51 protein-coding genes and 2 tRNA genes (2 of these 53 cut by a window edge) are annotated in these 57,671 nt (G+C 63.9%); 26 read left to right on the top strand and 27 right to left on the bottom strand.

Annotation, left to right across the window (positions count from 1 at the left end; translation table 11 throughout):
• A protein-coding gene (locus tag MLB1_RS20595) for a Tex family protein (RefSeq protein WP_180751714.1) crosses the window boundary here: on the top strand, positions 1-32 show its 3' portion. It extends 2,323 nt beyond the left edge of the window; the window shows 32 of its 2,355 coding nt (coding positions 2,324-2,355); the start codon falls outside the window, past its left edge; the stop codon is at positions 30-32.
• A 59-nt stretch (positions 33-91) separates the two neighbouring features.
• A complete protein-coding gene (locus MLB1_RS20590) occupies positions 92-1,291 on the top strand; it encodes an AAA family ATPase (RefSeq protein ID WP_180751713.1) in 1,200 nt (399 codons plus the stop codon).
• Positions 1,292-1,303: 12 nt separating this feature from the next.
• Here the strand turns inward: MLB1_RS20590 and MLB1_RS20585 are convergent, their stop codons facing one another.
• Positions 1,304-1,570, bottom strand: a complete 267-nt coding sequence (locus MLB1_RS20585; protein WP_180751712.1) for a hypothetical protein — start codon at positions 1,568-1,570, stop codon at positions 1,304-1,306.
• A gap of 83 nt (positions 1,571-1,653) precedes the next feature.
• On the opposite strand from MLB1_RS20585, the gene MLB1_RS20580 reads away from it, so the two are divergent.
• The 5 genes from MLB1_RS20580 to cysC all read left to right on the top strand — a co-directional run bounded on the left by MLB1_RS20580 (position 1,654) and on the right by cysC (position 7,752).
• Positions 1,654-2,598, top strand: a complete 945-nt coding sequence (locus tag MLB1_RS20580; protein ID WP_180751906.1) for a LysR family transcriptional regulator — start codon at positions 1,654-1,656, stop codon at positions 2,596-2,598.
• Positions 2,599-2,707: 109 nt separating this feature from the next.
• On the top strand, positions 2,708-4,069 hold the full coding sequence (locus MLB1_RS20575) for a sulfatase (protein WP_180751711.1): 1,362 nt from the start codon (positions 2,708-2,710) through the stop codon (positions 4,067-4,069).
• Between the two features lie 76 nt (positions 4,070-4,145).
• A complete protein-coding gene (locus MLB1_RS20570; protein WP_180751710.1) occupies positions 4,146-4,949 on the top strand; it encodes a Stf0 family sulfotransferase in 804 nt (267 codons plus the stop codon).
• The gene (gene cysD / locus MLB1_RS20565) at positions 4,946-5,875 is read left to right on the top strand and encodes a sulfate adenylyltransferase subunit CysD (RefSeq protein WP_180751709.1); all 930 of its coding nucleotides are present in this window, start codon (positions 4,946-4,948) and stop codon (positions 5,873-5,875) included. Before MLB1_RS20570 ends, cysD begins: the two co-directional genes overlap by 4 nt.
• The gene (cysC, locus tag MLB1_RS20560; RefSeq protein WP_180751708.1) at positions 5,875-7,752 is read left to right on the top strand and encodes an adenylyl-sulfate kinase; all 1,878 of its coding nucleotides are present in this window, start codon (positions 5,875-5,877) and stop codon (positions 7,750-7,752) included. Before cysD ends, cysC begins: the two co-directional genes overlap by 1 nt.
• Positions 7,753-7,774: 22 nt before the next feature.
• Here cysC and MLB1_RS20555 read toward each other — a convergent pair whose 3' ends face one another.
• Complete coding sequence (locus MLB1_RS20555) at positions 7,775-8,116, bottom strand: DUF732 domain-containing protein (RefSeq protein WP_180751707.1); 342 nt, start codon at positions 8,114-8,116, stop codon at positions 7,775-7,777.
• 157 nt (positions 8,117-8,273) lie between these two features.
• Here MLB1_RS20555 and MLB1_RS20550 point away from each other — a divergent pair, with 157 nt between their 5' ends.
• Entirely contained in the window at positions 8,274-10,109 is a 1,836-nt protein-coding gene (locus tag MLB1_RS20550) for an APC family permease (RefSeq protein WP_180751706.1), read from the top strand.
• Positions 10,110-10,127: 18 nt separating this feature from the next.
• Here the strand turns inward: MLB1_RS20550 and MLB1_RS20545 are convergent, their stop codons facing one another.
• Entirely contained in the window at positions 10,128-11,522 is a 1,395-nt protein-coding gene (locus MLB1_RS20545) for a cation:dicarboxylate symporter family transporter (RefSeq protein ID WP_180751705.1), read from the bottom strand.
• A gap of 135 nt (positions 11,523-11,657) precedes the next feature.
• Here MLB1_RS20545 and MLB1_RS20540 point away from each other — a divergent pair, with 135 nt between their 5' ends.
• Positions 11,658-12,389 carry an MmpS family transport accessory protein gene (locus MLB1_RS20540; protein ID WP_180751704.1) on the top strand — a complete coding sequence of 244 codons (732 nt, stop codon included), beginning with the start codon at positions 11,658-11,660 and terminating at the stop codon, positions 12,387-12,389.
• Here the strand turns inward: MLB1_RS20540 and MLB1_RS20535 are convergent.
• A complete protein-coding gene (locus MLB1_RS20535; protein ID WP_180751905.1) occupies positions 12,386-13,705 on the bottom strand; it encodes an MFS transporter in 1,320 nt (439 codons plus the stop codon). The two genes, MLB1_RS20540 and MLB1_RS20535, sit on opposite strands and share 4 nt — an antisense overlap.
• 149 nt (positions 13,706-13,854) lie before the next feature.
• On the opposite strand from MLB1_RS20535, the gene cmrA reads away from it, so the two are divergent.
• On the top strand, positions 13,855-14,658 hold the full coding sequence (gene cmrA / locus MLB1_RS20530) for a mycolate reductase (protein ID WP_180751703.1): 804 nt from the start codon (positions 13,855-13,857) through the stop codon (positions 14,656-14,658).
• Here the strand turns inward: cmrA and MLB1_RS20525 are convergent.
• On the bottom strand, positions 14,655-15,314 hold the full coding sequence (locus tag MLB1_RS20525; protein ID WP_358146705.1) for a TetR/AcrR family transcriptional regulator: 660 nt from the start codon (positions 15,312-15,314) through the stop codon (positions 14,655-14,657). The genes cmrA and MLB1_RS20525 overlap by 4 nt on opposite strands.
• A 137-nt stretch (positions 15,315-15,451) precedes the next feature.
• Between MLB1_RS20525 and MLB1_RS20520 the strand changes: the two genes are divergently transcribed.
• Positions 15,452-16,402 (top strand): diiron oxygenase, encoded by a 951-nt coding sequence (locus MLB1_RS20520; protein WP_180751701.1) that lies wholly within the window; start codon positions 15,452-15,454, stop codon positions 16,400-16,402.
• 2 nt (positions 16,403-16,404) lie between these two features.
• On the opposite strand, the gene MLB1_RS20515 is transcribed toward MLB1_RS20520, so the two are convergent.
• Complete coding sequence (locus MLB1_RS20515) at positions 16,405-17,958, bottom strand: helicase HerA-like domain-containing protein (protein WP_180751700.1); 1,554 nt, start codon at positions 17,956-17,958, stop codon at positions 16,405-16,407.
• Between the two features lie 139 nt (positions 17,959-18,097).
• Here MLB1_RS20515 and orn point away from each other — a divergent pair, with 139 nt between their 5' ends.
• Both orn and MLB1_RS20505 read left to right on the top strand, forming a co-directional pair.
• Positions 18,098-18,754, top strand: a complete 657-nt coding sequence (gene orn / locus MLB1_RS20510) for an oligoribonuclease (protein ID WP_180751904.1) — start codon at positions 18,098-18,100, stop codon at positions 18,752-18,754.
• 29 nt (positions 18,755-18,783) lie between these two features.
• Positions 18,784-18,859 (top strand) — tRNA-His (locus MLB1_RS20505).
• A 107-nt stretch (positions 18,860-18,966) separates the two neighbouring features.
• Here MLB1_RS20505 and MLB1_RS20500 read toward each other — a convergent pair.
• Genes MLB1_RS20500 through MLB1_RS20470 form a run of 7 tightly spaced genes read right to left on the bottom strand, consistent with a single transcriptional unit; the run spans position 18,967 to position 24,902 of the window.
• Positions 18,967-20,082 carry a histidinol-phosphate transaminase gene (locus tag MLB1_RS20500; RefSeq protein ID WP_219603398.1) on the bottom strand — a complete coding sequence of 372 codons (1,116 nt, stop codon included), beginning with the start codon at positions 20,080-20,082 and terminating at the stop codon, positions 18,967-18,969.
• Positions 20,079-21,095: an ornithine cyclodeaminase family protein gene (locus MLB1_RS20495; RefSeq protein WP_180751699.1), complete on the bottom strand. Its 1,017-nt coding sequence runs from the start codon at positions 21,093-21,095 to the stop codon at positions 20,079-20,081. Before MLB1_RS20495 ends, MLB1_RS20500 begins: the two co-directional genes overlap by 4 nt.
• A complete protein-coding gene (locus tag MLB1_RS20490) occupies positions 21,092-21,436 on the bottom strand; it encodes a Dabb family protein (protein ID WP_180751698.1) in 345 nt (114 codons plus the stop codon). Before MLB1_RS20490 ends, MLB1_RS20495 begins: the two co-directional genes overlap by 4 nt.
• Positions 21,436-22,083 carry a hypothetical protein gene (locus tag MLB1_RS20485; RefSeq protein WP_219603397.1) on the bottom strand — a complete coding sequence of 216 codons (648 nt, stop codon included), beginning with the start codon at positions 22,081-22,083 and terminating at the stop codon, positions 21,436-21,438. Before MLB1_RS20485 ends, MLB1_RS20490 begins: the two co-directional genes overlap by 1 nt.
• Positions 22,080-23,051 carry a branched-chain amino acid transaminase gene (locus MLB1_RS20480; RefSeq protein ID WP_180751697.1) on the bottom strand — a complete coding sequence of 324 codons (972 nt, stop codon included), beginning with the start codon at positions 23,049-23,051 and terminating at the stop codon, positions 22,080-22,082. The genes MLB1_RS20485 and MLB1_RS20480 overlap by 4 nt, the downstream gene beginning before the upstream one ends.
• A complete protein-coding gene (locus MLB1_RS20475; RefSeq protein WP_180751696.1) occupies positions 23,051-24,457 on the bottom strand; it encodes a phenylacetate--CoA ligase family protein in 1,407 nt (468 codons plus the stop codon). The genes MLB1_RS20480 and MLB1_RS20475 overlap by 1 nt, the downstream gene beginning before the upstream one ends.
• A 7-nt stretch (positions 24,458-24,464) precedes the next feature.
• Complete coding sequence (locus MLB1_RS20470) at positions 24,465-24,902, bottom strand: DUF2000 domain-containing protein (RefSeq protein ID WP_219603396.1); 438 nt, start codon at positions 24,900-24,902, stop codon at positions 24,465-24,467.
• Between the two features lie 670 nt (positions 24,903-25,572).
• Here MLB1_RS20470 and MLB1_RS20465 point away from each other — a divergent pair.
• Positions 25,573-26,460, top strand: a complete 888-nt coding sequence (locus MLB1_RS20465) for a DivIVA domain-containing protein (protein WP_180751695.1) — start codon at positions 25,573-25,575, stop codon at positions 26,458-26,460.
• Here MLB1_RS20465 and MLB1_RS20460 read toward each other — a convergent pair whose 3' ends face one another.
• Positions 26,461-27,678 carry an Ig-like domain-containing protein gene (locus MLB1_RS20460; RefSeq protein ID WP_180751694.1) on the bottom strand — a complete coding sequence of 406 codons (1,218 nt, stop codon included), beginning with the start codon at positions 27,676-27,678 and terminating at the stop codon, positions 26,461-26,463. It abuts the gene before it with no gap.
• A 158-nt stretch (positions 27,679-27,836) separates the two neighbouring features.
• Between MLB1_RS20460 and MLB1_RS20455 the strand changes: the two genes are divergently transcribed.
• The 4 genes from MLB1_RS20455 (at position 27,837) to MLB1_RS20440 (ending at position 30,514) form a co-directional block, all read left to right on the top strand.
• Positions 27,837-27,912 (top strand) — tRNA-Lys (locus MLB1_RS20455).
• Between the two features lie 132 nt (positions 27,913-28,044).
• Positions 28,045-28,860 (top strand): aldo/keto reductase, encoded by an 816-nt coding sequence (locus MLB1_RS20450; protein WP_180751900.1) that lies wholly within the window; start codon positions 28,045-28,047, stop codon positions 28,858-28,860.
• 229 nt (positions 28,861-29,089) lie between these two features.
• Positions 29,090-29,767, top strand: a complete 678-nt coding sequence (locus MLB1_RS20445; protein WP_180751693.1) for an MspA family porin — start codon at positions 29,090-29,092, stop codon at positions 29,765-29,767.
• A gap of 51 nt (positions 29,768-29,818) precedes the next feature.
• Positions 29,819-30,514 carry an MspA family porin gene (locus MLB1_RS20440; RefSeq protein ID WP_180751899.1) on the top strand — a complete coding sequence of 232 codons (696 nt, stop codon included), beginning with the start codon at positions 29,819-29,821 and terminating at the stop codon, positions 30,512-30,514.
• A gap of 16 nt (positions 30,515-30,530) precedes the next feature.
• Here MLB1_RS20440 and MLB1_RS20435 read toward each other — a convergent pair whose 3' ends face one another.
• Both MLB1_RS20435 and MLB1_RS20430 read right to left on the bottom strand, forming a co-directional pair.
• Complete coding sequence (locus tag MLB1_RS20435; RefSeq protein WP_180751692.1) at positions 30,531-31,979, bottom strand: NAD(P)/FAD-dependent oxidoreductase; 1,449 nt, start codon at positions 31,977-31,979, stop codon at positions 30,531-30,533.
• Entirely contained in the window at positions 31,976-32,833 is an 858-nt protein-coding gene (locus MLB1_RS20430; protein WP_180751691.1) for an SDR family oxidoreductase, read from the bottom strand. Before MLB1_RS20430 ends, MLB1_RS20435 begins: the two co-directional genes overlap by 4 nt.
• An 83-nt stretch (positions 32,834-32,916) precedes the next feature.
• On the opposite strand from MLB1_RS20430, the gene MLB1_RS20425 reads away from it, so the two are divergent.
• From MLB1_RS20425 to MLB1_RS20415, 3 genes are read left to right on the top strand one after another with little or no spacing between them, the layout of a single operon-like run.
• Complete coding sequence (locus MLB1_RS20425) at positions 32,917-33,543, top strand: TetR/AcrR family transcriptional regulator (protein ID WP_180751690.1); 627 nt, start codon at positions 32,917-32,919, stop codon at positions 33,541-33,543.
• A 59-nt stretch (positions 33,544-33,602) separates the two neighbouring features.
• Entirely contained in the window at positions 33,603-34,892 is a 1,290-nt protein-coding gene (locus MLB1_RS20420; protein ID WP_180751689.1) for a magnesium transporter MgtE N-terminal domain-containing protein, read from the top strand.
• Positions 34,889-35,368, top strand: coding sequence for a DUF1003 domain-containing protein (locus MLB1_RS20415; protein ID WP_180751688.1), 480 nt, complete (start codon positions 34,889-34,891; stop codon positions 35,366-35,368). Before MLB1_RS20420 ends, MLB1_RS20415 begins: the two co-directional genes overlap by 4 nt.
• An 11-nt stretch (positions 35,369-35,379) precedes the next feature.
• Here the strand turns inward: MLB1_RS20415 and MLB1_RS20410 are convergent, their stop codons facing one another.
• Complete coding sequence (locus tag MLB1_RS20410; protein WP_180751687.1) at positions 35,380-36,036, bottom strand: response regulator transcription factor; 657 nt, start codon at positions 36,034-36,036, stop codon at positions 35,380-35,382.
• The gene (locus tag MLB1_RS20405) at positions 36,029-37,240 is read right to left on the bottom strand and encodes a histidine kinase (protein ID WP_180751686.1); all 1,212 of its coding nucleotides are present in this window, start codon (positions 37,238-37,240) and stop codon (positions 36,029-36,031) included. Before MLB1_RS20405 ends, MLB1_RS20410 begins: the two co-directional genes overlap by 8 nt.
• Positions 37,241-37,374: 134 nt before the next feature.
• Between MLB1_RS20405 and MLB1_RS20400 the strand changes: the two genes are divergently transcribed.
• Complete coding sequence (locus tag MLB1_RS20400; RefSeq protein ID WP_180751685.1) at positions 37,375-40,287, top strand: RND family transporter; 2,913 nt, start codon at positions 37,375-37,377, stop codon at positions 40,285-40,287.
• Here the strand turns inward: MLB1_RS20400 and MLB1_RS20395 are convergent.
• Both MLB1_RS20395 and MLB1_RS20390 read right to left on the bottom strand, forming a co-directional pair.
• A complete protein-coding gene (locus MLB1_RS20395) occupies positions 40,284-40,667 on the bottom strand; it encodes a hypothetical protein (RefSeq protein ID WP_180751684.1) in 384 nt (127 codons plus the stop codon). The two genes, MLB1_RS20400 and MLB1_RS20395, sit on opposite strands and share 4 nt — an antisense overlap.
• Before the next feature lie 101 nt (positions 40,668-40,768).
• Positions 40,769-41,395 carry a helix-turn-helix domain-containing protein gene (locus tag MLB1_RS20390; RefSeq protein ID WP_180751683.1) on the bottom strand — a complete coding sequence of 209 codons (627 nt, stop codon included), beginning with the start codon at positions 41,393-41,395 and terminating at the stop codon, positions 40,769-40,771.
• A gap of 53 nt (positions 41,396-41,448) precedes the next feature.
• On the opposite strand from MLB1_RS20390, the gene MLB1_RS20385 reads away from it, so the two are divergent.
• A complete protein-coding gene (locus tag MLB1_RS20385) occupies positions 41,449-42,279 on the top strand; it encodes a class I SAM-dependent methyltransferase (protein WP_180751682.1) in 831 nt (276 codons plus the stop codon).
• A 37-nt stretch (positions 42,280-42,316) separates the two neighbouring features.
• On the opposite strand, the gene MLB1_RS20380 is transcribed toward MLB1_RS20385, so the two are convergent.
• From MLB1_RS20380 to MLB1_RS20370, 3 genes are all read right to left on the bottom strand, one after another.
• The gene (locus tag MLB1_RS20380) at positions 42,317-42,826 is read right to left on the bottom strand and encodes a nitroreductase family deazaflavin-dependent oxidoreductase (protein WP_180751681.1); all 510 of its coding nucleotides are present in this window, start codon (positions 42,824-42,826) and stop codon (positions 42,317-42,319) included.
• Between the two features lie 115 nt (positions 42,827-42,941).
• Entirely contained in the window at positions 42,942-43,679 is a 738-nt protein-coding gene (locus tag MLB1_RS20375; RefSeq protein ID WP_180751680.1) for a nitroreductase family protein, read from the bottom strand.
• 78 nt (positions 43,680-43,757) lie between these two features.
• Positions 43,758-44,627, bottom strand: a complete 870-nt coding sequence (locus tag MLB1_RS20370; RefSeq protein WP_180751679.1) for an oxidoreductase — start codon at positions 44,625-44,627, stop codon at positions 43,758-43,760.
• 152 nt (positions 44,628-44,779) lie between these two features.
• Between MLB1_RS20370 and MLB1_RS20365 the strand changes: the two genes are divergently transcribed.
• Positions 44,780-45,739 (top strand): helix-turn-helix transcriptional regulator, encoded by a 960-nt coding sequence (locus MLB1_RS20365; protein ID WP_180751678.1) that lies wholly within the window; start codon positions 44,780-44,782, stop codon positions 45,737-45,739.
• 328 nt (positions 45,740-46,067) lie between these two features.
• Here MLB1_RS20365 and MLB1_RS20360 read toward each other — a convergent pair whose 3' ends face one another.
• A complete protein-coding gene (locus MLB1_RS20360; protein WP_180751898.1) occupies positions 46,068-46,304 on the bottom strand; it encodes a DUF3618 domain-containing protein in 237 nt (78 codons plus the stop codon).
• An 83-nt stretch (positions 46,305-46,387) separates the two neighbouring features.
• Here MLB1_RS20360 and bcp point away from each other — a divergent pair, with 83 nt between their 5' ends.
• Positions 46,388-46,861 (top strand): thioredoxin-dependent thiol peroxidase, encoded by a 474-nt coding sequence (bcp, locus tag MLB1_RS20355; protein WP_180751677.1) that lies wholly within the window; start codon positions 46,388-46,390, stop codon positions 46,859-46,861.
• Between the two features lie 19 nt (positions 46,862-46,880).
• On the opposite strand, the gene MLB1_RS20350 is transcribed toward bcp, so the two are convergent.
• Positions 46,881-47,393: a MarR family winged helix-turn-helix transcriptional regulator gene (locus MLB1_RS20350; RefSeq protein ID WP_371750670.1), complete on the bottom strand. Its 513-nt coding sequence runs from the start codon at positions 47,391-47,393 to the stop codon at positions 46,881-46,883.
• Positions 47,394-47,488: 95 nt separating this feature from the next.
• Here MLB1_RS20350 and MLB1_RS20345 point away from each other — a divergent pair, with 95 nt between their 5' ends.
• Positions 47,489-49,102, top strand: a complete 1,614-nt coding sequence (locus MLB1_RS20345) for a DHA2 family efflux MFS transporter permease subunit (RefSeq protein ID WP_180751675.1) — start codon at positions 47,489-47,491, stop codon at positions 49,100-49,102.
• Between the two features lie 9 nt (positions 49,103-49,111).
• Here the strand turns inward: MLB1_RS20345 and MLB1_RS20340 are convergent, their stop codons facing one another.
• Complete coding sequence (locus MLB1_RS20340; protein ID WP_180751674.1) at positions 49,112-49,519, bottom strand: holo-ACP synthase; 408 nt, start codon at positions 49,517-49,519, stop codon at positions 49,112-49,114.
• Positions 49,516-57,671, bottom strand: partial view of a type I polyketide synthase gene (locus MLB1_RS20335; RefSeq protein WP_180751673.1) — the 3' portion only. Its footprint extends 1,093 nt past the window's final position; the window shows 8,156 of its 9,249 coding nt (coding positions 1,094-9,249); its start codon lies off the right edge, out of view; it ends in the stop codon at positions 49,516-49,518. The genes MLB1_RS20340 and MLB1_RS20335 overlap by 4 nt, the downstream gene beginning before the upstream one ends.

The raw sequence follows: 57,671 nt of genomic DNA, 5'->3' as shown, positions 1-57,671 counted from the left end.
ACGCATTACGCAACGCGGGCTTCGGACGGTAGTCGCGTCGGGGGCTCGGCGCCGCCCGCCACATGTCGGTGCCCCTGGTTAACGTGGCCCCGTGCTCACCACCGTGGCCATCCGGGGATACCGCTCCTTGCGTGATCTAGTACTGCCGCTTGCCCAACTCACCGTCGTCACCGGCGCGAACGGCACCGGAAAGTCCTCGCTGTACCGGGCACTTCAGCTACTGGCCGACTGTGGCCGCGGCGAGATCATCGGCTCGCTGGCCCGCCAGGGCGGATTGCAATCGGCGATATGGGCCGGACCAGAGAATCTCAAGGGAGCGCGCCGCACCGGCACAGTGCAGGGCACGGTCCGCACTCGGCCCGTGTCGATCGAGCTGGGTTATGCATCAACAGACTTTGGCTATCTGGTAGACCTCGGCCTGCCGATTCCGAGCGATTCCGCCTTCGGTCGGGATCCGGAGATCAAGCGAGAGGCCGTGTTCACCGGGCCATCGCTTCGCCCCAGCGCGACCCTCGTGCGACGAACCCGCCCCGTGGTGGAGGCGCGTGCAGATTCGGGTCGCGGATTCGAAGATTTCAGCCGCTCGCTGCCGACGTACCGCAGCGTGCTCTCTGAATTCCCCGGGAGGTTCCCCGAATTGGGTGCGGTCCGGGACACCCTGCGCGGCTGGAGGTTCTACGACGGGTTTCGTGTGGACATGCTCGCGCCTGCGCGCCAACCTCAGATCGGTACGCGCACAACGGTTCTCTCCAATGACGGTAGCGACTTGGCGGCTGCCATCCAAACGATCATCGAAACCCGTAGCGACACCCTGGACAAGGCCGTTGCCACAGCGTTCGACGGCGCCTCGGTGGCGGTCGGTGTCCGCGAAGGGATCTTCGATCTGCAGGTGCAGCAGTCCGGCATGCTGCGCCCGCTGCGTGCCGCGGAGCTGTCCGATGGCACCCTGCGTTTCCTGCTGTGGGCTGCCGCGCTGCTGAGCCCCGAACCGCCGCCGTTGATGGTGCTCAACGAGCCGGAAACCTCGCTGCATCCTGATCTCATCGCTCCGCTCGCGACGCTCATTCGCGCGGCGGCCGCGAAGACCCAGGTGGTGGTGATCACCCACGCCAGCGCTCTGGTGGATCATCTTGCCGCGCGACCGTTGCGCGAGATCCTGGCCGGCGATGAGGACCGATTCGACGATGCCGGTTCGGCGGTGCGGCTCGAACTCGTCAAGGACTGGGGCGAGACTAAGATTGTGGGACTCGACGCGCTGAAGGCCCCGTCGTGGCATTGGGGTTCCCGCTGAGCGCGTACCGGGTCACCACTGGTTGTTGAACTTCGCGCCTCCGCCGTTGATGACGCTCTGGTGGCTCGCGTCGCCGGTCTGGGTGACGGCGTGGTGGTGGTGGGCGCTCTGGCTGCCGCCTTCGGCGACGACGCTCGGGGCGGCCATCATCCAGAAGGCGGCCACTGCGGGGGCGAGGACTGCGAGTACCAAACCTGCCCAGATGACGAGCTTGCCGGCTGCGTTGACGACGAGATTCTTCATGGTCATTTCCTTTGCGGTGGAGGATGTCTTGCTCATGAACTAATCGTCGATCCGGCAGCGATCGGGCAGTAGACCCCGCGAATTTGTGGGCTCACAAAGCTGATTTGTGCCTAACATGGATCATGTTGAGCGCTCGCATGCCAGAGCTGTCCGCGTTCGAGGTGCTGCTGGGAATCGCGAGGACCGGCAGCCTGGGTGCGACAGGCCGCGATCTCGGCCTGACCCAGCAGGCGGTGTCGGCGCGCATTGCCTCCCTCGAAGCCCAGACCGGCGTACCACTGGTCACCAGGACTCCACGCGGTTCTCAGCTCACCGCGACCGGCGTGGCCGTGGCCGAATGGGCAGCAAAGCTGTTGACCGTCGCGACCCAGGTGGACACCGCGCTGGCGTCGCTCCGCGAACAGGGCCGGGCCCGCGTCAAGGTGGCAGCGAGTCAGACCATCGCCGAGCAGCTCATGCCACGCTGGTTGGTGTCGTTGCAGGCTGCGGCGGCCCGTTTGGGTACCTCTGCCGCCACCGTCGTGCTCACCGCGACCAACAGTGAGCATGCCGCCGAAGCGGTGCAGGATGGGAGCGCCGATGTTGGATTCATCGAGAGCCCCCTCGCGCCCAAGGGCTTACGGAGCAGGGTTGTCGCCCATGACCAACTGGTTGTCGTGGTGGCACCAGATCACAAGTGGGCCAAGCGCACCCGCCCGGTGACCGCACTCGAGCTGGCCCAGACACCGCTTGTCGCACGCGAAGCCGGATCGGGCACCCGCGACTGGCTCACCGCGGCATTGCGCGACGCGCTCGGCACCACCGAACAGGCCGCGCCGGTCCTGGAGCTGTCCTCCGCCGCGGCGGTACGGTCGGCGGTACGTGCCGGAGCCGGTCCAGCGGTGATGAGCACGCTGGCGGTCAGCGACGACCTGACACTGGGCAGGCTTCGCGCTATCGCGGTGGCGGACGCTGATCTGCACCGCGACCTTCGCGCCATCTGGCGCGGCGCACGGGTACCGCCCGCCGGCGCCGTTCGTGACCTACTCAGCCATATCGTGGGGTTCCGGGGCGAGCGGCGGTAGCCGCACCGGCACGCCCACCGCGGGCGAGTTGCTCCCGGTGAGCCGAAGGGTTGCCAGGCCGCCGATGCAGACTGTTGGGTGAACGGTCGAACCTCGGGAAGGGAACGAAGTGCCAGAAGCGTCACGGGACAACGTACTGATCGTGCATTGGCACGACCTTGGTCGCTACCTGGGCGCCTACGGACATCCCGACGTGTCCAGCCCACACCTGGATCAGCTGGCCGCCGACGGCATCCTCTTCACCCGCGCCCATGCCACGGCACCGCTGTGCTCACCCTCACGTGGTTCCCTTTTCACCGGGCGCTACCCACAGAGCAATGGCCTCATCGGCCTGGCACACCACGGCTGGGAATACCGCGCCGGTGTGCGCACCCTCCCCCAGATTCTGTCCGGATCGGGCTGGCACACAGCACTGTTCGGAATGCAGCACGAAACGGCGTATCCGGCCAAGCTCGGATTCGACGAGTACGACGTGTCTAACTCGTATTGCGAATACGTGGTGGAACATGCGACCCGCTGGTTGCGCAATTCACCCGACAAGCCGTTTCTGCTCACTGCTGGATTCTTCGAGACGCATCGCCCGTTCCCCCGGGAGCGCTATGAACCGTCCGACGCCCAGACGGTGAACGTCCCCGACTATCTGCCCGATACCCCGGAGGTACGCGAGGACCTCGCCGAGTTCTACGGTTCCATCTCGGTGGCCGACGCCAAGGTCGGCGAGCTGCTCGACGTATTGACCGAGACCGGCCTCGACCAGAACACCTGGGTCGTGTTCATGACCGACCACGGCCCGGCACTGCCACGGGCCAAGTCCACCCTGTACGACGCCGGCACCGGTATCGCATTGATCGTGCGGCCCCCACGGGCCCATGCCACCGAATCCCGCCGGTACGACGAGCTCTTCAGCGGTGTCGATCTGCTACCCACGCTTCTAGAGCTACTCGGTGTGGAGATTCCCGAGGAGGTGCAGGGAGTTTCACACGCCCGCAATATCGCGAAGGCATCGGGCGAACTAGAACACGTTCGTTCTGAGCTATTTACCGCGAAGACATATCATGATTCCTTCGATCCCATTCGAGCTATTCGAACGAAGCAATACAGCTATATAGAGAATTACGCGCAACGACCAATCCTCGACTTGCCGTGGGATATTGCCGACAGTCCACCGGGCCGGGCGGTTGCCGCGCATATCACCAATCCGCGCCCGCATCGAGAGCTCTATAACCTCGACACCGATCCAGGAGAGACGCACAACCTGCTCGGACTCGACACCAATCAGGAATCGACGGCCATCGCGGACGATCTGGCGCTGCGCCTCAACGACTGGCGAGAGAAGACCCTCGACGTCATTCCCTCTGATTTTGCGGGCACGCGCATTTCCGCGCGATATACCGAGACATTCCTGCGCGTCCATGGTCGGCCCGGGGCCAACCGTTCAGCCATCGCCGACGAACGCGGTATCGAGCAATAGTTATTTTCGCGGTGATTGCAATTCACGGCGAACCCAATTAGTCGAATGCAAAACAATTGCGGTTAGGCTACTGCGCATGCCCGACCATCCCACCGCATATCTGGTGCTTGCATCGCAGCGCAGTGGCAGCACCCTGCTGGTGGAATCCCTGCGCGCGACCGGTGTGGCCGGCGAACCGCAGGAGTTCTTCCAGTACCTGCCCACAACCAGCCAGGCCCCGCAGCCGCGGGAATGGTTCGCCGGCGTCCAGGACGACTCGATCCTGCGTCTGCTTGACCCGTTGGACCAGGGCAAGCCCGATCTCGCGCCCGCGACAATCTGGCGCGACTACATCCGCACCGTCGGGCGCACCCCGAACGGAATCTGGGGCGGCAAGCTCATGTGGAATCAGACGCCGCTGCTGCTCAACCGCGCCCAGGGGCTCCCCGACCGTTCCGGCGACGGGCTGGTCGACGCCATCCGTGACACCGTCGGGAGCGACCCAGTGCTGGTGCATGTCTACCGGCCGGACGTTGTTTCCCAAGCGGTTTCGTTTTGGCGTGCGGTGCAGACCCGAGTGTGGCGCGGACGTCCCGACCCGGTGCGCGATGCCCGCGCCGAATACCACGCGGGGGCCATCGCCCACGTCATCACGATGCTGCAGGCACAGGAGGCCGGGTGGCGCCGCTGGTTCGCCGAGGAGAACATCCAGCCCATCGATATCTCCTATCCGTACCTGTGGCGCAACCTGACCCAGGTGGTCGCCACCGTTCTCGAGGCCCTCGGGGAAGACCCGCGGCTCGCGCCGGCACCAGCCCTGGAACGGCAGGCAGATCAGCGGTCCGACGACTGGGTGGACCGATACCGAGCCGATGCGGAAAAGGAGGGGCTGCCACTATGAGCGACACCACGACGACACTGGAAAACCCACTGCAGGTCAACGAGCTTCGGCTGCTTGAGGCCGAGGCGGTGCACATCATCCGCGAGGTGGTGGCCGAGCTGCAACGCCCGGTACTGCTGTTCTCGGCGGGCAAGGACTCGATCGTCCTGCTGAGGCTCGCGGAGAAGGCCTTCCGGCCCGCGCCGCTGCCCTTCCCGGTCTTGCACGTGGACACCGGGCACAACTTCCCCGAGGTCATCGAATTCCGCGACCACCGCACGACCGCGCACGGCCACAAGCTGATCGTGGCCTCGGTGCAGGAAACCATCGACGCCGGGCGCGTCGCCGACCCGGGCCCGGGTGCCTCCCGGAACCGGCAGCAGACCCGAACGTTGTTGGACGCCTTGGAGGCCGGTGGTTTCGACGCGGCGTTCGGCGGTGCACGCCGCGACGAGGAACGCGCCCGCGCCAAGGAACGCATCCTGAGCTTCCGGGATGAGTTCGGGCAGTGGGACCCGCGGGCGCAGCGGCCCGAACCCTGGTCGCTGTACAACGGCCGCATCCGTAAGGGCGAACAGGTTCGCGTCTTTCCGTTGAGCAACTGGACCGAGCTCGATATCTGGCGCTATATCCAGCTGGAAGACCTTGCGCTGCCGCCGATTTACTTCGCACACCAGCGCGAGGTCTTCGAGCGTGACGGCATTTTGCTGGCCACCTCCGAGTACGCCACCCCGCGCGGTGGGGAGACCGCAGCCACCGAATGGGTGCGCTACCGCACCGTCGGCGATATGACCATCACCGGCGCCGTCCGGTCCCAGGCCACCGAGATCGAAGGGGTGATCGCGGAAATCTCTGCGGCCACCGTCTCCGAACGCGGCGAGACCCGCGCCGATGACCGCACGTCCGTGGCCGCCATGGAAGACCGGAAACGAGAGGGCTACTTCTGATGAGTACTCAGACTGCGGTGGACACCCGCCAACTGCTGCGCATCGCCACCGCGGGTTCGGTGGACGACGGCAAGAGCACGCTCATCGGGCGGCTGCTGCATGACACCGACAGCCTGCCGGTCGACCACCTGGAAGCGGTCACCGACGACGAGGGCGTGGCCGATCTCGCCGCACTCTCGGACGGCCTGCGCGCCGAACGCGAACAGGGCATCACCATCGACGTCGCCTACCGCTTCTTCTCCACCGAGAACCGCAGTTACATCCTGGCCGACACCCCCGGCCACGAGCGCTACACCCGCAACATGTTCACCGGCGCCTCCAACGCGCATGTCGCGATCCTGCTCGTCGACGCACGGGCCGGGGTACTGCGCCAGACTCGCCGCCACGCCCGCATCGCAAAGCTGTTGGGTATCAAGCATTTCGTGGCCGCGGTGAACAAGATCGACCTGGTGGACTTCGATGCCCAGCGCTTCGACGAGGTGGCTCGCGAGCTGCATCTGCTGGCCGATCGGCTCGGCAAGGTGGACATCACGGTCATACCGATCGCGGCCAAACACGGCGACAACGTGGTGCATCGCTCCGAGAACACCTCCTGGTACGCCGGTCCGACCCTGCTCGAATACCTTGAAGGCGTCGAGCTTTCGCCCCCGCAGCCAGAGGCCGCCAAGCTTCGCCTACCCGTGCAGTGGGTCTCACGGCCCACCGCCGATCAGCGCCGCCGGTACACCGGCCGGCTCGCAGCCGGCACGCTCAGCGTCGGAGATCCGGTGGTGAACCTGCCGTCGGGTGCACGCTCGACGGTGACAGTGGTCGACACCCTCGACGAAAACCGTTCCACCGGTGTGGCTCCACTATCGGTGTCGATCGAATTGGCCGACGATATCGACGTGGGCCGCGGCGATGTGTTGGTGAGCGGCGCCGAAGACGCTGAATGGCCGGTGCTGGCCCGAGAACTGGATGCCACGGTCTGCTGGTTCACCAATGGCCCGCTACGGGCGGGCGACCGGTTGGCGCTCAAACAGGGCACCCGAACAGTGCGGGCCACCGTTCAGGCACTGCACACCCGCCTCGATCCGGAGACCCTCGATGAGCTGGACGGCCCGGTTGAGTTGGCACTCAACGACGTCGGCTCGGTCACCTTGCGCACCAGTTCGGTGGTGGTGGCCGATTCGTATGCGGAGAGCAGGGACAGCGGCGCGTTCATCCTGATCGACGAGGCGTCCAACGACACCGTCGGCGCCGGCACCATCACGGAGGCGCGCGAGGTCAAGCCCGAGACGCACTCACGCACCGATATCCGCTGGCACCCTTCGGCGCTGGACCGCGAATATCGTTGGGACAGCACCACTCAGCGCGGCGCCATCATCTGGTTCACCGGCCTGCCCGCATCCGGAAAGTCCACCATCGCGGTGGCGGTCGAACGAGCACTGGTGGAGTCCGGGCAGGTGGCCTATCTGCTCGACGGCGACAACCTGCGCCATGGACTATCCGATGACCTCGGGTTCTCCCCGGGCGACCGCGCCGAGAACATCCGCCGGGTATCGCACCTGACGCGGTTGTTCGCCGATGCGGGGGTGGTCGCGCTGGCATCGCTGGTGTCGCCGCTGCGCTCAGACCGCGAGACCGCGCGCAGTATCAACGCCGCAGCCAAATTGCCGTTCATCGAGGTGTACATCTCCACACCGCTGTCCGAATGCGAGAAGCGGGACCCCAAGGGTCTGTATGCGCGGGCACGTGCGGGTGAGTTGAAGGGTTTAACGGGTGTCGAGGCACCCTATGAAGCTCCGGAGAATCCCGAGCTGGTGCTCGACACCACCGGTGCCGATATCGACGGGCTGGTCGCCCAGGTGCTTGATGTTCTCAACCGCGCTCGCTGAGCGCGGTTGAGAACAAACTGGCTTAAGTGCGGTTGGCTGCGCGCTCGAGGACGGGCCGCTGTTCGGGGCAGTACTCGTCGATGGAAGCAGACAGGAACTGCCACTTCTGCTCGGTGCTGGACTTCCGATCGAGGCTCTTGGCCAGGAAATCGGCGGCCTGGTAGGCGTCCTTGTCGATACCGGTATCCAGCCGGTGGCAGGCGATCTTGCCGAGGTACGCGGTCTTGTCCGGCGGCGCGTAGATGCCGTACGAGTGCAACGTCTCGTTGAAACTGACGTCATCGGCATGTGCCGGAGAGGCCATGGCGATCGCGGCGGCGCCAGCACCCATAGCGATCGCTGCAGTAAGACTGAGTCCCTTCATGGCTGTGAGTCTACATCCGTTGACCTCACGGGACATAGGTTCGCGGATGTCATCGTGATTGACACCACTATCAGCGCGATCTGGCGATCGGGGCTCCCCACCTCAAGATGTTGCCAAGACGGGTGAAATTCACGGTTTCGGGGCCTACTCTCCCCCGGTGATTCCTGCCCCGCCCACCCGTCCCGCACCGCAACGCGTCGCCGACCCGCGACTGCGACGTGTCCTGAAGGACGACGCACACAAACTGACCTCCGTCGGCGGGCTCGCCGCACTGTCCCTGGATGCACTGTCCTCTGTGGCCTATGGCCCGGAGGCCATCGTGCTCGCCCTGATCGCCGGCGGTGTCGGCGCCATCGCCTTCACCCTGCCGGTGGCCATCGCGATCACGGTGCTGCTCATCGTGCTGGTTTTCTCCTACCGTCAGGTGATTGCGGTCCACCCCGAGGGCGGGGGCTCGTACGCCGTGGCCAAGAAGGACCTCGGCCGCGGGGCCAGCCTGTTGGCGGCCGCGAGTCTGGTCGTCGACTACGTACTGACCGTCGCGGTAAGCCTGGCTGCGGGGGCGGCAAGCCTGGCAAGCGCTTTCCCCACCCTGGCTCCGCATCTGCTGTCCATCACGTTGATCGGCCTGGCGATCCTGACCGTTCTCAACATGATCGGAATCAGCGAGTCGGCCAAGGTGCTCATGCTGCCGACATTCGTTTTCATCGTCTGCATCGTGGCGGTCATCGTCTTCGGGCTCGCACACTCCACTCCGGTCGCCGTCATCGGCACGGATCTCGGCCCCATCGAGCCTGCCAGTGCGCTCGGAATCATCCTGGTTCTCAAGGCATTCGCGGCCGGATGCTCGTCGTTGACGGGTGTGGAAGCCATCGCGAACGGTGTCCCCGCATTCAAGACACCCGCCATCAAGCGGGCCCAGCACACCGAGGTTGCCCTCGGAATCCTGTTGGGCGTCATGCTGATCGGGCTCAGCATCCTCATCAAAGCGCACCATGTGGTGCCCCGCGGTGACGTCACCATTCTGGCGCAACTCTCCGCGGCTGCGTTCGGCACAGGATTGCCCTTCTACATCACGAACGTAACCGTGGCGCTGATCCTCGGGTTCGCCGCCAACACCAGTTTCGGTGGACTGCCAGTGCTGATGAGCCTGCTCGCCAAGGACGACCGGATGCCTCACCTGTTCGGGCTGCGGGCGGAGAAGCCGGTCTATCGATACGGTGTCGGGGCGCTCGCCGTGTTCGCGGCGCTGATTCTCATCGCCAGTGCCGCCGACACCCACCGACTGTTGCCGCTGTTCGCGATCGGCGTCTTCATCGGATTCACCATCAGCCAAACCGGTTTGGTCAAGCACTGGTTCGGCGCGCGCACCCCGGGCTGGCACTGGAAGGCTGCCCTCAACGGGTTCGGTGCCGTGCTATCGGCCATGGCGATGATCGTCTTCTTCGCCAGTAAGTTCACCGAGGGCGCCTGGCTGCTCCTCATCGTCATCCCGCTGTTGGTCCTGCTGTTCGGGCGTACCGAGAACTACTACCAGGGTGTCAAACGCGAACTGGCGCTGGATAAATTGCCCCCGCTCACCCCCAATCCCCCGGACCAGACACCCTTGGTGATCGTGCCGATCGACGACATCAACAAGCGGACAGTCCAGCTGTTGGAGGCCGCACTACACCTTGGCGGCGAGGTGGTACCGGTCATCATCAGCCGCACGGATCAGAAGGCGGAGGCGATCACCACGCGTTGGGCGCAATGGAATCCAGGGCTTGAGCTCGTCGTCCTGCCTACCGGGCATCGGTCCCTGGTGACCCCGCTAGTCGAGTACGTCAAGAAGCGGCAGTCCGACGGTCGGCAGGTGACGGTCCTCATCACGGAGATCAAGACGAAACGGCGCTGGCAGCAGATCCTGCACAATCAGACCGGTATCGTGCTGACCGCCAACCTCATTGACCGCACCGACGCGATCGTCGCCAACTATCCCTACCGGATGAACTGACCGCCGCACCTCACGCGATCAGCCAGTCGTGGCGGCTGCCTTCTCGGCAGGGGCAGGGGCCTCCACGGTGTCGCTGCCGGCGTGATCGTCGAGCATGGTTGTCTCGTCGAACGGATCGGCACCCGAAAGCACGGTCGTGATCCGGTCGCGGTCCGTGGTCTTGGTCCAGGTCCCGATGAGCAGTGTGGCCACCGCATTACCGGAGAAGTTGGTCAACGCCCGCGCCTCGGACATGAACCGGTCGATACCGACAATCATGCCGACACCGTCGACGAGTTCCGGACGGTGGCTTTGCAATCCACCTGCGAGCGTGGCCATTCCGGCGCCGGTCACCCCGGCGGCACCCTTGGAAGCGATAATCATGAATGCCAGCAGCGAGATCTGCTCCCCTAACGACAGTGGCTTACCCATCGCGTCGGCAACGAACAACGAAGCCATCGTCAGATAGATCGCAGTCCCGTCCAAGTTGAATGAATACCCGGTCGGGACAACGATTCCCACCGTCGACTTCTCGACGCCCAAGTGCGTCATCTTGGCGATCAGCCGCGGTAGTGCCGATTCGGAGGACGACGTCGACACGATCAGCAGGTACTCGCGCGCCAGGTAGCGCACCAGCTTGAAGATCGACACCCGGGATACCACCCACAGCAGTGTCCCCAGCACACCGAATATGAAGATCACGCATGTTGCGTAGAAACCGAGCATCAGTTCGCCGAGTTGGGTCACGGCCTCCCACCCGGTCTGGCCCACCACATTCGCGATGGCGCCGAAGGCGCCGATGGGTGCCAGCCACAGCACCATGATGAGCACCTTGAAGACCAGCTTCTGCAGCATCCCGATACCGCGCACAATCGATTCACCGGTGGCGCCCAGGGCCTGCACCGCGAACCCGACCAGCAGTGCGATGAACAGCGTCTGCAGCACACTGCCGGAGGTCAGCGCGGAGAACATGGTCTCCGGCACAATCGATTTGATGAAATGCCAGCTGCCGCCGGCCGCGTGGGCCTGGTCGGCGAACTTGGCGCCCGCTGCTTGGTTCGCCCCCGACACATGCATGCCAGTGCCGGGCTTCAGCAGGTTGCCCACGACGAGCCCGATGGCCAAGGCGACGGTCGACATCGCCAGGAAGTACACGAACGCCAACCCACCGACCCGTCCCACACTGGCGGCCTTGCGCACCGATCCGATGCCCAGCACGATCGTGCAGAAGATCACCGGGCTGATCATCATCTTGATGAGGCTGACGAAGATCTCGCCGAGCACACCGACCGATTTTCCAAACCCCGGCCACAACATGCCGACGATCACACCGAGTACCACCGCGACGATAACCCCGATATACAACCAATGCGTTCGGTCCTTTTTGGGTTTCGGCGTCGACTCGGGAGCGGCAGGCGATTCGGGCACTGTCATGTGCCCTATCGTGCCGCACGGTGACTGGGATCACAGCCGATTGTCGCCATTCGGCGACGTCCCGCGACGAACCGCCGAAAACACATCTGACCTGCTTTCACCTGCATTGATGGCTTGACGGGTACCCTTGCGGCCATGGACAGCAACCGCCGCACCGATGCGGCCGCCTCGGGCGGATCCGCGTCATACGGTTCGTGGCCGCAGTCCAACCAGCCGCTGGATTACCCGGACGACCCGGCCTACGCCTCGCAGGCATACGAGTATCCCGCGCTGTCCAGCACCGCCCAGCCCAACCAAACGGCGGTGCTGCCGCAGCAATACGGTTCCTATGGCCCTCCGCCGCAGGATCCTGAGCCGCCGCGACGATCGAATACGTTCTGGTTGTGGGTGGTCGGCCTCGGCGCGCTGGTGGTCATCATCGCGCTGATCATCACGCTATTCGTCCTGATCCAGCGCGAAGACGACAGGCAGCCAACGGTTGTCGCGACGCCGTCCACCCGGACCCAGACGACGACCGCGCCCACCATGCCGCACATCCCGTCGATACCAAGCTTCACCATCCCGCCCATCCCGGTGAATCCACCGACTCAAGGAAGCCAAGCCGCGACAGAAACCGTGGTCTACGAGGTCGGCGGTACGGGATACGCCTTCAACATCACTTACATCGACACCACCGGGTCGCTGCAGACGGAGTTCAACGTCAAGCTGCCCTGGCGCAAGGAGGTCAAGCTGAGCCCCCAGCAGCTAGAGACCGCGATGGTGATCGGTTCCGACTTCTCTCATGAGGTGTCCTGCTCGCTGGTGATCAACGGGACACAGAAGAGCACCACCTCGGGGAAGATGGCCACCTGCAGCAGTGCGGGCTAGCTTGCGTCGCTGACGTTTCGACCGCTGACAGGGTCATAACGCGGCACCTTCACGAAAGTCAGCACCACCATTCCCAACCCGATCATCAACACCAGCCCGGCGATACCAGCACGGGTCGCGTGGAACACCAGCGCGAAGGTGGCGAACAGCCAGGGGCCGACGAACGAGACGGCGCGACCCGTCATGGTGTACAGACCGAAGACAAACGCCTCCCGACCGGCCGGGGCCATCCGCAACACCAGCGTGCGGGCCGCTGACTGAGGAGGCCCGACGAAGACCGCGATCGCGAGCCCACAGATCCAGAATGCCGACGGACCCGACATGCACATCATCGCGGTGCCGAGGGTGACTATTGCCGCGAGCGAGCCGATGATGACCCGCTTGGAACCGAACCGGGTATCGATCAAGCCCCCCAGAACCGCGCCGACTGCCGCCATCACATTCGCGGCCACCCCGAAAAGCGTGATGTCCGCACCGGACAAATGGAACACCGCGTTCGCGATAACCGGGGTCAGCGCGAACATTGCCACCAGCCCATCGCGGAAGATCGCACTGGCGATGAGGAAATAGATGATTCGCCGATCCAGGTGCCACTGCTCGACGACATCGCGCCACAACTCCCGATACACCCCGAGCAGTCCGGGCGAGCTGGGAGGCGGAGCCCCCAGATCGACAACCGGTCGAGTGAGCACCAACGGCAGAGCAAACACCGCGAACCATGCCGCCGCCAACACGACTGACACACGCACATCGAAACCGTCGGCTGCCGATATCTGAAGGAGGCCACGCGTCGGCCCGTCTCCGGAGATGAAAAATACGTAGCAGACGAGTAGGACCACGACACCGCCGATATAGGCGGCCGCCAGGCCGAATCCCGAGACACGGGATGCGTTGGCCGGTGTGGTGAGCGAATGCAGCATCGCGTTATAGGGCACCTGCGCCAGCTCGTTGAACACCGAACCCGCGCAATACAACCCGAGGCCCAGCCAAAGGTAGCGATTGTCCTGGCGCACCAGGCTCATTGAGGTAGAGACCACCACTACCAGGGTGGTGAGCACGGCCAATGCGGTGCGTCGACGCTGTGGGGTATCTGCCCACACGCCGGTCAGCGGTGCGAGCAGGAAGACCAGCAACCCGCCCAGGCCCATCATCCAGCCGAGTAGGCCTTGCGGCACACCGTCGGGCATCCCCGCACCCACGCGACCGGTCAGGTACGGCGTGAAGATGAACATCACGATGACGGTGTTGAAGGCCGCAGAGCCCCAATCGAACGACGCCCACGCGGCTATTCGACCGCGTGCGGAGAGGGTGTCCACTACTTCGTCGCTACGCCCTACGGGCCCGTCGACCCCAGGCATGCTCATCACCGACCAGCGTAGCTTGGCGACCGATCCCGGCCCGGCGCTCTTCCCCGCAAGCGCTCATCGCCGCCTGACGCTCTTCGCAAACCCTTTACGATTGCCCCATGCCGATACCCGCCCCCAGCCCCGATGCCCGCGCCGTCGTCACCGGCGCCTCCCAAGGGATCGGCGCGGCGCTGGCCGAAGAGCTTGCCGCCCGTGGACACAGCCTGATCATCACCGCCCGCCGCGGCGAGATCCTCAACGACCTGGCCAACACCCTGACCGAGAAGACCGGGGTGATCGTCGAGGTACGCGCGGTGGACCTCGCCGACAGCGGCGCCCGCGAGGCACTGTGCAAGGAACTGTCCGAACGCAACATCTCGATCCTGTGCAATAACGCCGGGACGGCGACGTTCGGACCGATCCGCACGCTGGATCCCGAGGGTGAGCGTAAGCAGGTGCTGCTCAACGCTGTTGCAGTACATGACCTTACGTTGGCAGTGCTGCCCGGCATGCTCAAGCGCGGGGCCGGCGGCATCCTGACCTCGGGATCGGCGGCAGGCAACTCCCCCATTCCCAACAACGCCACCTATGCGGCGACCAAGGCATTTGCAAACACCTTCTCCGAGTCGTTGCGTGGTGAGCTCAAGGGCACCGGTGTGCACGTCACGCTGCTGGCGCCCGGGCCGGTGCGAACCGTCGAACCCGATCCCGCGGAGGCGTCGATCGTCGACAAGGTGGTGCCGGACTTCTTGTGGATCAATGGTGAGTACACCGCACGGGTCTCGCTGGATGCTTTGGAACGCAACAAAATGCGTGTCGTCCCCGGTATCACATCCAAGGCGATGTCGGTGGCCGCGGGCTATGCCCCCCGTGCCATCGTCGCCCCGATAGTGGGCAGCTTCTACAAGAAGCTTGGCGACTAACCGTCGCCCCGCAGGTCCAGTAACGCCGCCCGAGCAGTCTCCGCCTTTCCGGGGTCGAGCGCCCGGTCCGCGTCGACGATGACACCCTTAGACCGCAGAAACACGTCGACCGAGGCCCATAGCGTCTCGGCGAGGCGCCCGCTGGCGGCCTCATCCGGTGTGGCATCCCGGGCCACTAGCCATATCGCCGTGGTGGCCGCTGTGCCGATCAATCCGGCGGCCAGCTGATCGGCACCGGCCGGGTGCACATTGACGCGCTCCAGAAACGACGAGATCGTCGCCGCAAGTTCGGCGATGGCCCCGCCTTCTCGCAGCGCCGGAGCGGGCTTCCTGCGCACGCTCACCATCTGGTGCTCAAAGAGAAAGCGCGATGACTCCGGGAACCGTTCCACCAGCTCGATGAGGCGGGATGCGGCGCGCTGCGCGGACTCACGCGGCGCGGTGCGTATATCAACGGCCGCCGTCAGCTGGCGCCGAAGCGCCGCCACCATGGTCTGCGCCACCGAGTCGAAGAGATCGGCGCGGTCCTCAAAATGCCTGTACAGCTTGGGTTTAGCGGAGTGAGCCACGCGAACGACATCCTCCACAGTTGCCGACGGGCCGTTCCGCTCTATCGCAACCAGCGCGGCGGCGATGAATTTCCGGCGCACTCGCACCTTGTGCTGCGCCCAGCGGTCACGCCGGGCATCACCGCTAACTGGCATGCCATTGACGCTACCGTAAGTACCCGGTACTTTTTGGTACTACATACAGCAGGGCGGGTAGCCGGCCACTGAACCGCGGGAGGCATCTCATGTCAGAAACACCCATCACCCTGGACGAATCAGCCGTCGAACGCACCGCGGTTCGGCTCCTGCGCTCGTCGGTCGAGCGCTCCTACGACCCGGTGGTAGACATCGACTGGGATGCGCCCGATGTTCCCGGCCTGCGCTATGTACCCGATAAGTACATCTCGCTATACGGCACGAAGATCTTCGACCAGTTGACCGAGGAAGAGAAGATTCAGCTTGGGCGCCTGGAGGCGTCGGCCCTGGCCAGCTGGGGCATCCTCGCCGAGAGCGCGTTGATGCATCCCATGCTCAAGCTCGCCTCGGTCAGTGATCCCCGCAGTGCCACAGCGCAATACGCGCTGACCGAGGTCGCCGACGAGTGTCGCCACTCGGTGATGTTCGGCCGCCAGATCAACACACTCAGCGACCGCAGCTACGACCCGCCCATGATTGCCCGAGCCCTGGTGGGCGCCACCGCGCTCGCACCACTATCCGCGACGATCTTCTCGATGATGCTCATGGTCGAGGAAATACTGGACCGGTTGCAGCGCCAGACCATGAACGATGAGACCCTCCAGCCGCGCACCCGGGCAATAGCCAAGATCCACGTCATCGAGGAAGCTCGGCATATCAGCTACGCGCGGGTGGCCTTGAACCGTGCCGTCGAGAAAACCGGCCGCGCCCGACTGGCCGTGGAGCGGTTGATCGTTGCCGCGGGTGCGTCAGTGGTTCCGCTGGTCATGGTGCAGCCGGCCGTATACCGCGATGCAGGTCTTCCGCCGCTGCGGACGGCGTGGGCCGCACTGCGCAATCCGCACTATCACGCGAACCTGAGGTTCTTCGGCGAACGCCTCGTGCGGGTCATGGACGAGGCCAACATGATTGAGGGCCAGCTGGTCCAGTACCTCTGGCGGCGCTCACGCATGCTGCCCGTGGACTTTGTCCCGAGGTCAGCCAAGGCGGCGGCCGCCTAGCCTCAGCGGCGGCGCCGACCGGTGCCGAAAATGCTGCGGGACAATTCGCGTCCGGCGGCGGTGGCCGCCGAGCGCAGGAAGCTCTTGACCGCCGAGTTGCCGAGCACCTTCTCGACCATGCTGGGCCCCTCGGGCTCGGCGGGAGGCGGTGGCGCGTCGGCGGGCGCCGGAGCATCGACAGGCGGAGGCGGCGGGGCAGTCTTGGCGGCGAGGCGTTCGTAGGCCGATTCGCGGTCGATGGTCGGCCCGTACTTGGGTTGCAACGGGCTCGCCGCGGCGGCCGCCTTGATCGCGTCATCGCCAATGGCACCCATCAGGGAACGCGGTGCCCGCATCCTGGTCCAACCCACAGGAGTCGGGGCGCCCACCTCGGAGAGCACGGTGACGATGGCCTCACCGATCCCCAGCGAGGTCAGCGCCTTCTCCAGGTCGTACACATCGGTCTTGGGATACGTACGAACGGTCTTGGTGAGCGCCTTTTGGTCATCAGGGGTGAAGGCGCGCAACGCATGCTGGATCCGCGCACCGAGCTGCGACAGCACATCGTTGGGGATATCGGTGGGCAGCTGGGTACAGAAGAAGACACCCACCCCCTTGGAGCGGATCAGCTTCACCGTCTGTTCGACCTGCTCCAAGAACGCCTTCGAGGCGTCGGCGAACAGCAGGTGCGCTTCGTCGAAGATGAAGACGAGCTTGGGCTTGTCGACATCACCCACCTCGGGCAGGACGGTGAACAGGTCGGCCAGAATCCACATCAGGAACGTGGAGAACAACGCCGGCCGTGCCGCCTGGGCGCCCAACTCGAGCAGGGTGATGATCCCGCGGCCGCCGGCTGTACGCATCAAGTCGGCGGGCTCGATCTCGGGTTCCCCGAAGAAGGTGTCACCACCCTCGGCCTCCAGATTCACCAGCGCGCGCAGGATCACTCCAGCCGTCGCGGCCGACACGCCGCCGATCGACTTCAGATCGGCCTTGCCCTCATCGCCGGTGAGGTAGGTGATGACCGAACGCAAGTCCTTGAGGTCCAGCAGTGCCAACCCCTGCTGGTCTGCCCAGTGGAAGATCAGGCCCAGCGTCGACTCCTGGGTAGCGTTGAGCCCCAACACCTTCGATAGCAAGATGGGACCGAAGCTGTGAATGGTGGCGCGGATCGGGACGCCGATGCCGGTCGTCCCGAGGGACATGAACTCGATGGGGAACGACGAGGGCGCCCAGTCGTCTCCGGTGTCCTTGGCGCGGGCGGCGGTCTTATCGTTCGCCTCGCCCGGCTTGGACAGACCGGACAGGTCACCCTTGACGTCAGCCATCACGACGGGAACTCCCGCGGCGCTGAGCTGTTCGGCAATCACCTGGAGTGTCTTGGTCTTCCCGGTACCGGTGGCTCCGGCGATCAGGCCGTGCCGGTTGAGGGTGGCCAACGGGATGCGGATGCGCGCGGCCGGGTCCACGGTGCCATCGACAACGACCGACCCCAGTTCAAGTGCTTGACCTGTGGTGGCGTATCCGGCGGCGATCTGCTGTGCGGGCGTGGTTCCCGCGGTGGTCTGCTCGGCCATGGCCACGACCCTAATGCCCCGGACACTTGCCGTCATCGCCGAGTGCGACGTCACCGCGAGTTTCTGCTTGAAACTGCCTGCGAATTTCCGCACCGACGTCGCACTCACGGATCGCGGGTACCGCTACTGTGGTCAGACTGTGAGTGCCCCACGTGAAGAACTGGTCTGGATCGACTGCGAGATGACCGGGCTTGATCTCGGCTCCGACAAGCTGATCGAGATCGCCGCCCTGGTCACCGATGGCGACCTCAACATCCTCGGCGAGGGCATCGACCTCGTCATTCACGCCGATGACGCGGCCCTCGCCGCGATGCCTCCGGTGGTCGCGGACATGCACGCCAAGTCCGGGCTCACCAATGAGGTCCGCAAGTCGACGGTCACCCTGGCGGAGGCCGAGGCACTGGTGCTCGACTACATCCGTAAGCACGTGCCGTCGGCCAAGGTCGCTCCCCTGGCCGGGAACTCCATCGGCACCGACCGCGGATTCATCGCGCGGGATATGCCACAGCTCGACGGCTACCTGCACTACCGGATGATCGACGTCAGCTCCATCAAGGAGCTGTGCCGCCGCTGGTACCCGCGGATCTACTTCGGACAGCCGGACAAGGGCCTGGCGCACCGGGCCCTCGCCGATATCAAAGAGTCGATCCGAGAGCTGCGCTATTACCGTCGCGCAGCCTTCGTACCCGATCCCGGACCTACGACCAGCGATCTTGTCGCAATCGTGGCCGAGCTGGATGCCGCTTCGGCCAACTCGCCGGATAACGATTCGGCTGAAGGCACCGCCACCGGTTAAGATCGTCCACGCCGCTTCGCGCGGCAATGGTGGCTGTAGTTCAGCTGGTAGAGCACCAGGTTGTGATCCTGGATGTCGCGGGTTCGAGCCCCGTCAGCCACCCCAGCAGGTGGGAGGGCATTTTTGTCCTCCCACCTTTTGTATTCACGAGCACTTGCCACCTCGTACACCCAGGCAAACCAAACGACAGGCCGTCCGCTGCACCTGGCTATCTAGGCGGCCATTATCGTCGTGAGTACCTGCTCGACGTGGGAGTTGCTGCGCTCGTTTCCCACCGTCAACCTGATTCCGTGGCCGGATATCAGTCGCGCCATGACGCCTTCCGCCTCGAGTTGCGCGCTGAGCGTTGCAGCTGCGGACCCGACGCCCAACCACAGGAAGTTCGCGCCGCTCGGTGGCGTGTCGATTCCCAGTACACCGAGGACTTTCCATAGTCGGTCACGTTCCAGGGAGATCTTCCGCACGCGCTCGAACAATTCATCCTCGAGTGTCAGTGATTTCAGAGCGGCGGCGACCGCGATGGAGCTCACGCCACACGGCACGGCGCATTTCCGGAAGGCGTCGGCGAGTAGCTCATGTGCCAGCCCGTACCCCACGCGTAGTCCCGCGAGTCCATAGGCTTTCGAGAAGGTTCTCAGCACGACGACATTCTGATGTTTGCGATAGAGGTCAACCCCCGAAGGGCCTCGATGATCCGGTATAAATTCGGCATACGCCTCGTCGATCACCACCAACACCGTTTTCGGAAGGTCTGCAACGAAGGCTTCGAGCTCACTCCCCGAGACGACCGTTCCCGTGGGATTGTTGGGGTTGCAGATAAATACCGCTCGAGTTCGCGTCGTGACCTGCGCCGCCATCGCGGCGAGGTCGTGTCGGCCGCCAAGTAGCGGCACCTCGCGTGCCACACAGTCCGCCACGTTGGTAACAATCGGGTAGGCCTCGAAAGACGGCCAGGCATAGATGATTTCGTCACCCGGACGCAATACAGCCTGAGAAATTTGTTGGTAGATCCCCATAATCCCAGGCCCGGTGACGACGTGACATTCAGGAACGTCGAGGTGTTTCGCGAGCCGCGCGACGAGCTGTGTGGGTGCGATCTCCGGATACCTGTTGATCTCGGCCGCGGCGCCGGCAATCACCGCGATCACCGACGGCAGCGGCGGATAGGGATTCTCGTTGAGGAACAGTCGATGCGACTCCGCTCCGACGCGCGGTTGCGGCGGCTTCGGCACATAGAGGGGCACGGTCTGCAATGCCGCGCGTGGTACCGGCCCCTCCCATCCGCCGTGGATGCCGGCCTGCTCGTCCCGCTCCGTCGAAACCCTCACAGTTGGTCTCCGGTGCCCGCGCTCGACCTGTCCAAGACTTGGGCAACGTAGAGCCCTGACATGATGTCCTCCACGGCGAGACCGAGGGATTTGAAGAAAGTGATCTCGCTGTCCCTCGTTCGGCCGGGATGCTTTCCTAGCAGCACCTCGCCCAGCTCCGCTACCAGATCGGTGGGCTGTACCAGCCCTTCCTGCAGCGGATTCCGGAGATCGCCCGACTCTGCAAGCGCCGATTCTCGACTGTCGACAAATATGGTCGTTCGCGCAACGGCCTCCGAGGTGAACTCCCTGGCATCGGCGAAGGATCCACCCACGGCGTTGACGTGCGCACCCGTACTCAGCCAATCAGCCTGGACGACGGCCTCTTTGGTTGCCATAGTCGTGCAGATGAGGTCTGCTCCATCGAGTGCACCAGCCGGATCGGCCATGATCTCGACCGGTGTGCCCAACCACGTGGAGGCCCAATCCCGATACTCGACCGCGTGCTCCAGCGTCCGGTTCCAGATCCGGACCCGTCGCAACGAACGCACTGCCGAGATTGCCTCAAGATGGCTGCGGGCCTGAACACCGGCACCCAAAATCGCGAGATCACCGCTGTTAGGTCTGGACAGGGCACGGGTGGCGACCGCCGATACCGCAGCGGTCCGAATTTCTGTGATCGCACCTGCGTCCATGACGGCCGACGGTGACCCGGTTTGCGGGTCGAACACCATCACGACACCGACATGCAGCGGCAGCCCGCGGGACGGATTTTCTGGTTTGAGCACCATCACCTTGAGCCCGAAACCGGCGAAGTCATCGCCGCCGACATGGCACGGCATGGCTCCGAGAAGTCCCGTCTCGGTCTCCGGCCGCACGATGGTACGCAGCGGCTGAGTGATCAGACCTGAGCTGTACCTGCGCATCGCCTCTGCCATCAGGTCGATCGCCACCGCCATCGGCAGGGCTTCCCTTACGGCGGCGTAGTCGAGAAACCGTGGAGCAGCGACCGCGTGCAGTGCATTGCTGTTCATTGCCGGGCTCCCTGACTTCTGCCGTTTCGCACGAGAGTGACGGCGTCCTCCTCGACCAGATCTGCAATGACCCAATCGCTGATCTCGCGCCAGCGCTCGATGGCCTTCTGGTGGAACGGATGCACGAGGTAGCGGTCCAGATCATGTTGGTCTCGGACCATGCCCATCACGACGAAGTCGTAAGCCACAGGGCGATGCGAAATGTTGCGGCCCGCATACCAGCTCATCAATTCCGGCACTTCGTCACCGACGCGGTTTGCATACTCCATAGCCAGCTTGGTTCTCGATTCGTCCCAAGTCACCGCCGGGTGAAGTTTGAACAGCACGATGTGACGAATCATTAGCCATCCTTCACCGCATGCGCGGATTCCAGTGGCGGTTCCACGCTGTTATGGGTCAGACGGAAGACGGTCCACAACATTTCGATGGGCCTCGTCCTCGAAATGAACTCCAGGTCGTAGATCTCCGCGGCGATATCGGTGGTCAATGCCACGTCCACTTCCTTGCCGTCGACGGCGGCGGCTGCGGCGCTGGTGGACGACATGGGGACTACGACAGAGACAGTTACATCCGCCGGCAGCAGCTCTTCGATCAGCGGAATCGGCGATGGGTGGGTGGCGACGACAATGCGGGAGGGGATCTGCGCACCGCGGCATTTGGCGAGTCCGTAATTCGGGGTATTGAAGCGATAAGCTGCCGCAATTTTCAACTTCGGATCCATGTAAAACTTGCTGATTTCCCGATACGCATTCGCTACGAGCAAGTGCGTTGCGCTTGCGGTCAGCACAGCTTCCTTGGCATGTTCGTACGTCGAAAAAAGTTGGACCGGTCCGCCGCGGGCATTGTGGTCTTGCGCTGCCCAGTCCAACAGATGCTGAGCGCTTGCCTCACTACTTGTCCCGGCCGGTCCGAGTGTCGCGATTGACATCGCCTCGCCGGGTGTCAGAGCTATGTCGAGGATGTGGGGTACTTGCACCGTCGTGTTCATGACTGCACCAATCGTCGATCCGCCAGGCTTGCAGCGGAAGTAATCCAATGTCGATATTTGGGTAGTGCGCCCCGAACTGCGTCCCGATAGACGCCGCGGACGGCGTCGGTTATGGGGCCGATAACGCCGGCACCGATTGGTCGGTGGCCGATCTCGATCACCGGCGCGACCTCCACGCCGGTGCCGGTCAGAAAACATTCGTCAGCGTCGTAGAGATCGGAGAGTCGCACCTCCCTTTCGTGGGTGGGCATATCGAGTTCTTGCGCGGCCAGTTCGATGACCGTTTGTCGTGTGATCCCGGGGAGGATGTCCGCGGTAACTGGTGGTGTGACCAGCCGCCCACCCACAACGACGAACACGTTCGAGGTGGTCGCCTCGGATAGGGTGCCCCGCATGTTGAGGAGCAGTGCGTCATCGAGACCCGCCGATTGGGCGTCTTCCATGGCAAGTGCGTTGTTCGCGTAGCTGCCGGTGATCTTGGCGCAGGCGGGCAGCGCGCCGTCCGGCACACGGCGCCATGTACTGATCGCGCACCGCAGTCCGGCCGGGTTGGTGTAGCTGCCCATCGGAATCATCGTTATCGCGAACTCGGTACTCACACCGCTCAGCCGGACCCCGAAGCCCACTCCCGGAAGTAGGGCCGACTTGAACACGATCGGACGCACGTAGGTGTCATGTTGCGCATCGTTGGCAGTCAGCAGATCGATGACGAGCGTGGACATTTCCTCGGCCGACAGATCGAGATCGAGCCGCATCAACTTCGCCGACCGCTTGAGACGATTCATGTGGTCTTCCAGCCGGAACACGTTCAGCGCCGACCGGGTGTGGTTTGTATATGCGCGAATTCCCTCGAATACGCCGGTTCCATAGTTGAAGGCTTGGTTGGTGATCGAAATGCGCGCATCGTCTCGCGGGATCAGCTGCCCGTTGAAGCAGACCAGGCCCGGCACCCCGTCGAGGCGTTGCATCACTGTCGCCGACTCGCTGCAAGGCGTTGCGCGACAATACGTTCGTCGTCAACGCCGGTTGATCGGCGATCGTGGAACCGGGCGGCCTTCCAGCTGACCATCGCGGCCGTACCGGTCAGTGCGTCGGTCTCACCCCGTCGTACCGTCGTGCGCACACCGAGGCGGAGTTCGACATGACGCGCGAGCAGTTCGACCTGCGAATCATCTTTGGCATAAGGGATTTCGATCACGATGTCTAAGAACTCTCCCCCTTCCCCGTCCGTCACGCTGATCTGATAGTCCAAGCAGCCATTGAGGTGCTCGAAGATCGAAGCTTCGATCTCGTAGGCCGTGAACTTTCGGCCGCAGAGCTCTACCGTGTCGCGAACCCGACCGACGGGCTCGATCACCCAGCCACCGTCGCCGGTCGCGCTGGCGACGACCATGTCCCCGGTGCGGTATCGGATGAGCGGCTTTTGCCCGCGATAGAGATTGGTCACGACCAACTCACCTCTGGCATCGCTGCCGTCGAGAGGCACTTCGATGTGGCGAGTCGTATCCGGGTCGATCAGCTCGTAGTAGTTGTTCAGCGGGACCGTGCGTTGCTTACCGTCAGCACAAACCACTGCCAGGATGGACGCCTCCTGGGAGGCATACATACAGTTGTATATCGTTGTGTTCCATATTGTTCCGAGGTTGGCCAGCAGTTGCGGTGTTATCAGCTCGCCGAGGGCGAACAAACATTTCAACCGCAACTTGGCCGGGCTTTCGCCTGCGCGAATCAGGTGTCGGGCCAGTTCAACAGCAACGCCGGGCGTACACACCAATGCGGTGATCCCTAAATCTTCAATCAGGTTCAACGCGCGCTCGATGCCAACCAACGGAGATCGTGGCCACATTTTTACGACTGTGTGCCCGAGCGCCCGGAAGACGTCCTCGAAGGTATCCCCCGTGGAATGGAGTTCGGTTGGCCCCATGATGCCGATGATGTGTACGTCGCCATGCTGCGCCAGCACCTCCCGATAGCGGAGGATGAGCGCCGTGTTGTTGACGATCGAGTCGATCTCATTGCGCGGGCAGGGCGTCGCAGGCCCGGTTGTTCCTGTGGTCTCGTAGTACACCCAGGCCTTTTCAAGCGGCTGCGACGCGATATCGTGCCGAGCCGTCCGCAGGTCGTCCTTGGTGGTGAAGGGAATATGGTCAACGTCCGCCAATTCGAATCCGTTGGGGTGAGCGGCGACGAAAGCGTCCAGGCGACGCGAGTAGAACGTCGAATTCGAATGGGCATACTCGAGAACGGATTTCAATCGGTCGCGCTGAACTGCCGCGACGGACGTGGTGGAGTACCCACCGGTCTCGTAGCGGAGTTGTTCGTCGTACACCTGCGTCGCTACTGCTGCGAGTTCTGGGTGAAAGAAGGCGTACATTCCGCTCCTACTTCAATAGCGAGAAGCTTCCGGCCAACTTATTCACGCTCTTGCGTGGCCCGACGATTCCTACGGCTGACAGCGGGATCTCAGCGCTGTCAGCGGCCGAAAGGAGCGCCTCGTACTCGTCGTAGGTCTTGCAGGACTGCGCCAAGTTGCTGAACGGAAAGACGATCATGTCCGGATCGTCGGCAGCGCGAAGATATTTTGCGCGTAACTCCATCTGCGGGGCTACCAGGATCGGTAGTGGCGCGAGCACCACCCCCGGGTACCGGTGCCCGTCCCGACTCTCCAGTGGCGGACCGACTAGTCCATCCAAAGCGCGACCCATCGAGACTCCGATCACGCTGACCGCGTTGGCCGAAAGGCCGATGGGGAGCTCTTCGTCCACGAGAACAACCGACTTGTGAATCGCTGCAATGAACGCCATGCCCGGCTCTCGCACTAGGAGCTCCTTTCAGCGGTTCGAGTGTACAGCGACAGCATGTGTGCAATATCACAATTGGCTACTCGAATGCGGTAACGCCCTCCGATCATCGCGAACCACGATCCCGCCGGGCGGCGTGGGCCAGAACGCGATTTCGCGTTCGGTCTGTGCGGTGGTGGACAAGGACCCGTTGACGCCCCGGGTCGTAGAAATCGAACCATCACCCAAGCAACAGGAACGCCATCTACCGAGGTAGACGACGTTTTCGTTTGACCGGCGATCACACCGCGATCAGGCTTTTCCCGTCATCGCTACCCGGCCTCGCGCAATCAAGATCGGTTTCAGGAAACGACCTCTATAGGCCGCACGTTCTGAAACCGTGCCTATGGCAAACCAGACGGTACCGACCTCATACGCCCACAGTGATCTCTGCCAGAAATAGCTAGCAAATTCAACCCGTAAACCCCGCCAGTAGTGGCGAATCCGTATCCATCATGCTGACCCTGATCACTCTTGAACACGCCGACCAATATCAGCGCTATGACCAGGCATGTCAGAGGTGGGCAATCTGGCAACGCAGCGCACCACTATTTACCAACACTGCTATACGTGAAGTGGGCACGCGTGTAATACTCTTCGCGGGCTAACGCCTTCCCACTACTTCCATACCTGTTTTCAAGGGGTACCCGTGACCGCGACCACCACCAATGAGTCCACTCGGAACTTCACCCGTACCCGCAACGGGTACGACCCGATTGAGGTCAACGAGTACATCAGCCGGCTGACGATCATGCACCAGTCGGGGCTGAACGATGTCGAGACGCTGAAGAGCCGACTCGAGGACTCCACCAATCAGATCACCTCACTGAAGGGCGAGGTGTCCACTCTCAGCGACACCTCACCGTCAGCACATGCGATGACCGACCGGATGGCCAAGATGCTCCGCATCGCCGTCGACGAGGTCTCCGAGATGCAGAGCGAGGCGCGCACCGAGTCGGCCGCCCTGGTCGCCTCCGCCAAGTCCGATGCCGAAGCCATGCGCACCAAGCACAAGGAAATGCTCGCCGATATGGCGGCACGGCAAAGCGCCCTGGAGACCGAGTACACCGAGGTCATGGCGCGGGCTCGTGAGGAAGCCAATCAGATTGTCGCCCAGGCGGTAAGCGAGTCTGAGCGGCTGCGCGCCGCCGAGAACAAGCGGCGCGACAAGGCAGAGACGGAGTTGGACGAGGAGCTGACCAAGCTGCGCACCGAGACCCAGTCGGCCGTCGACGAGCAGCGGCGCAGCATCCAGGCCGAGTGCGAGAAGCGGCTGACCGATGCCAGGGACGAGGCAGATCGCCGCCTGCGGCTAGCCGACGAGCAGATCGAACGTCGCCTGGAGCAGGCCCGTCGCTCCGTGGAAGAGGTTGGCCAGCAGCGGATCTCAATCCTTGAACAGCTGATGAGCGTGCACGGCAAGCTCGAAAGCATCCCGTCGATCTTGGAGTCGGCGTACCGCGATCGCGACAACTCGAAGTCGATCATCATGGTGCCGTCCAAGCGAGTCCTGGATCAGAAGGTCATCGAAGGGTAGTTATAGCCGCGCGTTTCCGGCTTTCCACTGTGACCACGGGATGTTCCAGTCGCCCAGACCCTCGGTGCCGGAAAGCACCGGCCCCACGGTGTTGGAGACAATCACGAGGTCGCCGCGTTTGGTGTTCTCGTAGAACCACTTTGCGTTCGCAGTGCTGACATTCAGGCAGCCGTGACTGGTGTTGGTGCGACCCTGCGCTCCAACAGACCACGGCGCGGCATGAACATAGATCCCGCTGTAGGACATCTGGGTGGCGTACTGCACCTTGGTGCGGTACCCGTCGGGCGAGTTGACCGCGACACCATAGGTCGATGAGTCCATGATCAGATCCTTGAACCGCTCGCCGATGATGTAGGTACCGTTATTGGTGGGCGCCTTGTCCTTACCCATCGAGGTCGGCATCGTTTTGATGATCTCGCCGTTGCGCTCGACGTTGACGACCTTGTTGTTGTCATCCACGCGGCTGATGATCGCGTCGCCAACGGAAAAACGGGATGTCACGTTGTCCTGCCCGAAGACACCGCTGCCCAGGTCCACCCCGTAGGTGTTGACCTTCACGTCGACCGATGTTCCCGGCTCCCAGAACGCCTCTGGGCGCCAACGCACTTCGCGGTTGTTCAACCAGTAGAACGCACCCTCGACAGGCGGGTTGGTGGTGATCTTGATGGCTTTCTCGGCCGCGGCCCGATTCGGAATGCTCTCGTCGAACCGGATGGCGACCGTCTGACCGATCCCGACCACCTCACCGTCGCCTGGCACGACATACGGCATCGTCATGTTGTCCGGCGAGTGGGTGCGGAAAGTCGCGTTGGCGCGGGCCACACCGCCGAGACCCCGGGCGTCCGCGATGAGCGTGTACTGCTTGTCGTAACCGAGCGGTTCGATGGTCGACCAGGTCACACCGTCGGGGCCGACTTCGCCGGCAATCTCTTTGCCATCGGAGTTGACCATGGTGACGGTTCCGAGCACACCCTCGCCGGCGCTCACGGTCACCGGCGCATCAACTGGCACACCGACGGCTCCGTCCTTAACCGACATCGCCAACTTGGGCACCAGCAGATCGGCGTAAGGCGTTGCCTTGTCAATGACTTTCGATGGTTCCTGGGGCGCAGTGCCCGCACATCCGACCAGTACAGCGGTTGCCACGACAGAGAGAGCAAGCGCAGCTGTCCACCGCCGGCGCGCGCCAACCAGCAGGCGTGGACGACCCTGGGTCATGCTTTGCTCCCTTTGAATCTTTATGCATCAAGTTCAGCGATGATTGTACGGCTTCGCGATGGTCGGCGACGACCTCAATCAACGTGACCGGGCTATCGCGCGGATTAGAATTTTCGTTACGGGCACCGAGGCTGCTAAGGTCTTCCACGCACGTTAACGCGCCGTTAGCTCAGTTGGTAGAGCAGCTGACTCTTAATCAGCGGGTCCGGGGTTCGAGCCCCTGACGGCGCACCATAGAAACGCCTCGTTCTCAGCCAAGTTCCCATGGCTGGGCACGGGGCGTTTCATTTTTGTGGAGATGCCCGGGAATACTCGGCGGCGGGTCGCGTTGCGTTGACCGTGACGGTTCCTTATGAAGTCCCCGATGTGACGCTCAATTCCGGTACCACGATTCCCCAGCTCGGTTTCGGTGTCTGGCAGGTACCCAGTGACGGCGCCCAGGCTGCCGTTCTTACCGCCCTGCAGGTCGGCTATCGCAGCATTGACACCGCGAAGATCTACGACAACGAGGAGGGCACCGGCCGCGCCATTGCGGACTCCGGACTCTCCCGTGGGGACGTCTTCCTGACCACCAAGCTGTGGAACTCCGATCAGGGCTATGACAGCGCGCTGCGCGCCTTTGACGCCTCCCTGGCGCGCCTGGGCACCGATTACGTGGACCTGTATCTCATCCACTGGCCGGTGCCCGAGCTCGATGAGTACGTGGCGAGCTTCAAAGCATTGCAACGGATCCAGGCGGATGGTCGCGCCAAGGCCATCGGGGTCAGCAATTTCACCATCGAGAACCTCCAGCGCGTGATCGACGAGACGGGAGAAGTCCCTGCCCTCAACCAGATCGAGCTACACCCCCGGTTCACCCAACCCGAGCTGCGTGCCTTCCATGCCGAATACGGCATTGCCACCGAGGCGTGGTCTCCGCTCGGTCAGGGCACCGTCCTGGAGGATCCGACGATCGGCGCCATCGCGCAAGCCCACGGCGTGACTCCGGCCCAGGTGATCCTGCGCTGGCATCTTCAGCTGGGTAACGTGGTGATCCCGAAATCGGTTACCCCGGAACGTATTGCGGCTAATTTCGACGTGTTCGGATTCGAGCTCGACGAGGAGGCGGTACAGCGCATCACCGCACTCGACGTACCCGACGGCCGCATCGGCCCGGATCCCGCGACGTTCAACCTGCGTTAACAGTCGATTCACCACGCCTGCCGGGACCGTCATCCCCTGCCGTCGACGGTCCCGGCAGGAAACGGATACTTGATCTACATACTGCGTTTGCCTTCTGTTCTTCAGCCAGAAATGCGGCTCTCTTAGAAATTTCCGGAGATACCCGTACCCCTCATGGGTACTGGACATCGCCGCGTCGCGACATCCCCCGCGGATGGACGCTGTCGGACAACTGAGAGGCAATGCCGCCATGCTGAAAAGCCTTGTCGCCCTGACCATCATCTGCACGCTTGGAGCCGCCGCGCCAAGCGCCCTGGCCAATCCGCCGGGCGGCGAACCGCTACCGGAACAGCCTGTCGCCGATTCCGTGCCGCCTATCGACAACGGTGCCGTCGCCTCCGCCGAGCCGGGCACCCTGCGTACACGCGACGGCTGGATTCTGGTGGTCGCGGCCAAGGACGAGACTCAGTTGCCCGTCGCGCCGCTGACCACCGCCCTGTCCTCCCGCGAGTACTTGGTGGGCGGCACGTTCATCGGATCCATCCAGGGTTCCGGTAAGACCGCGCTGACCGACGGGATTCTGGAAGCCGGATATCAGATCGGTTGTGGCATAACGGCAGCCGAGGTCGATTTGAGATTCGGTGGCGGTATCACGCCACAAATCAGCCCCGTTGGCGTGCCCAGTGTGGGTGCCAATGTCTTCGCACAAGTTCGCCCTACGCTCAAACCGGGGACCGCGACCATCATCCCGGTCACCAAGATGGCATTCGAGGGCGAGACCTCGGCGCGCGTGACAATCACCGCATTCCGCATCAAGATCGACAGCTGCGTGGGCCAATCCTTCATTCGCTCCTACGCCACATTCACCAGCTCAACCGAAGACACACAAGACGTGATCACCTACATGGGCGCCACCAAAGCCGTATAAGCCACATCCCATATCGTTCAATGCATTTCAGCCCCGAGAGGCAAACTCATGATGCTCAAAACTCTTGCCACACTGACTGCGGCCTGCACAATCGCGGGGACGGCACCGCTGGCGCGGGCGGACCCCGATTCCACTCCGCCGCCTATACCCGCCGCCGATGCGCTGCCGCAACCCGCCGAGGGTGAGCCGGGCCCACCGCTGGACAACGGCATCGTCGCCTCCGAGGAGCCGAGCACTGCGAAGACACCCGACGGTTGGGTGCTGACGCTCGCCGCCGAGGAGGAGACCCAACTGCCGATCCCACCGCTGACGACCGCCGTTTCCTCCCGCGAGTACCTCACTGGAGGCACCTTCACCGGCAGCGTCAAGGGCAGCGGCAGCACCAAACTGAAGGGGGGAACGGTGGAGGCGGGCTACCAAATCGGCTGCGGCATTGAGCTGAACTCTGTCCGACTGACGGGCAGCGTTGGCCTATCGTCCTCGATAGGCCAATCCGGTCTCGGCAACATCAGTATGCCCTTCGTAGGCAACATTGAGGTCAGGCCCAAACCCGGCGAGGTCATCAACGTCTCGGTGACCAAGAAGAAATTCAAAGGCACCGAATCTCGGGTCACTCTCAAGGACGTACACATCAAAATCGACGGATGTGTCGGACAGTCCTTCCTACGGTCATACGCGGTCCTGACCAGCTCCACCACCGGGACTCAAGATATCGTCGCCTACTACGGGGTGACCAAGACCGTCTGATCCGGATCAACCAGCCTCACTGCACGATGTAGTGGCTCTCCTCGGGAGATGCGAGCATGCGCTCCATGGTCTTTCGATCGAATGGCCACAAGTCGACCGATCCGTCCTCAGTGAGGTACCACGAGTTACAGCCGGTGGCCCACACCGTGGGTTTCATCGCCTCGCGCGCTTGGTCATTGAATTCGTCCGTAGCCTCACGGCTCACCTCAACCGTGGTGATCTCACCGAGGGCGAAACGACGAAGCCAGCTGACGATATATTCGGCGGTGCGCTCGGCCGTGTGCTGAAGCCAGATCGACCCGGTCGGCGAGTTGGGACCGAGCACGGTGAAGAAGTTCGGGAAGCCGGGGATAGCGGTCATACGGTAGGCCTTGGGCCCCTTCTCCCATGCCTCCTCAATCGAATATCCGTCTTTGCCAACCAGATTCATGGGACGCATGTAGTTGTGCGCCTGGAAACCGGTAGCCAGCACAATCACATCGAACTCACGCTCGACGCCATCGACCGTCACGATTCCGGTTGGCGTGACCCGGTCGATACGGTCGGTGACAATCTCGACATTCGGCTTCTGGACGGCGCGATGGAATGACCCGGATAGCACCTGCCGTTTGCACAGCGGCTCGTAATCCGGAGTGAGCTTCTGGCGCAACTCTTTATCGCGGATCAAATGCAGACAGGCCCGCGCGTACTGCTGCACCAGACGCCGCCCCCAGTTGGGCTTGGTCACGATGTTGACCAATGCATCGGTGCCCGTCAGCGCGCTGAACCGCACAATACGTTCCGTGGGCAACGCCTCCAACACCTTGGTAACGAACTTCGGCTGCCGCATCCCCATCGGTGCCCACAGCACCCATTGCGGGGTCCGGATAAAGGACGTCACCTGATTGACGATCGGTTGCAGCGCCGAAACCACCTGCACTCCAGTGGAACCCGTTCCGATGGCGGCGACTCGCTTGCCCTCCAGTTCCACCGAGTCATCCCAGCGGGCGGTGTGCACCACCGTCCCCCGGAAGCTGTCGAGCCCAGGGATATCGGGAATGTTCGGGTGATGCAGCACGCCGGTGGCGGCGATCAGGAAATCGCATTCGAGTATCTCCCCCGCCGCAGTGGTGACCCGCCACCCCGATCCAGTGAACTCGGCTGCCGTCACTTCCTGCCCACACCGGATATGCGGCATCACACCGAGGTCCTCGGCTGCCCGCCGGTGATACGCCTGAATCTCGCTACCGGTGGCGAAGACGCGGGGCCAGTCCGTTCTCGGCGCAAACGGGTACTGATAGGCCTGGGAGGGCACATCGCATGTCAGTCCCGGATAGCGGTTCCAGTACCAGACGCCGCCGACGTCATCGCCCTTCTCCAGAATCGTGAAATCGTCGAATCCGGCCTCTTTGAGCTTGTGGCCCACCGCAATTCCCGCCATGCCCGCGCCGATGACAATGACCCTCGGGGTGCGTTGGTTGCTCATTTCTCGTGCTCCCTACTCTGACGCTCGATCCGTTCGAGGTAGGCGCCGCGCGCGGTCAGGTCGAGCGACGTCAGGGCGCGGCGGTCGTCGATGAGCCGCCGGGCAAGTCGCTCAACGGGTTCGGGCACCAGCAGGTCCACCAGTCCCCAACCGAACGCGAGCCAGCCCGGCACCGAGATCTGTGCGCGGCGGGTGTCGACGCTTCGAACAATCGCGGCGCCCACATCTTCTGGGTCAACGGTCGGCATACCCTTCCCCAACGGCGCACCCGAGGCGAGTTCGGTCCGGACCGCGCTCGGTAGCACGCAGCTGATGCTCACGCCGCTGTTCCCGTACTCCTTGCGCAACGCAATCGATAGTCCGACAGCACCGAACTTGGAGGCGTTATAGGTGACCATGCCCGGGACTGCCAACTTGCCCGCCATCGACGCCACGTTCACGATGTGTCCGCGCCCGCGCGCCACCATCTCCGGCAACGCGGCCCGCGCACCGTTGAGCGGGCCACGCACGTTCACGTCGAGAATCAAGTCGGTGGTGCGCTCGTTTTCTTCGACGAATCCGCCCAGCGGCATGACACCCGCGTTGTTGATCAAGATGTCGACAGGTCCGGATTGGGCGCGCACCTGCTCAAGAAACGCGGTCCAGGACTCGGGCTTGGTGACATCGAGGGCGCCGGCCTGCGCTCGCGGGATTCCCTCCGCGGTCTCTTTGGCGACTACGTCATCGACATCGCCGATCCAGACATCGGCTCCCTGGTCAGCGAAGAGGCGCGCCGTCGCGGCCCCGATTCCCCTGGCTCCGCCGGTGATAACCACCACCGCGCCGCGCAGCTCGATCCTCGGATAACGACTCACATCAACCTCCAACGGAATGGATTGTCAGTTTCGGAATGATATGTCATTCTTGATGAGTGTCAAGGTCGGTAGGATTGCCGCGTATGACGTCCAGCCCGTCCACACTCAGCCGCGCCGAGCGCAAGAAGCTCGAGATGCGGCAGGAGATTCTGGACGCCGCCTTTGCCTGCTTCGCCGAGCAGGGCTATCACGCGACGGGCGTCGCGGATATCGCCGGACGAATCGGGATCGGTCATGGGACCTTCTACCGGTACTTCAAGAGCAAGCGGGACATCATCGAGCATGTCATCGATGACGTCACCGGACAGATCTTTCAGGCGATCAGCGCCGAGAACGCCGCGGGGCTCGCCGACGATATCGCCCAATACCGCGGACAGTCGGTGCGTATCGGCGCTGCTCTCGCCCACCTGTTCCGCGAGAACCCGAAGCTGCCACTACTTCTGTTGGAGGCAGGCTCGGTTGACAGCGAGTTACGCGAGCGCGTGTTCGCCATGCTCTCCACAAGCGACCAGCTGACCGAGGCCTACCTGCGGCACGGTGTCGAAAAAGGTTACCTCCGTGCCGATCTCGATACCGAGAACACAGCCCGAGCGGTGACCGGCATGATTCTCGCCAATGGGTTGCATGCATCCCGGGGCGGCGAGGTGCAGGACACCGATCGATTCTCGGCGGCCGTCATCGCATTGATGTACGGCGGAATCGGCCCTTAACCGCCCACCCGGCGACACTGGGGGACGGCTCTCAGGTTCCACCCCCTAATCTTGCTGTCATGGCCGCAGTGAGCAAGGTGTTCGCAGCCAGGCTCTCAGGCCTGGTCGTTCTTGGTCCGGACGGTGAATCAATCGGACGGGTCCGCGATGTCGTGATCGGCATCGGGGTTGCTCGAAAACAGCCCCGAGTCATCGGTCTTGTCGTCGAAATGCTCACGCGCCGAAGGATCTTCGTTCCCATGCTGCGGGTCACCGCCATCGAGCCCGGCTCGGTGACCCTGACGACCGGCAATGTGTCGCTGCGGCGGTTCGCCCAGCGCCCCGGTGAAGCACTGGTCCTGGGGCAGGTGCTCGACACCACAGTCCACACCGACGATCCCAAGCTCGAACAGCTCGTGGGCGCCGACCTGACAGTGGTTGACCTGGGCCTGGAGCAGACCCGCACCCGCGACTGGGTGGTCACCCGGGTGGCGGTGCGCAGCCCGCGGCGGCTGGGTCGCCGCTCCGGGGTGCAGGTAACCGACTGGACTCACATCCACGGACTGACTGCTTCCACTCTGGAACTGCCCGGTCAGGGCGTGGCTCAGCTGATGCTCCAGTTCGAGGGCATGCGGCCCGCCGATGTCGCGGACGCGATCCGGGACCTGCCGCAGAAGAGGCGCGATGAGGTACTGAGCGCCTTCGACGACGAGCGGCTGGCCGACATTCTCCAGGAGCTGCCGGAGGACGACCAGGCCGACGTGCTGACCAGTCTGGAGAACGAGCGCGCTGCCGACGTGCTGGAGGCAATGGATCCCGACGACGCCGCCGATCTATTGGGCGAACTACCCCCGGCGGAAGCGGAATCACTTCTGGCACTGATGGATCCGGAAGATTCGGAACCTGTCCGTCGACTGTTGACCCACTCCCCCAATACCGCCGGCGGTCTGATGACCCCGGAACCGGTAGTCCTCAGTCCCAGCACCACCGTCGCCGAAGCCCTTGCACGCGTGCGCAATCCCGATCTGACCCCGGCACTGGCCTCGCTGGTATTCGTGGTCAGGCCGCCCACGGCGACTCCCACCGGGCGTTACCTAGGGTGTGTGCATCTGCAACGACTGCTGCGCGAGCCCCCGTACGCCATGGTGGGTGGCATCCTCGACTCCGATATGCCGCACCTCGACGCCGAGGCACCGCTCACCGAGGTAACCCGCTACTTCGCCGCGTACAACCTGGTGTGCGGCCCCGTTATCGACAGGGAGAACCACTTGCTCGGCGCGGTCACGGTCGATGACGTGTTGGACCACCTGATGCCAGAGGGCTGGCGCGCCGACGAACCCGAACCAGTACTGGGAGGTGACCGCCCGTGAGCGAGACATCGGCACGCCAGCGGCTCGACACCCCACGTACCTCTCGGGGGCTGTCGCTCGGCCTGAACGTGGAAGCGGTCGGGCAGGTCAGCGAGAACATCGCCCGGTTCCTGGGCACCGGTCGCTACCTCGCCATGCAGACGGTGTTCGTCATCGTGTGGATCATCCTGAATCTCTTCGCGGTGAGCATGCAATGGGATCCGTACCCGTTCATCCTGCTCAACCTCGCGTTCTCCACTCAGGCTGCCTACGCCGCGCCGCTGATCCTGCTGGCCCAGAACCGCCAGGAGAACCGCGACCGAGTATCGCTGGAAGAGGACCGTCGCCGGGCCGAACAGACCAAGGCCGATACCGAATACCTGGCGCGGGAGCTGGCAGCACTTCGGCTGGCGGTGGGCGAGGTCGCCACCCGCGACTATTTGCGGCGCGAGCTTGAAGAGCTCCACGAAGCAATCACAGCGCTTCGCGAGAAGTAAACCCAGTGACCCTATTTGGGTGTCACGATGCCCTGGTCATAGGCGTACACAATGGCCGCCGCCCGGTCCCGAAGGTCGAGCTTGACGAATATTCGGCCGATATGACTCTTCACCGTCACCTCGGAAATCACCAGCTGCTGGGCGATCTCGGAATTGGTTGACCCGGATGCGATGAGCGCCAGCACATCCAGCTCACGCGCGGTGAGCTTCTGCTCGACATCACCCGTGGTGGCGGCTGGTGCCCGCCGATAGGCGCTGAGCACGCGCGAGGTCACCGACGGATCCAAATATGCCTCGCCGCGGGCCACGGCATGCACAGCGCGGACCAGCTCCTCTGCCGGAGAGTCCTTGAGGATGAAACCCGCGGCACCGGCACGGAGCGCCCCCGAGAGCAGCTCGTCGTCGTCAAACGTGGTGAGCGCCAGTGCCGGCGGCCCCTCAGAGGCATGAAGTAGCCGAATGGCCTCGATACCGCTCATCTGCTTCATGCGCAGATCCATGATCACGACATCGGGCCGCACCCGAGTTACCGCCGCCGCGACCTCGCTGCCGTCGGCGCACTCCCCCACGATCGCGAACCCATCCTTGCGGCGCAGAATCCGGCGCAGCCCGGTACGTACCAGCTCCTGGTCGTCGACCAGCAGCACGCCCACCTCGGTTTCAGTCATGACGCCACAACACCTTCCGCCGCGGACGGCACGCTGATCCGGTGGACTCCAACGGCACCGTCGCCGACACCATCCAGCCGTCCCGCTCCCGCCCGGCACGGAACTCGCCGCCCAGAACCTCGACCCGCTGGCGCATACCCGATAGCCCACCCCCCGCACAGGCGACCGGACGGGCGCCTGTCGGGAGGTCGTTGCTCACCGTCAGAGTCGCCGCGGCCCCGTTGATATCGAGGCGTACCGCGACCGACGATTCGGGGGAATGCTTGGCGATATTGGACAGCGATTCCTGTGCGACCCGGTAGAGCGCCAAACCCACTCCGGCACTCACGGACTCACCGGGCTCGTCGATTGTGGATTGCACCGTCATCCCCGCGGTGGTGAAGTCGGCTATCAGATCGGGGATATCGGCGATGCCGGGCTCCGGCGCCAACCGCATCGGCTCGACACCACCCGGTCCCGCGCTCAGCAGACCCACAGTGCCACGGATATCCGACATTGCCTGACGCCCAAGGCGTTCTGCATCGACCAACCCGGCGACGGCATCCTCCACATCACGATCCTCCTGCAGCGCCCGCCGGGCGCCGGTGAGGTGCAGCATCGTCACCGAGAGGGAATGGGCTATCACGTCATGGATTTCGCGCGCGATGCGTCGCCGTTCATCGGAGGCGGCCTGTTCCTGCATCCGGGCCTGCTGGGCCCGTTCCTGCAAGAGAAGCCGCTGTTGCAGCTGCAAGATGTGTCCGATCAGCCACCCGACCAGCACGAAGAACGCGTTGTAGAGCGAGAACGTCCCGAGGTGATGCAGCTGCTCGGCCACCACGAGTAGCGCTACACAGGCGCCGCAGGCAAGTAGCCCCGCACGCACGGAGGCGAGCGCGCCCACCTCGCCGATCATGAACATCAGCAGGAACGGCGCGGCGTCCACAACGTTCGCGGGCCACGTCAGGAACAGGGCCACTCCCGCAAGGCTGTAGGCCGCGCTCCCGAAGGTGCCGAGCTTGTATCCCGCCGTAAAGATGAGGATCGGAGCCAGCGCCACCAGGGCCGCCAGTGCCAGCAGCCACGGCCGGGTGAAACCGCGTTGTACTACTGCACACCCCACGACCAACAGCGTCCCGGTGTACATGACGACGGGGACAGTCCACGGGAACTCGTACGGCACCAGGGCACGGCGGCGGTACGCCCATTCCCGGAGCCGGTTCATAGTGCCAGCGTAGAGGCGGTAACCCTGTCGCACATCATGCTCGGCGCGGATGCGCGTGTCCTACCACGGTATGAGAAGAAGTGTCGCCCACAGCACGACGACTGCGCCGCCCGGTGTCCGTAACTTCACATGGCATGTGGGAAGCCATCGCAAGGTTCTGCAGCCGCTATGCGATTTTCGTCATCGGGCTCTGGATACTCGCCGCAGCGGCGGGCAATCTGCTTGTGCCGCAGGTGGAAAGCACGGCACACAACCACGCCCGTGGCTTTCTTCCGCAGAGCGCACCGGTGAACACCGCGGGCGCCGCCATGGGCAAGCAGTTCCAGGACGGCGACGGCGGAAACCTCAACTATCTGGTGTTGGAAAGCGACCACAAACTGGGGCCCGTCGAGCATCAGTACCACGATCGGCTGCTGACAAAACTGCGTGCGGACACCGCCCATCTGGACTCGGCGATGGACCTGTGGGCCGACCCGATGACGGCCGAGGGCGCGCTCAGCCCAGACGGGAAGGCCGCATACACAATGCTGCGCGTGACCGGCGAGCTCGGCGGTGCACAAGCCAACGCTTCCCTGGACGCCGTCCGGCAGATCGTTGCCAACGAGCCTGCGCCCACCGGCATGCACTCCTGGGTTACCGGGCCCGGCGCCACCATCGCCGACGAGCTCACCTCCATCGATACGCAGATGCTCACAATCACCGGCGTCACGGTGGTGCTCATCGCGGTGCTGCTGTTCGCCGTGTACCGATCGGCGATCACCGCTGCGATCCCATTGATCACCGTGGGTGTGGGCCTGGGCGTGGCACGCTCAATCGTGGCTTTCCTCGGGGAACGCAATCTCATCGAGGTTTCCATCTTCTCGGTAGCATTGCTCGCCGCCCTCGTGCTCGGCGCGGCGACCGATTACGGCATCTTCCTGCTCGGGCGCTATCACGAACAGCGGCGTTCGGGGCTGGACCATGAACAGTCACTAGCTATCGCCAACCGCAGCGTGGCACCGGTCATTGCGGCATCTGGGCTGACCATCGCCGCCGCCCTGTCCTGCCTGATGTTCGCCCAGGTCGGAATGCTGCGCAGCGCCGGATTACCTTGTGCCATAGGGATCCTCACCGGTATGGCAGCCTCGCTGACCCTGCTCCCCGCGCTTATCGGATTGGCCGGCCGCCGTGGACTGGCCCAGCCGCGTGCACTGCGCGATGGGGCGAGCCGGCCTGGACACCGTTGGCGCCGGGTAGGCACCGTGGTCGCCCGCTGGCCGGGCCCGGTACTGGTCGGCTCAACGCTGGTGCTCATCGTGTGCGCCCTTCCCATCGCCGGCCTACGCCTTGGTTTCGACGAGCTTGCCGCGCAGCCACTTTCCACGCACGCCAACCGTGGATATCAGGCGATGGATAGGCATTTCCCGCCGAACCGGTTGCTGCCGGAGATCGTCTCGATCCAAGCGGACCACGACCTGCGCAACCCGGCTGGCGTCATCGGTGTCGAGCGAGTTACCAAAAAGCTCATGGAAATTCCAGGAATTCGGATGGTGCAATCGGCCTCCCGTCCCGCGGGCGCCATCCCCGAGCAGGCGGCGCTGACCGAACAAGCGGGAATCATCGCCGATCAGCTGGATGACGGAACGACACAGATGAGCCAACGATTGGGGGCCGTCGACCAGCTCTCGTCGACCCTCAGCCAGTTCTCGGGAGCAATCGCCCAGCTGCAGAAGGGCCTCGCGGGCGGGGTGAGCGGTCTGGGAGAGCTCAGCGGCGGCGTCGGCGACATGCACTCGGGAATGAAGGCGTTGCAAGACAATGTGTCTCAGGTGTCGGAGTACATGGATCCGCTGCGCAAGTTCACCAACGGTAATCCCAACTGCGCCAATGACGGCATCTGCTCCCTTGTACTCAAGGCCGTCGAACCGATGGACTCCGTGGTGGCGGCGACCGCCTCACTGACCTCCAGCACCGCCAAATTCGGCGCAGGTGCCCAGGGAATGGAGAAGTCGTTCTCCGGCGCCGTCGATTCGGTGAAGAACATGCGCTCGACGGTGGCACAGTTGAGCACGATCACCGATCAACTGACCAAGGCGGTCGGCGAGACTCGCACCATGTTCTCCGGGCTGACCGAATACCTGCGCGCCATGCGCGAGGATTTCCGCAGCAGCGGCGAGGGTGGTTTCTACCTGCCCCAGCGCGCGTGGCAGGACCCGCGCTTCCAGCGGGCTGCCGGGCTGTACTTCGCCCCCGACGGCCGCTCGACCCGCATGCTGGTTTTCGGGGACGGCAAGGTTTTTGGCGCGGACGGCGCACATCGATCTCCACAGATCACACTCGCGGTGAGCGAGGCCACCAAGGAGGGCACCCTCGCTGGCAGCACGATGAACATCGCCGGATTCGGCACCGGCACTGCCGAATTGCGTGGATACGTCAGCGAGGACTTCTTGCTGCTCGCGGCCGTGGCGCTCGCGCTGGTCTTCATCATCGTGCTGGCAATGCTGCGCAGCCCCGTGGCAGCCGCCGTGGTAATCGGCACCGTCGTCGTCTCGTACGCGTCCGCGCTCGGGATCACCACCCTGATCTGGCATGACTTGTTAGGACGCGATCTACACTGGTCGGTCCCATCGATTGCCCTCATCGCGCTGGTCGCGGTGGGCGCTGACTACAACCTGTTATTCACCATGCGTATGCGCGAAGAGATATTCCTGGATGGCGCCGGCCTGCGTACCGGGATGATCCGCGCCTTCGGCGGCACGGGCGGCGTGGTCACCACGGCCGGGATCGTCTTCGGTATCACTATGTTCGCAATGCTCTCCAGCGACGTGCTGAGCATCGAGCAGGTGGGCACCGCGATTGGCGTCGGGTTGATTATCGACACACTCATCGTCAGAACGTTCGTCGTACCCGCGGTGGCGGGACTGCTGGGCAAGTGGTTCTGGTGGTCGCCGGTGCCGCTGCTGCACGGACTGTTGTTCCGGTGGTCCAAGGCGCGCTCACCCCGCACGGCCGGTGTGCTCTCGTACTTGGTGACGAGACCGTCGCGGCTCGAGAGAACAGGAGCCTAGACGTCCGGGGTGGCGTCCCTATCGATGAGGTGGCGTGGAAACGCCAGAATCCCGGCCACCGACAGCAGCCACGCGAGCAGGCGCACTATGCCGATTCCAATACCGGGCGCCAGACTGTGGTCGATGACCCAGGTTGACCATGCATCGAGGATGAGGGCGATGACCAGGCCGAACGCGACCGCGATCGAGACTCGGTCGAACTTCTCCCGCGCCGGCCAATAGTGCAGGACGGTCGCTGCGATCCCGACGAGAAACACCACGGCAAGGCGCACGCTGTCCACGCCGGAGAACACTGTGAAGGCGAACCCTACGACGTAGAGCATCATCGCCGACGCTTTGACCGAGGTCGCGTCCAGCCGCAGACCAGCGACGATAATCATCGGAGTACCGCCAACGCAAGGAAACTCGGCACGAGCTAAGAGTACCCAGGTGACAGTGCAATTGCGACGCCATACAGCGAAGTTTTTAGAATGAGGGTTGGCTACCCCATTCTGCGTGCGAGATCCTCCCTCGCCGATTGTGCCTGGCCTGGGGTCAACAGCGGGTTGGCATAAACATCAACCAAGGTCGCCGCCATCTTCAGATCACCCTCGGGCGAACCGATATCCACGCCGAGTCCGCGCGAAACATGTTGCTGAAGTAGAGGCACCGCCAAGGCCATGGCGGTAATGACGGTCGCGCGGGACTTGACGTCGATATCGGCCGGATAGACGCGGTTGTGGTCAGCACTGGCCAGCCAGCCTTCGGTCATCGCGACCATCTCGTCGAATATCTGCCCCGCCGAGCCGTCAACCAGCGCCCTGGTGATGTAGTCCTGGTACTGGCCGATCGGAATGCGGGCGGAAACGTAGTGCACGTCACCGCGTTCCACATTCGCCTGGACCTGCTCATTGATGTTGCGCATCGTCTTGACGAGGTATTCCTCGCATGCATCGCGCAGTTCCTGCTTGGACCCGAAATGATGGCGCAACAGTCCTGAGGACACACCAGCGCGAGCGGCGATCCCCCGGATGGTGGCGCCGTCATATCCCTTCTCGCCGAACTCATGTAGGGCCGCATCCCGTATCCGGGCGCGGGCGGTGAGGTCGTCGGGATCCACGGTCTCCATTTCCAAATGCTACACGACTGGACAATTGACTACACGCTTGTATAGTCGACTTCATGCGTATCGACACCAGCGGCATCACCCCCGAGGAAGAGACCGCCTTCCTCACCCTCAAGGCCCGCGCCGTCAACAACGGTTGGAGGCGACCGATCCTGTCGGACCCGGGCGCAGCGGCGGCCGTCGACCAGATCGACTACAACTTCGACGCGCTGGGGGTGATCAGCCCGGTGGTGTGCCAATCATCTTTGCGCGCAAAACTTCTCGACGATCGCGTACGTTCCTTTGTTACCGAACATCCCAATGCCGTGGTGGTCGACCTGGGAGCCGGTCTGGATGACGGGTATCGACGCGTAAGGCCACCCGCGACCGTCGATTGGTACAGCGTCGACCTCCCCGGGATGGCGGCATTGCGCGATGACGTCATGCCCCCAGGACCGAGTGAGCACACCATCGGGGTGTCCGTCACCGACCCGGCGTGGATCGCAGGCATCCCATCGGATCGTCCGGCGATGGTCATCGCCGACGGCCTTTTCGCATTCCTGACCAAGGAACAAATCATCGCCGCAATGCGGGCCATCACCGACCACTTCCCCAGCGGACAGTTGGCATTCAACGACTATGGCCGCATGGCGATAGGTGTGTGGATCTCAAAACTGTTCCCACAGAAGATGTTCAAGAAGGTCAACCAGCTACGCGGATTTGAGGGATACAACGATCCACGCACCCCGGAGCGCTGGAATCCTCGGCTGCGATTGGCGGAGGAGTTCAGCTTGGTGGATGCGCCCGAAGTGGAGCTGTTTCCGACCTGGGTGCGGATCTCGTCACGGATGGCGCGGTACAGCGAGTCGATGAGACGGTCGGCGCGCATCCTGCGGTTCTCGTTTTAAATGACTACGTGGGGGTGTCCTTCTCCGGCGGCCTGCCCTATAGATCAACTCCCCGGTCGCCCTTAATGGAACCGGCTAACGAGGGGTAGTCGACAGCTTGGGTCCTGGATAGCCCGAGCACCGGGATCGCCCGTGAGGTCTTCCGTTGGTATTCCGCGTACATCTCGAATCTGTCTGCCAGCGTGCGGTAAATCCGGTCGCGTTCCGCACCGGCCACCTCGCGGACTGCCACCGGATAGTGGTCGTCGCCTATTTCGACGGAGACCTGATCGGGGTGAGCTAGCACGTTGTAATACCAGCTGGAGCTGCTGTGTTCCCCCCTGTTCGAGGCAACCACGAAGAACTCGCCTTCTTCAGAAGGCTGATAAACTAATGGATTTCGCCGCTGCTGGCCCGACTTGGCGCCTACTGTGTGCAGAATCAACATGTCGAACTGCGCGAACCACCCGTCGGGTTTTCCTTGCCCGCGGATGTGGGCCATTGCCCTCGAATGGAATTCGTTCTCCTTTTCGGCTCCGCGTACGTCAGGGATGTTTGGGTTAGTCATATTGCTTCCTCTCGATCAGTGGCGACCGGACATGCCTGTTCATCGCACAATGCCGTCCGGCTCAGCGACAAAGCCGACCCGCGGCGACGCACCAACTCGAATGCGTTGGGCCACATCATTGCCCTTGGCGGGGCCCATCGCTGTTCCAGTGGATCACTCCATCGATGCTGCGGCCCGCTGACGGGAAGTCGGTGCCGCCCAATGGGTAGGCGACGGGGAACATGTAGCCGACAGGGTGATGGTTCGGCGCCATGTTGGTCAGCCGACGAAGCAGTGAGACGCCCCCTGGCGCAGAAAGGCCCCACCCACCCCAGGCAGAGACAAGACCCCGGGCCCGCAACGCGAGATGCAGGCTCCATGCCGCCGGAAGAATCGAGCCGTAGAGCACGGCCGGGCCGTTCATCTCGGAGTAGTAAACCTCCTCTATGGGAACTGAATTCTCTATCGTTGGAATGACGAAAACCGGGACGCGGTGAAAATTCTTTGAGACGCTTTCCGTGCCGGAAATGACCGCGCGCACCGTCTTTGCACTCGACAACAACTGCGATTCGACCATCTCCTGCCAAGCTTTCAATCCCTTTGCGGGACCGTACAGTAAATCCTCGAGCGCCTTCTGGAGCTCGGCTTTGATATCGCCGTCGTCAATCACATACCAATGCCATCGCGGGTGATCATCAGCAGTCGGCGCCTGCACAGCGACCCTGATTGCACTCTCGACGATCTCCCGCGGCACCGGGCGGTCGAAATCAAGCCGCTTGCGCACAACGCGCGTGGTGGTCAAGACATAATCCACTGCTCCGGCATCGAGTCGATTCGTTGCCAAAGAAGAACTTTCACTTCCGGAAGTGCTCACAGCCGAACCTTCTCCACCACATTCTTTCCATTACTTCTGGATTGATTCCTGAAGGCGCACAACCACTTAGTGTGTCCATCACACGATGCCGTCTAGTTCGGCGATGTCCTGCACATCGAGGGCCAGGGTCGTCGCGGCGAGATTCTCGCGCAGATGCTCCGGCGAGGACGTTCCGGGAATGAGCAGGATGTTCGGCGAGCGCTGCAGCAGCCACGCTAGCGCGACCGCTGCCGGTGTGGACTCCAGGCGGGTAGCAACTGATTGCAGTGCCGCCGAATGCAGCCCCGCGTAGCCGCCTAGCGGAAAATATGGCACATAGGCAATCCCTTGCCCCGCAAGGAAATCGATTATGTCATCGTCTTGACGGTCGTCGAGGTTGTACAGGTTCTGCACACACACCACCGGCGCCATCGATTGGGCCTCGACGATTTGCGCAGTGGTGACCGCGCTGAGGCCGAGGTGTTTGATCAGCCCTTCTTGTTGCAGTTGTGCGAGCACGGCGAAAGGCTCAGCAATCGACTCGCTGTTGGTGCCGTCGGCGCCAGTGCCGGCACGCAGGTTCACCACATCGAGTGCATCCAGGCCAAGATTGGCGAGGTTGTCATGGACGGCCTGCCGCAACTGCCCGGGAGCAAGTGCCGGGAGCCAGTCGCCGTCGGCGTCCCGTCGATGCCCGACCTTGGTGACGATCCGCAGGCCGTCGGGGTAAGGGTGCAGAGCTTCCTTGATGATCTGGTTAGTGATGTGCGGGCCATAGAAGTCGGCGGTGTCGATATGGGTGATGCCGTGCTCAACTACTTGGCGCAGTAGCGCTATCGCTGCACCACGGTCGGCGGGTGGGCCAAACACCTGCGGCCCGGCAAGCTGGATGGCGCCGTAGCCCATGCGGGTGACGCTCAAGTCCTGCCCCAGCGTGAATGATCCGCCAGTAAACGTGTTGGCTTTCATCGAGTCCTTCCTCGTGCCTATATGTCTGCGCAGTCAGTTCGCGCATGGCAGCTCCAGATTCAGGCCTACGGCAAGAAATAGGCAGAGCCCCCTTGATCCTGGGAGTGACAGGGCACAGGCACAACGTCATCTAGATCGCTACCGTGGTGGCTATGAGCAAGGAAAATCTGCTCGGCGACTACCTACGCGCCCGCCGCGAGCTGGTAGCGCCCTCCGATGTCGGCTTACCTGCCCGGGGCGTGCGGCGCGTGGCAGGGCTGCGGCGCGAAGAGGTCGCCATGCTCGCCGGCATCAGCTCCGACTACTACCTACGCCTGGAACGGGGCCGCGACCGCAACCCCTCAACACAAGTCCTCGAGTCACTGGCCCGAGTCCTGCAACTCGATCAGGCCGGCGCCGACCACTTGCTAAGTCTGTCCGGACCGCAGCCCCGGCAGCGCCGCCGCCGAACCCGCCGCGAACCCGTCCCTGCTGGCATCCTGCAGCTGCTCGACACCCTCGCGCTGCCGGCCTTCGTCTTCGATCGATGCTTCGACATACTCGCCGCCAATGGTCTTGCCCACGCCTTGTCACCTAATTTGCGGGTCGGCGATAACTACCTGCGCACACTTTTCCTTGATCCGGCCGATCAGGCGCTCTACCCGGACTGGGAGCTCAACGCCGGCGTGCTGGTCGCTGTATTCCGGAAATCCATCGGAAGCGACATTGGCGACCCTCGGGTCATCGAGTTGGTCGGTGAACTGTCGCTATCCAGCGAACACTTCCGGCGGCTATGGGCCCGCAACGATGTTGCCCCTCCCCAAAGCTTCCCGATCCGTGTCCAGCACCCTCAAGTCGGAGACCTCACCCTTAATCTTGAGAAACTCGCCATCACCGGCACCGAAGGCCAGCTCCTATCCATCTTCCACCCTTCACCCGGCACCGTCAGCGCCGAGAAAATGGGGTTACTCGCGTCCCTTGCCAGCACCGCCGACACCGCGGTGTCCAAGTCCGCGGTCCACCCGCACAGTAGCCAACCAGACATAGACCAGAAACAGTCACCAGCCAGGGATGGACGGGGAGGTCAGCAGGCGAAGATGGTGGTCGAGGCTCCCCTCGATGAGGAAATCTGACACCAGTTCAGTCGATTCCGGGAAACGTTCGGCCCGAAGAAAAACGGACCTGGGATCACATACCGCAAGTACCTAGCCCAGCGACGAAGCAAGTGTCGCCAGTTCCACGGCAACTTGGCCGGATAAATCCTCCACTAATGGGAGCGGAGAGGAATACCGCTATCGGAGGCCAGGCGCAGGAAGGAAACTCCCAATCCGACTTGGCGTCATTATGACGGCTTATACGACGGCCAGTAGTCCATCGAAACGAGCGCGAGTTGAGGGTCGACTCGACCATCGCTCCATGAACACACTGATCGATCGCCGGGTAGGCCCGGCTCGCGCCGCCTCAGTCTTGACGGAACTTGCCTAAGACCTTTCGGACCACCAGCACCGCTACCACGGCGCCGAAGCCCAGGATGGTGAACTTGATGGCCGGCTTGTTCAGGGTCGCGAGCACCGAAGCCTTAGCATCCTCGGCCAGACGCTGTGGATTGGCGCGGTCACTCAGGGTGTCGACTGTCGCCGCAAGCTGATCGCGCGCCTTGTCGATGTCGGCCTTGATTGCCTCGGGATCCCTGGCCACCTGACACTCCTCCACGTCTGCAGTTGAACTCAAGCAACTACCCTAGGGCAACAACTGTACGGGTCAACAGAAAGGCACCGGCCATGGCGGAGACCAAGCGACTCGAGGTTGGCGACAAAGCGCCTGCGTTCACCCTGCTCGATGCCGACGGCAACAAGGTGTCGCTGTCCTCATATAAGGGCCGCAAGGTGATCGTCTACTTCTATCCGGCTGCCCTGACGCCCGGCTGCACCAAGCAGGCCTGCGATTTCCGCGACAGCCTCGCCGAACTCAACGGTGCCGGTCTCGACGTCGTCGGCATCTCCCCCGACAGGCCCGAGAAGTTGGCCAAGTTTCGCGAGCACGACGGTGTGAACTTCCCGCTGCTGTCTGATCCGGACAAGACAACACTCACCGCGTATGGCGCCTTCGGTGAGAAGAAGCTGTACGGGAAGATCGTCGTGGGCGTCATCCGATCAACCTTCGTCGTAGACGAAAAGGGCAACATCGAGGTAGCGCAGTACAACGTGAAGGCGACCGGACACGTCGCCAAGCTGCGCCGCGACCTGTCCGTCTAGGCGGCCGACTCGACGCCGTTCAGACGCTCGGACTCTGAGTTGGGCGCACTTCTGAATCCTGTTCGCGCAGGTGATGTTCCAGCGTGGTGCGCAGATCGACCATGAAATCGATGAACTGCCGACGCTGCTCGGCCGGGTACTGACTCATCATCTCGTCGAGGCGATCGCCCAGCGGTCCGAAGTACTGCTCGGCCAACCCTCGGACGTGCTCTGTGGCGTGCAAGCTGACCACGCGCCGGTCCGCGTGTTCCCGTGTACGTACAACGTGATGCGCACGTTCGAGCCGATTGACCAGCGCCGTCGTCGCACCCGATGTCAGGGCGACACGCTCGCCGAGCCTGGCCGGTGACAACGGTTCATCTCGCTGCTCCGCCTCAACGATCTCCAGCAACGCGACCGCGTCGGTGTGATGCATCCCCAGCGATGCCGCGAGGTGCCTACCCAGCTCCGCGAAGGTCGCGTCCAGGCTGCGCATCTCTGCCATAAGCAGAATACGTTGTGCCACAACGTCGCCAGACGTCTTCCGTGCCACGGAACCTCCTTTGCCTCCGTTTCCGGCGGCATTTTGACAAGCAACTCTCGACACCATACCTTCTTCATGAAGTTACTTCACCATGAAGGAATATCATGAACCTGCCAGATAACGCCCGCAGATGGTTGGGCTTGGTCGCCATCGCGTTAGGGGTGGCCCTGATCGTCGTGGACACCACGATCGTCAACGTCATCATTCCCTCGATCGTGCGCGATCTCGGTGTTACGTCCGTTCAAGCGCAGTGGGTGCAGGAGTCCTACGCGATCGTGTTCGCGGCGCTGCTATTGCTCGTCGGCCGCGCTTCCGACATTCTCGGCGCCCGCCGCGTCTTCCTCACCGGCGTAATCATTTTCGGTGCTACTAGTCTGCTGGCGGGCCTGGCTCCGACCGGTGAGTGGTTGGTGCTGGCACGCTTCTTGCAGGGCGCGGGAGCGGCCCTGATCTTGCCGACATCGCTTGCTCTACTCAACGTGCTGTTCACCGGCAAGGCGCGAGGCCAGGCGTTCGCGATCTGGGGGTCCACAATCGGCGCCGCTACAGCGCTGGGGCCCCTACTCGGCGGCTGGCTGTCCGAACATGCCTCGTGGCGTTGGGCTTTCGGGATCAACATTCCTCTCGTCGCGGTGATCTGCATTGGCGCCCTGATGTTCATCCCGCGCTCACCACGCACCAGCGCGGGAGTAGATGTCCTGGGCGCGGTGTACTCGACCATCGGCCTGGGTCTACTCGCCTTCGGTTTGATCGACGGCCGCACATACGGATGGGTCCGCAGCACCGAGCCGTTTCAGCTTCTCGGCATACGGTGGATGTTCGGCATCTCGCCCGTATTCGTCGCTCTGGTCCTGGCGGCGTTGGCCCTAGTTGCGTTCACTGCCCGCCAAGTCGCCCTGACCCGCGGCATCGCGCCGGGGCAGCCGACCAAAGCTCTGATGGATGTCCGGCTCCTATCCATCAGCTCTTTCCGCAACGGCAACATTGCAACGCTGATTATCGGGCTGGGCGAGTTCGGCATCGTGGCGGTCCTTCCACTGTGGCTGCAGTTCGCGTTGGGATACAGCCCCGTCCAGGCCGGATTGGCTCTGGTGCCCGTGGCGCTCGGCAGCTTCGTGGCTAGTGCCGCCAGCTTCGGCATGGCCCAAAAGATCTCGTCTCTCGGCCTGGTCCGTATCGGTTTGGCGTTGGAGGCGTTGGGATTGGCCGTGCTCGGATTCCTAGCGCGGCCCGACAGCACATGGTGGGCCATCGCGGCGACACTGTTCGTCTACGGAATTGGCGTCGGGTTCGCGACCGCGCAGGTGACCAACGTGGTGCTCGCCGACGTCCCCGAGCACAGCTCCGGTCAGGGGTCCGGCCTGCAGAGCGTGTTTCGTCAGCTCGGATCAGCCCTGGGGATCGCGGTACTCACGTCAACTTTCTTCAGCGTTCTCGGCTCGCGGCTCAGCGGCAGTCTGGCGGCACTCGGCGTGCCCGGGCCCCAATCCGAGGCCACCACCCACGCGGTCGTGGGCAGCGCGGGCGCCGCTATCGAGACACTCGCCGCGCAACCACACACGGCGGCAATCGCCAACGCCGCCCGCGACGCAATGGCGCACGGCGTCGCGCTGGGCAGCTATCTAGCTGCGAGTTTTCTCGTGGCAGGGCTCATTGCGACTGCACTCATCTCCTCAGTCCCAGCACCGACTGAGCCGGCTGCCGAAACCCGAATCTGAGGAATTGAGCTAAGCTTGCGGCTGGTCACCCTGCTCCAGGACGACGAACGCCGCCGCGGTGTCACCGTCGTGGGTCAGGGTCACGTGCACCGTCATATCGGCCAGGTACTCGGCTATCGCCCCCGAAAGCCGAATGCGCGGACGCCCCCACGTGTCCGTCACCACCTCGATATCGCGGTGGATGTTCTCCGGCAGCACCGGCCGCTGCGAGTATCGCGACCCAGACCACGCCTTGATGACGGCCTCTTTCGCCGCCCAACGCGCTGCCAAGTACCGTGCCTCGCCACCGGTCTTTGAGGCCGCGTCACGCCGCTCCCCCGGCGTAAACGCGGACCCGAAAGCCGTTCCGGGACTGGCCAACTGCTCCCCGAACTCGGAGATGGTGACCAGGTCGATCCCGATACCGACAACGGTCACCGGTGGTAGACCTCGTCCTCACTCAGGCGCGCACCCGGATCCAACAGCATGGACGCTTCCTGACGCTTCTCCGACTCATCGTGATCGTGGTCGAAGCGACGCCCGTCCGGCCGCTCGTACATGGGCCGGCCGCCCGCCATCGCCGACGCGAGTCGACGCTGGCCCTTGAGAATGCGCTCGTGCGAACGCTTCTCGTAGTCGTCGCGATCCTCCGGACGCAGCGAGGCGATGAAGGCCTGCGGGTGCACCAGCGCCACCAGGCCCGATACGTGACCGAAGCCCAGGCTCGTCACCAGACCCGCCTTCAGCGGCAGCTTCTCCTTGAGCGGCAGCGACTCGCGCAGCCACACAAAGTGCTGGCTGGTGGCCAGCTCGTCATCGACACAGTCCAGGCTGCGGTTCGGCGGGATGACCCCGTCGCGCAGCACCTGGCACAGGCCCAGCATCTGGAACACCGCGGCGCCGCCCTTGGCGTGACCGGTCAGGTTCTTCTGCGAGATGACGAACAGCGGCGCGCCGTCCGAGCGCCCCAGCGAGGCCGCAAGCCGCTCGTGCAGCTCAGTCTCGTTGGGATCGTTGGCGAGCGTGGACGTGTCGTGCTTGGAGATCACGGCGATGTCATCGGCCGTCACGCCCAGCTTGTTCAGCGAGCGCGCCAGATCCGAGTCCTTGCCGCCACGCCCGGCCGCCAGCGCACCCAGACCCGGAGCCGGGATCGAGGTGTGCACGCCGTCACCGAAGGACTGCGCGTACGCAACCACCGCCAGCACCGGCAGACCCATCTTGAGCGCCAGGTCACCGCGCGCCAGCAGCACGCTGCCGCCACCCTGCGCCTCGACGAACCCGAGGCGACGACGGTCGTTGGCGCGCGAGAATCTCTTGTCCGCAATGCCCTTGGCCCGCATTGTCTCGGTGTCGGCAGTCGCAGCCATGTCACCGAAGCCGATGATGGCCTCCAGCGTCAGGTCGTCGAAACCACCGGCCAACGCCAGATGCGCCTTGCCGAGCCGGATCTTGTCGACGCCTTCCTCGACGGACACCGCGGCGGTGGCACAGGCCGCTACCGGGTGGATCATCGAACCGTAGGAACCGACGTACGACTGAACCACGTGCGCGGCAACGACGTTCGGCAGCACCTCTTGCAGGATGTCGTTCGGCTTGTTACGGCCCAACAGGTTTCCGTGGTACATGGTCTGCATCGAGGTCATGCCGCCCATACCGGTGCCCTGGGTGTTGGCCACCAGGCTCGGGTGCACCCAACGCATCAGCTCGGTCGGGGTGAAGCCCGCCGACAGGAACGCATCCACCGTCGCGACCATGTTCCACAGCGCCACCCGGTCAATGGATCCGACCATGTCCGGGGTGATACCCCACACCGTCGGATCGAAACCGGTCGGGATCTGCGCGCCCACGGTCCGCGACAGCTTGGTCTTGCGCGGGACGCGAACCTCGGTGCCCGCTCTGCGAGTCACCTGCCAGTCGCTGCCCTCCGGCAGCGGCTGGATAACGGTGTGCTCGGGATCCCACCTCACGAACTCGCGGGCCTCGGCCTCGGTGGCCACCGTGAAGGTGAAGTCCTTGTCCAAGAACACCGAAACCAGCAGCGGCGAGGCATGATCGGGATCGATCGCACCGTCGTCCACGAACTCGCGGACACCGATGTTGGCTACCACCTTGTCGTGGTAGCGCTCCACCAACTCCGACTCCGGCACCAGTTCACCGGTTTCGGCGTCGTACCAACCGGCCTCGGGGTCGTTCTCCCACTTGACCAGTCCAGTGGTCCAGGCAAGCTCCAGCACACCGGCCGCCGACAGTTCGTCGCCGACCTCCATCTCGTAACGGGTACGCGACGAGCCCAGCGGGCCGAGCTCGCCACCACCGACGATGACCACCAAATCGGCCGGGTCGACATCGAGGTCGGCCCATTCCGGCGGCAGCGCCGAGGTGTATCCACGCGGCGGAGATGGCAGTGCCGCAATGAAATTCGGATCGTCTTCATCGTCGGAGGCCGTGGCGGCTTCGGCCTTCGCCTTGGCTTCCATTTCCTCGCGGGCCTTCGCGGCCAGCTCGGCCATATCGAGTTCAACCTCGGCCAGCCCACCGGTGAGATCCTTCTCGACCGGTGCCTGCGCGGCCTGAACCCGTGCCTCCGGGGTGCACAGCGCCAACAGCATGGACGCCATATCCGCGGTGGAGTACGTGGTGACTCCCGCTTCTTCCACGCCGGTGACGATGGCGTCGTTGTGACCCATCAGCCCGGTGCCGCGGGTCCAGCCGATCAGCGCGTGCGCCAGGCTGACGCGCGATGCCCACGACGACTCCGCCTTCCAACGAGTAACCAGCGCATCGAGGGCCGCCTTGGACTCGCCGTACGCACCGTCGCCGCCGAACATGCCGCGGTTCGGCGAACCGGGCAGCACCACGTGCAGACGCGAGGCGATATCGCGCTCGGCACCGATGGCGGACAAACCGCCGATGAGCCGTTGCACGGCCCACAGCAGCACCTTCATCTCCATCTCGGCACGCGCGCCGGCCTCCGACAGATCCCCGACCACCTTCGGTGCGGCGAACGGGAATAGCAAGGACGGGGTCTGCGCGTCCTTGAGGTGAATCGACATCGGCCCAAGGTTTTCCGACTGCTCGCTGCCGACCCACTGCACCAATGCGTCGATATCGGCGTACGAGGCCATATTGGCCGGTATCACCCACAGCTTGGCGCTGAACCGTGCGCTCTCCCGATACAGGTTGCGGTAGAAGGCCAAACGGTCCTCGTCCAGACGCGAAGTGGTGGCGATAACCGTCGCTCCACCGGATAGCAGCTCGGCCACCACCGACGCGGCGATCGAGCCCTTGGAAGCACCCGTCACCACCGCGACCTCGGTACCCCACTTGCCGCTATCCGGGCTCTCGGCTCCGGCGGCAATGCGTCCGAATAGCGAGGCGTGGACATTGCGTCCCTGCGCCAGCGACTTGCCCTGCCACCAATTCGCCTGCGCGGCAACAGCGTGCCCGGCACCTTCAAATCGGAGGCCCAGACTCTGCCAATCCTGGTCAATCTCGCCTTCGTCGGTGATCCACAACCGCGCCAAATCCTCGCGGGCGCTGGCCCAGCGATCGTCGAACACCACGGCCTTCTTGCCGTCGAACGTCGGAGCCACCAAACGTGGCCAATCCGAGCCCAACTCGGCAGATACCAGCTCGACGAGCTCGGTGTCGGTGGCACCGTCGGGAGTGACGACCGGGGCCGCGAGGCCCAGCTGATCGAGCACCAAACGGGCCGCCGAGGCGAGAACTCCGTCGCGACCAGTGATCTGGTCGGTGAACTCGCTCAGCGCGGCGGCATCGACCGTCGCGCCGGCGCCACCGCCCGCCGAAGGCAGCGTTACGCCGACACCGCGACGCGCAGCCACCGCGGCAACTGCAGCGTCGATCGCCGCGTCCACCGCATTGCCGTCCGTCAGCGTGCTGGCCGCCAGGCCGCCGAGATCGCCGCCGCGGACGCTGGTGCCCTCACGGGTACCGAGTGCCAGCTCGAGGGTCACATGCTTGACCCAACCCTCGCCGAGCTCCCAGGTCTTGCGCACCCGCTCGCCGATGGCGGCGGGACGCTTACCCGACGGTCCGAAGACCGTCTTGAGCTGATCATTGATCGAGTCCGACAGCACCGGGCCGAAAGGCTTGTAGGTGCGCGCCAATTTGGTGACCTGCGTCCGCAATCCGGACAGGTCCGCCTCCGCGGCTCCGTCGATAGCGCTCAGGTTCAGCTCCGAACCCAGGTCGACCAGCAGCTGGTTACGACGCGAGGAGGCGCCGTCAGTGAGGCTCTCGATGGAGTCCACCGGCTCGATCTGGTCGATGCGCATTTTCGTGGACAAGGCGATGAGCCCAAGCGTCGCATCGGAGGCGTCGAACCCGATATCGTCCGGCCGCGGACCACCGCTGGGTGCGGCGGGGGCGGCAGCCGGGGCGGCCACGGCGGGCGCGGCGGCGGAATCCGCCGGTGCGGCAGCCTCTTCCGGCTCGGGATCGGGTTCAGGATCGGTATCCGTGCCGAACAGCACGGCGTGGTCGCGCTCGACGTTGAGCACCTCGACCGAGCTGTGGCTGAACTCGGGCAGCTTCAGGGTGTTGTTGGCCAGACCGGCGACGGTCGGCATTGACTTCACACCCACCTCGACGAATCGCTCGACACCGAGTCCGCCCGCGGCCTCCTCGGTGAACAGCAGATCCTGGGTCTCGATCCACCGCACCGGGCTGGCGAACTGCCAAGCCAGCAGCTCGATAAGCACCTTGCGGCACAACAACACCGGCTTCTCGTTACGCCAGGTGTCGTAGTCGGCGAGTACCTCATCGAGCGGCTCGGCAGGAACCAGATCGCGGATCTCCTGGATGAATTCGCGGTCCAGGGTGAACGGCTTCGGCACCAGGTTCGGGATGTACTTGCCGAGGATCAGGTTTGGGTCGCTGTCCATTGGCAACACCCGCTCCAGGGCACGGCGGAACTCGGCGACACCGACCCGCAGCACCTCGGAATGGAACGGCACGTCGATACCGGGCACCATGATGAAGGAGCGCCGTCCACCAAACTCTTCGCGACGCTTCTCGACCTCGGCCTCCAGCAGCTCCAGACCGCGCACCGTCCCGGCGATGGCGTACTGCGAACCGCGCAGGTTGAAGTTAACGATCTGAAGAAACTCCCCAGAGCGAGCCGCAATCTCCGCGACGAACGCGTCGACATCGGCATCCTCCAACGCGATCTGCGACGGACGGATGGCAGCCAGACGATAGTTGCTGCGGCCCTGCTCATCTCGGGGCACGATGTCGTGCATCGCGGACCCACGGTGGAACACCACTTCCAGCAGACCATCCTGTGGGATGACTCCGCTGACGGTGGCCAGCGCGGTGTATTCACCAACCGAGTGGCCGCAGGTGATGGCGTCGTCGACGAAGGCTCCTGTCTCCTTCATCTCTGCGATCTGTGCGGTCGCCACGGTGGCCATGGCCACCTGGGTGAACTGCGTCAGGTACAGCACCCCCTCGGGGTGCTGGTAGTGGACGCCACCGGCGACGAGGCTGATCGGGTTGTCCTTGACGACGTGCAGCACCGAGAAGCCAAGACGTTCACGGGTGAACTTGTCGGCGTTGTCCCAGACCTTGCGAGCGGCCTTGGAACGCGAACGCACGTCCATGCCCATGCCCTTGTGCTGGATTCCCTGGCCCGGGAAGGCGTACACGGTCTTGGGGGCCGCGAGCCGAGCGGTCGCAGACATCACCAAGTCGGTGCCGACCTTGGCCTGAATTTCCACAACCTCTGCACCGGAATCGATTCCGACACGGTCCACGCGCACGTCGACCTCGTCACCAGGCTGCACCATTCCCAGGAAGCGAGAGGTCCAGCCGACCAAGGTGCGGGGCGGAGTGCTGGAGGTGTCTGCTGAGGTGACCACGTGCTGCGCGGCGGCCGAAAGCCACATACCGTGCACGATGGGCGATCCCAGCCCTGCCAGCAGCGCGGCCGACTTGTCGGTGTGGATCGGGTTGTGATCTCCCGAGACCACCGCGAACGCCCGCATGTCGGTGGGCGCGAAAATCTTGACGTCACGACGGCGACGACGAGTCGTGTCTGCCTCGTGCTCGGAGAGTGCACCACCGGCACGCACCGGGTCGCCCAGCTCGGCGGCCCCGTTGCGACCCAGGATCGCGAACCGCTCCTGCAGGGTGGCCAGCACGGTGCCATCAGCCGTCGCCACCGTGACGTCGACCGGGACAACCCGGCCAACCTCGGTGTCGGTGGCCGCGGAAGCCGTTGCGGTGACGGTCAGTTCGGCATTCTCGGCGGGCAGCGCGGAGATCAGGTGGGCTGCGTGATCCAGGTGCACCAGCGAGAGCAGACCCTCGATCACTCCGATGCCGTCCTGGGTCTTGGCATCGCCGATCGCGGCAAACACCGCAGGCCAGCACAGGCCGACCAGTGCGTCGGGCACGGTCGACGATCCGGGAGCCAACGGCGCGGGAAGCACCGCGGTGACGCCCGTATGGTCCGCGACGCGCTCCGGATCCCACTGCGCGACAACCCGTACCGTTCCGTTATTCACTAAAGGAAGATCCGCTGAGTCATCAAAGCCGGCAGCCACCGCGAGCACGGTCCGCATGGCCGCGGCGGCGGCTTCGGTGGTCACCACCGGGGTGCCACCGTCACGGGTGGTCGTAGGCAGGGTCAGGTCGATATCGACCCAGGTGCCCGACAGCGGCACGCTCAGACGCACGGCGTCATCGCCGGTGACCTCAAGGCGGGCACCGGTCGACGGGTGTGAAGCAGTGCGGTCCTCGAAGACCTGCCACGCTCCGTCGGGAGCGATCCGATGCACGGGGTTGACGGCAATGCGTCCGGACCACAACACATCCGGCGCGTCCAGCACGGTCGCCAACGGACCCTCGACATCCCAGCGGCGACGCAGGCGCGAGCGCACCGGCAGCGGTTCCACACCGGCGGCCACAACCTCGTCGATGGCAGTCTGCTCGAAGCGGTCGAGCAGCTCGCCCACCGGCTCGTCGACCCGGGTGATCCCGGCAACCGCGGCGGTGCCGGGAATGATGCACACCTGCTCGGCGGTGTAGCGGGCATCGTGGGCCTGCCACAACGAGTCACTGCGCCACCAACGGCGCACATCCTTGTCGATGACGGGCACGAAGTTGACCGGCTTGCCCAGCGTCTTGCACAGCGCGACGAATAACGGCACATCGGCCGGGTGCAGCTTGATGGTGGCCGCGTCCGGGTAGCGCTCAAGAAGCCCGGCAATGGCCTCGGCCGGGCGCTCCAACAGCGACTCATCGACGAACAGGGTCTCGACGGGCCCGAAGTCCTTGGGGTGCAACCGGGCCTCGGCGCGCTTGAGCATCTGCTCGAAGCGGTCCCGCCAGGTGACGTCCAACCAGGGCGAGTGCGCCACGACGGTGTCGGCGGTGCTGTCGCCGTCACCGATGGACAGCTCAACGTAGCGGCTCAGCCACTGCGCGTACGTCATCTCCTCGACATCGCCGAAGTACTGCTTGGCGGTCAGCTCCATCGCGGCGACGATCTCGTCGCGGCGCTTGGCCACCGCATCGGCGTCACCGGCGACCTCGTCGAGCAGACGACCGCAGCGCGAAGCCGCATTGTCGATCTCGTGAATATCGGCGCCCAGCTGGCTGCGCCCGGAAGCCATGCCGCCCTGTGCTTTTCCGGCGGGAACCCAGGTGGGTGTGCCCGCGGTCTCGACCAGCATCTGCTTGACCGACGGCGAGGTGGTGGCCTCCAGTGTGGCCATCGCCGCGGTGCCGACCAGGATGCCGTCGACCGGCATCAGCGGGAATCCGAACTTCAGTGCCCAACGGCCGCTGAGGTATTCGGCTGCCTGCTCGGGCGTACCGATACCGCCACCGACACACACGGTGATATTGGAGCGCGAACGCAGCTCCGAGTAGGTGGCCAGCAGCAGGTCGTCGAGGTCCTCCCAGGAGTGGTGTCCACCGGCGCGGCCACCCTCGACGTGCATGATGATCGGGCGGGTCGGCACCTCGGCCGCGATACGCACGACGGAGCGGATCTGCTCCACAGTGCCCGGCTTGAACACGATGTGGCTGAAGCCGATTTCGGTGAGCTCGTCGATGAGCGCGACGGCTTCTTCCAGTTCGGGAATGCCGGCGGTCACGACTACACCGTCGATCGGCGCACCGGCCTGACGGGCCTTCTGCACCAACCGCTTCGAGCCAACCTGCAGCTTCCACAGGTAGGGATCCAGGAACAGCGAGTTGAACTGGATCTGACGACCCGGCTCCAACAGGCCGGTGAGTTCTTCAATGCGGGCGCTGAAGATCTCCTCGGTGACCTGCCCGCCGCCGGCGAGCTCGGACCAGTGACCCGTGTTGGCAGCAGCCGCAACGATTTTCGAATCGACGGTGGTCGGCGTCATACCCGCCAACAGGATTGGCGAGCGCCCGGTGAGACGGGTGAACTTGGTGGACAGCTTGACCGAGCCGTCGGGCAGCGACACCACGGTCGGCGCGAAGCTGGACCAGGCGCGGGCGACCTCGGGAACGGCGCCGTGGGTGAACAGGTTCCGCTGTCCACCGCGGGTGGCGGTCGGCACGATCCCGATCCCGAGTCCGCGGA

The organism is Mycobacteroides sp. LB1 (genome assembly GCF_013449725.1).
Classification (GTDB): domain Bacteria; phylum Actinomycetota; class Actinomycetes; order Mycobacteriales; family Mycobacteriaceae; genus Mycobacterium.
The sequence above is the reverse complement of the archived record's forward strand: the minus strand, read 5'-3'. Positions and strand labels throughout refer to the sequence as shown.

Excerpts from the sequence above, each read along its gene's own strand:
- MLB1_RS20585 (WP_180751712.1), bottom strand. The coding sequence starts at position 1,570 with ATGAGCAAGACATCCTCCACCGCAAAGGAAATGACCATGAAGAATCTC.
- MLB1_RS20570 (WP_180751710.1), top strand. The coding sequence starts at position 4,146 with ATGCCCGACCATCCCACCGCATATCTGGTGCTTGCATCGCAGCGCAGT.
- cysD (WP_180751709.1), top strand. The coding sequence starts at position 4,946 with ATGAGCGACACCACGACGACACTGGAAAACCCACTGCAGGTCAACGAG.
- cysC (WP_180751708.1), top strand. The coding sequence starts at position 5,875 with ATGAGTACTCAGACTGCGGTGGACACCCGCCAACTGCTGCGCATCGCC.
- MLB1_RS20555 (WP_180751707.1), bottom strand. The coding sequence starts at position 8,116 with ATGAAGGGACTCAGTCTTACTGCAGCGATCGCTATGGGTGCTGGCGCC.
- MLB1_RS20545 (WP_180751705.1), bottom strand. The coding sequence starts at position 11,522 with ATGACAGTGCCCGAATCGCCTGCCGCTCCCGAGTCGACGCCGAAACCC.
- MLB1_RS20540 (WP_180751704.1), top strand. The coding sequence starts at position 11,658 with ATGGACAGCAACCGCCGCACCGATGCGGCCGCCTCGGGCGGATCCGCG.
- cmrA (WP_180751703.1), top strand. The coding sequence starts at position 13,855 with ATGCCGATACCCGCCCCCAGCCCCGATGCCCGCGCCGTCGTCACCGGC.
- MLB1_RS20520 (WP_180751701.1), top strand. The coding sequence starts at position 15,452 with ATGTCAGAAACACCCATCACCCTGGACGAATCAGCCGTCGAACGCACC.
- MLB1_RS20515 (WP_180751700.1), bottom strand. The coding sequence starts at position 17,958 with ATGGCCGAGCAGACCACCGCGGGAACCACGCCCGCACAGCAGATCGCC.
- MLB1_RS20495 (WP_180751699.1), bottom strand. The coding sequence starts at position 21,095 with ATGAACAGCAATGCACTGCACGCGGTCGCTGCTCCACGGTTTCTCGAC.
- MLB1_RS20490 (WP_180751698.1), bottom strand. The coding sequence starts at position 21,436 with ATGATTCGTCACATCGTGCTGTTCAAACTTCACCCGGCGGTGACTTGG.
- MLB1_RS20485 (WP_219603397.1), bottom strand. The coding sequence starts at position 22,083 with ATGAACACGACGGTGCAAGTACCCCACATCCTCGACATAGCTCTGACA.
- MLB1_RS20480 (WP_180751697.1), bottom strand. The coding sequence starts at position 23,051 with ATGCAACGCCTCGACGGGGTGCCGGGCCTGGTCTGCTTCAACGGGCAG.
- MLB1_RS20475 (WP_180751696.1), bottom strand. The coding sequence starts at position 24,457 with ATGTACGCCTTCTTTCACCCAGAACTCGCAGCAGTAGCGACGCAGGTG.
- MLB1_RS20460 (WP_180751694.1), bottom strand. The coding sequence starts at position 27,678 with ATGACCCAGGGTCGTCCACGCCTGCTGGTTGGCGCGCGCCGGCGGTGG.
- MLB1_RS20445 (WP_180751693.1), top strand. The coding sequence starts at position 29,090 with ATGCTGAAAAGCCTTGTCGCCCTGACCATCATCTGCACGCTTGGAGCC.
- MLB1_RS20440 (WP_180751899.1), top strand. The coding sequence starts at position 29,819 with ATGCTCAAAACTCTTGCCACACTGACTGCGGCCTGCACAATCGCGGGG.
- MLB1_RS20435 (WP_180751692.1), bottom strand. The coding sequence starts at position 31,979 with ATGAGCAACCAACGCACCCCGAGGGTCATTGTCATCGGCGCGGGCATG.
- MLB1_RS20425 (WP_180751690.1), top strand. The coding sequence starts at position 32,917 with ATGACGTCCAGCCCGTCCACACTCAGCCGCGCCGAGCGCAAGAAGCTC.
- MLB1_RS20420 (WP_180751689.1), top strand. The coding sequence starts at position 33,603 with ATGGCCGCAGTGAGCAAGGTGTTCGCAGCCAGGCTCTCAGGCCTGGTC.
- MLB1_RS20410 (WP_180751687.1), bottom strand. The coding sequence starts at position 36,036 with ATGACTGAAACCGAGGTGGGCGTGCTGCTGGTCGACGACCAGGAGCTG.
- MLB1_RS20405 (WP_180751686.1), bottom strand. The coding sequence starts at position 37,240 with ATGAACCGGCTCCGGGAATGGGCGTACCGCCGCCGTGCCCTGGTGCCG.
- MLB1_RS20400 (WP_180751685.1), top strand. The coding sequence starts at position 37,375 with ATGTGGGAAGCCATCGCAAGGTTCTGCAGCCGCTATGCGATTTTCGTC.
- MLB1_RS20395 (WP_180751684.1), bottom strand. The coding sequence starts at position 40,667 with ATGATTATCGTCGCTGGTCTGCGGCTGGACGCGACCTCGGTCAAAGCG.
- MLB1_RS20390 (WP_180751683.1), bottom strand. The coding sequence starts at position 41,395 with ATGGAGACCGTGGATCCCGACGACCTCACCGCCCGCGCCCGGATACGG.
- MLB1_RS20385 (WP_180751682.1), top strand. The coding sequence starts at position 41,449 with ATGCGTATCGACACCAGCGGCATCACCCCCGAGGAAGAGACCGCCTTC.
- MLB1_RS20380 (WP_180751681.1), bottom strand. The coding sequence starts at position 42,826 with ATGACTAACCCAAACATCCCTGACGTACGCGGAGCCGAAAAGGAGAAC.
- MLB1_RS20370 (WP_180751679.1), bottom strand. The coding sequence starts at position 44,627 with ATGAAAGCCAACACGTTTACTGGCGGATCATTCACGCTGGGGCAGGAC.
- MLB1_RS20365 (WP_180751678.1), top strand. The coding sequence starts at position 44,780 with ATGAGCAAGGAAAATCTGCTCGGCGACTACCTACGCGCCCGCCGCGAG.
- bcp (WP_180751677.1), top strand. The coding sequence starts at position 46,388 with ATGGCGGAGACCAAGCGACTCGAGGTTGGCGACAAAGCGCCTGCGTTC.
- MLB1_RS20345 (WP_180751675.1), top strand. The coding sequence starts at position 47,489 with ATGAACCTGCCAGATAACGCCCGCAGATGGTTGGGCTTGGTCGCCATC.